Annotated in this window: 45 protein-coding genes, 4 tRNA genes and 3 pseudogenes (2 of these 52 only partly in view); 18 read left to right on the forward strand and 34 right to left on the reverse strand. The window is 74.6% G+C overall.

The window, feature by feature from the left end; translation table 11 throughout:
- Positions 1-171: the 3' end of a dihydrolipoyl dehydrogenase gene (lpdA, locus tag CP974_RS15150; RefSeq protein ID WP_031127995.1), read on the forward strand. 1,233 nt of this gene lie to the left of the window's left edge; only the last 171 of its 1,404 coding nucleotides appear in the window; its start codon lies off the left edge, out of view; the stop codon is at positions 169-171.
- A gap of 224 nt (positions 172-395) precedes the next feature.
- Here lpdA and CP974_RS15155 read toward each other — a convergent pair whose 3' ends face one another.
- The 9 genes from CP974_RS15155 to CP974_RS15195 form a co-directional block, all read right to left on the reverse strand.
- Positions 396-1,202 carry an HAD family hydrolase gene (locus tag CP974_RS15155; protein WP_031127994.1) on the reverse strand — a complete coding sequence of 269 codons (807 nt, stop codon included), beginning with the start codon at positions 1,200-1,202 and terminating at the stop codon, positions 396-398.
- Complete coding sequence (serS, locus tag CP974_RS15160) at positions 1,199-2,476, reverse strand: serine--tRNA ligase (RefSeq protein WP_031127993.1); 1,278 nt, start codon at positions 2,474-2,476, stop codon at positions 1,199-1,201. Before serS ends, CP974_RS15155 begins: the two co-directional genes overlap by 4 nt.
- A 630-nt stretch (positions 2,477-3,106) precedes the next feature.
- On the reverse strand, positions 3,107-4,045 hold the full coding sequence (gene pheA / locus CP974_RS15165) for a prephenate dehydratase (RefSeq protein ID WP_031127992.1): 939 nt from the start codon (positions 4,043-4,045) through the stop codon (positions 3,107-3,109).
- 339 nt (positions 4,046-4,384) lie between these two features.
- Positions 4,385-5,626, reverse strand: a complete 1,242-nt coding sequence (gene efeB / locus CP974_RS15170) for an iron uptake transporter deferrochelatase/peroxidase subunit (protein WP_031132261.1) — start codon at positions 5,624-5,626, stop codon at positions 4,385-4,387.
- Positions 5,627-5,633: 7 nt separating this feature from the next.
- A complete protein-coding gene (locus CP974_RS15175) occupies positions 5,634-7,550 on the reverse strand; it encodes a copper resistance CopC/CopD family protein (RefSeq protein ID WP_031132260.1) in 1,917 nt (638 codons plus the stop codon).
- 289 nt (positions 7,551-7,839) lie between these two features.
- Complete coding sequence (locus tag CP974_RS15180; RefSeq protein WP_037938031.1) at positions 7,840-8,379, reverse strand: copper chaperone PCu(A)C; 540 nt, start codon at positions 8,377-8,379, stop codon at positions 7,840-7,842.
- The gene (locus tag CP974_RS15185; RefSeq protein ID WP_051839495.1) at positions 8,376-9,074 is read right to left on the reverse strand and encodes an SCO family protein; all 699 of its coding nucleotides are present in this window, start codon (positions 9,072-9,074) and stop codon (positions 8,376-8,378) included. Before CP974_RS15185 ends, CP974_RS15180 begins: the two co-directional genes overlap by 4 nt.
- A 155-nt stretch (positions 9,075-9,229) precedes the next feature.
- The gene (locus tag CP974_RS15190; protein WP_031132257.1) at positions 9,230-9,970 is read right to left on the reverse strand and encodes a YcnI family copper-binding membrane protein; all 741 of its coding nucleotides are present in this window, start codon (positions 9,968-9,970) and stop codon (positions 9,230-9,232) included.
- A 282-nt stretch (positions 9,971-10,252) separates the two neighbouring features.
- Positions 10,253-11,047, reverse strand: coding sequence for a hypothetical protein (locus CP974_RS15195; protein WP_051839493.1), 795 nt, complete (start codon positions 11,045-11,047; stop codon positions 10,253-10,255).
- 230 nt (positions 11,048-11,277) lie between these two features.
- On the opposite strand from CP974_RS15195, the gene CP974_RS15200 reads away from it, so the two are divergent.
- Positions 11,278-11,724 carry an ATP-binding protein gene (locus CP974_RS15200; RefSeq protein WP_031132255.1) on the forward strand — a complete coding sequence of 149 codons (447 nt, stop codon included), beginning with the start codon at positions 11,278-11,280 and terminating at the stop codon, positions 11,722-11,724.
- A 358-nt stretch (positions 11,725-12,082) separates the two neighbouring features.
- Here CP974_RS15200 and CP974_RS15205 read toward each other — a convergent pair whose 3' ends face one another.
- A complete protein-coding gene (locus tag CP974_RS15205; RefSeq protein ID WP_031132254.1) occupies positions 12,083-13,546 on the reverse strand; it encodes an aminopeptidase P family protein in 1,464 nt (487 codons plus the stop codon).
- A 278-nt stretch (positions 13,547-13,824) separates the two neighbouring features.
- The gene (locus CP974_RS15210; protein ID WP_078915634.1) at positions 13,825-15,537 is read right to left on the reverse strand and encodes a PP2C family protein-serine/threonine phosphatase; all 1,713 of its coding nucleotides are present in this window, start codon (positions 15,535-15,537) and stop codon (positions 13,825-13,827) included.
- 457 nt (positions 15,538-15,994) lie between these two features.
- Here CP974_RS15210 and CP974_RS15215 point away from each other — a divergent pair, with 457 nt between their 5' ends.
- Positions 15,995-16,708 carry a bifunctional DNA primase/polymerase gene (locus CP974_RS15215; RefSeq protein ID WP_031132252.1) on the forward strand — a complete coding sequence of 238 codons (714 nt, stop codon included), beginning with the start codon at positions 15,995-15,997 and terminating at the stop codon, positions 16,706-16,708.
- A 920-nt stretch (positions 16,709-17,628) separates the two neighbouring features.
- Here the strand turns inward: CP974_RS15215 and CP974_RS15220 are convergent.
- The 3 genes from CP974_RS15220 to CP974_RS15230 all read right to left on the reverse strand — a co-directional run bounded on the left by CP974_RS15220 (position 17,629) and on the right by CP974_RS15230 (position 20,320).
- Positions 17,629-18,600, reverse strand: coding sequence for a DUF5926 family protein (locus CP974_RS15220; RefSeq protein WP_031132251.1), 972 nt, complete (start codon positions 18,598-18,600; stop codon positions 17,629-17,631).
- A gap of 68 nt (positions 18,601-18,668) precedes the next feature.
- Positions 18,669-19,400 (reverse strand): ATP-binding protein, encoded by a 732-nt coding sequence (locus CP974_RS15225; RefSeq protein WP_078915633.1) that lies wholly within the window; start codon positions 19,398-19,400, stop codon positions 18,669-18,671.
- Between the two features lie 104 nt (positions 19,401-19,504).
- Entirely contained in the window at positions 19,505-20,320 is an 816-nt protein-coding gene (locus tag CP974_RS15230) for a glycerophosphodiester phosphodiesterase (protein ID WP_031132249.1), read from the reverse strand.
- 213 nt (positions 20,321-20,533) lie between these two features.
- Between CP974_RS15230 and CP974_RS15235 the strand changes: the two genes are divergently transcribed.
- The 4 genes from CP974_RS15235 (at position 20,534) to CP974_RS15250 (ending at position 25,630) form a co-directional block, all read left to right on the forward strand.
- Positions 20,534-22,201 carry a S1C family serine protease gene (locus CP974_RS15235; protein ID WP_085921234.1) on the forward strand — a complete coding sequence of 556 codons (1,668 nt, stop codon included), beginning with the start codon at positions 20,534-20,536 and terminating at the stop codon, positions 22,199-22,201.
- 109 nt (positions 22,202-22,310) lie between these two features.
- Positions 22,311-22,395, forward strand: a tRNA-Ser gene (locus tag CP974_RS15240).
- A 688-nt stretch (positions 22,396-23,083) separates the two neighbouring features.
- Entirely contained in the window at positions 23,084-23,629 is a 546-nt protein-coding gene (locus CP974_RS15245) for a SigE family RNA polymerase sigma factor (protein WP_031133056.1), read from the forward strand.
- Positions 23,630-23,980: 351 nt separating this feature from the next.
- Positions 23,981-25,630: a long-chain fatty acid--CoA ligase gene (locus CP974_RS15250; protein WP_031133057.1), complete on the forward strand. Its 1,650-nt coding sequence runs from the start codon at positions 23,981-23,983 to the stop codon at positions 25,628-25,630.
- A 426-nt stretch (positions 25,631-26,056) separates the two neighbouring features.
- Here the strand turns inward: CP974_RS15250 and CP974_RS15255 are convergent, their stop codons facing one another.
- Together CP974_RS15255 and CP974_RS15260 are read right to left on the reverse strand one after the other, a co-directional pair.
- The gene (locus CP974_RS15255) at positions 26,057-30,832 is read right to left on the reverse strand and encodes a PAS domain-containing protein (protein ID WP_031133059.1); all 4,776 of its coding nucleotides are present in this window, start codon (positions 30,830-30,832) and stop codon (positions 26,057-26,059) included.
- Positions 30,833-30,989: 157 nt separating this feature from the next.
- Positions 30,990-31,448 carry an SSI family serine proteinase inhibitor gene (locus CP974_RS15260; protein WP_031133061.1) on the reverse strand — a complete coding sequence of 153 codons (459 nt, stop codon included), beginning with the start codon at positions 31,446-31,448 and terminating at the stop codon, positions 30,990-30,992.
- 205 nt (positions 31,449-31,653) lie between these two features.
- On the opposite strand from CP974_RS15260, the gene CP974_RS15265 reads away from it, so the two are divergent.
- The 8 genes and pseudogenes from CP974_RS15265 (at position 31,654) to CP974_RS15300 (ending at position 38,310) form a co-directional block, all read left to right on the forward strand.
- Positions 31,654-31,744: transfer RNA gene (locus tag CP974_RS15265), tRNA-Ser, on the forward strand.
- Positions 31,745-32,030: 286 nt separating this feature from the next.
- A tRNA-Arg gene (locus CP974_RS15270) sits at positions 32,031-32,103 on the forward strand.
- 137 nt (positions 32,104-32,240) lie between these two features.
- Positions 32,241-32,786, forward strand: a complete 546-nt coding sequence (locus CP974_RS15275; RefSeq protein ID WP_140160882.1) for a YcxB family protein — start codon at positions 32,241-32,243, stop codon at positions 32,784-32,786.
- Between the two features lie 263 nt (positions 32,787-33,049).
- A complete protein-coding gene (locus tag CP974_RS15280; protein ID WP_037938276.1) occupies positions 33,050-33,478 on the forward strand; it encodes a DUF6578 domain-containing protein in 429 nt (142 codons plus the stop codon).
- A gap of 275 nt (positions 33,479-33,753) precedes the next feature.
- Positions 33,754-34,659, forward strand: coding sequence for a DUF2797 domain-containing protein (locus tag CP974_RS15285; protein WP_031133067.1), 906 nt, complete (start codon positions 33,754-33,756; stop codon positions 34,657-34,659).
- A 672-nt stretch (positions 34,660-35,331) separates the two neighbouring features.
- Positions 35,332-35,640, forward strand: a pseudogene (locus tag CP974_RS29635) (winged helix-turn-helix domain-containing protein); the annotation flags it as partial.
- A 166-nt stretch (positions 35,641-35,806) separates the two neighbouring features.
- Complete coding sequence (locus tag CP974_RS15295) at positions 35,807-37,393, forward strand: MFS transporter (RefSeq protein WP_078915804.1); 1,587 nt, start codon at positions 35,807-35,809, stop codon at positions 37,391-37,393.
- Positions 37,394-37,536: 143 nt separating this feature from the next.
- Positions 37,537-38,310 carry a TetR/AcrR family transcriptional regulator gene (locus tag CP974_RS15300; RefSeq protein ID WP_031134881.1) on the forward strand — a complete coding sequence of 258 codons (774 nt, stop codon included), beginning with the start codon at positions 37,537-37,539 and terminating at the stop codon, positions 38,308-38,310.
- 314 nt (positions 38,311-38,624) lie between these two features.
- Here the strand turns inward: CP974_RS15300 and CP974_RS15305 are convergent.
- Together CP974_RS15305 and CP974_RS15310 are read right to left on the reverse strand one after the other, a co-directional pair.
- A pseudogene (locus CP974_RS15305) lies at positions 38,625-40,115 on the reverse strand (MDR family MFS transporter); the annotation flags it as partial.
- A gap of 279 nt (positions 40,116-40,394) precedes the next feature.
- A pseudogene (locus CP974_RS15310) lies at positions 40,395-40,826 on the reverse strand (MarR family winged helix-turn-helix transcriptional regulator); the annotation flags it as partial.
- 171 nt (positions 40,827-40,997) lie between these two features.
- On the opposite strand from CP974_RS15310, the gene CP974_RS15315 reads away from it, so the two are divergent.
- The gene (locus CP974_RS15315) at positions 40,998-41,210 is read left to right on the forward strand and encodes a hypothetical protein (RefSeq protein WP_031134875.1); all 213 of its coding nucleotides are present in this window, start codon (positions 40,998-41,000) and stop codon (positions 41,208-41,210) included.
- A 311-nt stretch (positions 41,211-41,521) separates the two neighbouring features.
- Here the strand turns inward: CP974_RS15315 and CP974_RS15320 are convergent, their stop codons facing one another.
- From CP974_RS15320 to CP974_RS15350, 8 genes are all read right to left on the reverse strand, one after another.
- Complete coding sequence (locus CP974_RS15320) at positions 41,522-42,376, reverse strand: RNA polymerase sigma factor SigF (protein WP_031134873.1); 855 nt, start codon at positions 42,374-42,376, stop codon at positions 41,522-41,524.
- 236 nt (positions 42,377-42,612) lie between these two features.
- Positions 42,613-43,563 carry an RNA polymerase sigma factor SigF gene (locus CP974_RS15325; protein WP_150485896.1) on the reverse strand — a complete coding sequence of 317 codons (951 nt, stop codon included), beginning with the start codon at positions 43,561-43,563 and terminating at the stop codon, positions 42,613-42,615.
- Positions 43,564-43,996: 433 nt separating this feature from the next.
- Complete coding sequence (locus tag CP974_RS15330; RefSeq protein WP_031129773.1) at positions 43,997-44,290, reverse strand: Dabb family protein; 294 nt, start codon at positions 44,288-44,290, stop codon at positions 43,997-43,999.
- 9 nt (positions 44,291-44,299) lie between these two features.
- Positions 44,300-44,464, reverse strand: a complete 165-nt coding sequence (locus CP974_RS29640; protein ID WP_162887727.1) for a hypothetical protein — start codon at positions 44,462-44,464, stop codon at positions 44,300-44,302.
- A 323-nt stretch (positions 44,465-44,787) separates the two neighbouring features.
- Positions 44,788-44,872: transfer RNA gene (locus CP974_RS15335), tRNA-Ser, on the reverse strand.
- A gap of 125 nt (positions 44,873-44,997) precedes the next feature.
- Complete coding sequence (gene tadA, locus CP974_RS15340; protein WP_223844324.1) at positions 44,998-45,426, reverse strand: tRNA adenosine(34) deaminase TadA; 429 nt, start codon at positions 45,424-45,426, stop codon at positions 44,998-45,000.
- 158 nt (positions 45,427-45,584) lie between these two features.
- Complete coding sequence (locus tag CP974_RS15345) at positions 45,585-46,109, reverse strand: tRNA adenosine deaminase-associated protein (RefSeq protein ID WP_031129775.1); 525 nt, start codon at positions 46,107-46,109, stop codon at positions 45,585-45,587.
- 1,055 nt (positions 46,110-47,164) lie between these two features.
- Positions 47,165-47,347, reverse strand: coding sequence for a hypothetical protein (locus CP974_RS15350; RefSeq protein WP_031129776.1), 183 nt, complete (start codon positions 47,345-47,347; stop codon positions 47,165-47,167).
- A 90-nt stretch (positions 47,348-47,437) separates the two neighbouring features.
- Between CP974_RS15350 and upp the strand changes: the two genes are divergently transcribed.
- Entirely contained in the window at positions 47,438-48,073 is a 636-nt protein-coding gene (upp, locus tag CP974_RS15355; protein ID WP_031129777.1) for a uracil phosphoribosyltransferase, read from the forward strand.
- 358 nt (positions 48,074-48,431) lie between these two features.
- Here upp and CP974_RS15360 read toward each other — a convergent pair whose 3' ends face one another.
- From CP974_RS15360 to CP974_RS15380, 5 genes are all read right to left on the reverse strand, one after another.
- Complete coding sequence (locus tag CP974_RS15360) at positions 48,432-49,076, reverse strand: LytR C-terminal domain-containing protein (RefSeq protein WP_037937144.1); 645 nt, start codon at positions 49,074-49,076, stop codon at positions 48,432-48,434.
- Between the two features lie 117 nt (positions 49,077-49,193).
- Entirely contained in the window at positions 49,194-49,490 is a 297-nt protein-coding gene (locus CP974_RS15365) for a type II toxin-antitoxin system VapB family antitoxin (protein WP_003999914.1), read from the reverse strand.
- A 471-nt stretch (positions 49,491-49,961) separates the two neighbouring features.
- Complete coding sequence (locus tag CP974_RS15370) at positions 49,962-51,515, reverse strand: M28 family metallopeptidase (RefSeq protein ID WP_223844325.1); 1,554 nt, start codon at positions 51,513-51,515, stop codon at positions 49,962-49,964.
- 173 nt (positions 51,516-51,688) lie between these two features.
- Positions 51,689-52,294 carry an HhH-GPD-type base excision DNA repair protein gene (locus tag CP974_RS15375; protein WP_031129784.1) on the reverse strand — a complete coding sequence of 202 codons (606 nt, stop codon included), beginning with the start codon at positions 52,292-52,294 and terminating at the stop codon, positions 51,689-51,691.
- A gap of 125 nt (positions 52,295-52,419) precedes the next feature.
- Complete coding sequence (locus CP974_RS15380; protein ID WP_174887724.1) at positions 52,420-53,532, reverse strand: cobalt-precorrin-5B (C(1))-methyltransferase; 1,113 nt, start codon at positions 53,530-53,532, stop codon at positions 52,420-52,422.
- A gap of 12 nt (positions 53,533-53,544) precedes the next feature.
- On the opposite strand from CP974_RS15380, the gene CP974_RS15385 reads away from it, so the two are divergent.
- Positions 53,545-54,288 (forward strand): cobalt-precorrin-6A reductase, encoded by a 744-nt coding sequence (locus CP974_RS15385; RefSeq protein WP_031129786.1) that lies wholly within the window; start codon positions 53,545-53,547, stop codon positions 54,286-54,288.
- Between the two features lie 737 nt (positions 54,289-55,025).
- On the opposite strand, the gene CP974_RS15390 is transcribed toward CP974_RS15385, so the two are convergent.
- The 3 genes in view from CP974_RS15390 to CP974_RS15400 are tightly spaced (each overlapping or abutting the next) and all read right to left on the reverse strand, a layout consistent with a single transcriptional unit that may run on beyond the window.
- On the reverse strand, positions 55,026-56,594 hold the full coding sequence (locus CP974_RS15390) for a precorrin-2 C(20)-methyltransferase (RefSeq protein WP_223844326.1): 1,569 nt from the start codon (positions 56,592-56,594) through the stop codon (positions 55,026-55,028).
- Positions 56,591-57,226 carry a precorrin-8X methylmutase gene (locus CP974_RS15395; RefSeq protein WP_031129788.1) on the reverse strand — a complete coding sequence of 212 codons (636 nt, stop codon included), beginning with the start codon at positions 57,224-57,226 and terminating at the stop codon, positions 56,591-56,593. The genes CP974_RS15390 and CP974_RS15395 overlap by 4 nt, the downstream gene beginning before the upstream one ends.
- On the reverse strand, positions 57,223-57,671 hold the 3' end of the coding sequence (locus CP974_RS15400; protein ID WP_031129789.1) for a ferredoxin-like domain-containing protein. The gene runs 862 nt beyond the window's last position; the window shows 449 of its 1,311 coding nt (coding positions 863-1,311); the start codon falls outside the window, past its right edge — the gene reads right to left on this strand; its stop codon occupies positions 57,223-57,225. The genes CP974_RS15395 and CP974_RS15400 overlap by 4 nt, the downstream gene beginning before the upstream one ends.

The raw sequence follows: 57,671 nt of genomic DNA on the forward strand, positions 1-57,671 counted from the left end.
GCCCACCTGATCGGCCCCGACGTGACGGAGCTGCTGCCCGAGCTGACGCTGGCCCAGCAGTGGGACCTCACGGTCCACGAGGTCGCGCGGAACGTGCACGCCCACCCGACGCTGGGCGAAGCGGTCAAGGAGGCCGTGCACGGCCTCGCCGGCCACATGATCAACTTCTGACCGCGGGCGCCGGCCCCGGTCGGGCGACGGGGGCCGGCACTGGGGGGCCGCACAGGCGGCGGGAGCGCACGGCCGACGGGGGCGCACGGCCGGCGGGGCCGGGCCTCCGGGCGGGTGGGCGGCGCGGGACGCGACGCGTCCGGGGCCGCCGGGGGCCGCCCCCGGCGGCGGCCCCGGACGTGACCGTTCCCGGCGGCGCCGCGTCGGGGCACCGCGCCGGGGGTTCACCGCGAGAGCAGCCGCTCCAGGGTGAGGGCGATACCGTCCTCGTCGCTGGCGGCCGTGACCTCGTCGGCCACGCTCTTCAGGTCGTCGTGGGCGTTGGCCATGGCGACGCCGTGCCGCGCCCAGGCGAACATGGGGATGTCGTTCGGCATGTCGCCGAAGGCGATCGTCTCCGCCGCCTTCACGCCCAGGCGGCGGGCCGCCAGGGAGAGCCCGGTCGCCTTGGTCAGGCCGAGCGGCAGCAGCTCGACCACCCCCGCGCCCGCCATGACCACGTCGACGAGGCCGCCGACGACCTGGCGCGCGGTCGCCGCCAGCGCGTCGTCGTCCAGCTCCGGGTGCTGGATGTACACCTTGTTCAGCGGCGCCGACCACAGCTGCGCCACGTCGTCCAGCGGCAGGTACGGCAGCGGGCCGTCCTGCACCCGGTAGCCGGCGCCCACCAGCACCTCGCCGTCGAGACCGTCCCGGCTGGCGGCCAGGGCGAGCGGACCCACCTCGGCCTCCAGCTTCGCGAGGGCCAGCCCGGCGAGTTGCCGGTCGAGTGTCACGGACGTCAGCAGCCGGTGCTCGCCGGCGTGGTAGACCTGCGCGCCCTGCCCGCACACCGCGAGGCCCTCGTATCCGAGGTCCTCCAGGATGTGGCGGGTCCAGGGCACGGAGCGGCCGGTGACCACGATGTGCGCGGCGCCCGCCTCGGTGGCCGCCGCCAGGGCGTCGCGCGTGCGCCGGGACACGGTCTCGTCCGGGCGCAGCAGGGTGCCGTCGAGGTCGGTCGCGACGAGCCGGTAGGGGAAGGGGCTCACTTGGCCACGGGCTCCAGCACTTCCCGCCCGCCCAGGTACGGCCGCAGGACCTCGGGCACGCGGACCGAGCCGTCGGCGAGCTGGTGGTTCTCCAGGATCGCGACGATGGTGCGCGGCACGGCGCACAGGGTGCCGTTCAGCGTCGCCAGCGGCTGGACCTTCTTGCCGTCGCGCATGCGGACGGACAGGCGGCGGGCCTGGAAGCTGTCGCAGTTGGACGCGGAGGTCAGCTCGCGGTACTTGCCCTGCGTCGGGATCCACGCCTCGCAGTCGTACTTGCGGGACGCGGAGGCACCCAGGTCACCGCTGGCGACGTCGATCACCTGGAACGGCAGCTCCAGCGCGTTCAGCCACTGCTTCTCCCACTCCAGCAGCCGCTTGTGCTCGGCCTCCGCCTCCTCGGGCGCGACGTACGAGAACATCTCCACCTTGTCGAACTGGTGGACGCGGAAGATGCCGCGGGTGTCCTTCCCGTACGTACCGGCCTCGCGGCGGTAGCAGGGGGAGAAGCCCGCGTACCGCAGCGGGAGCTGGTCGGCGTCGACGATCTCGTCCATGTGGTAGGCGGCGAGCGGCACCTCGGACGTGCCCACCAGGTAGTAGTCGTCCTTCTCCAGGTGGTAGACGTTCTCGGCGGCCTGACCGAGGAAGCCGGTGCCCTCCATGGCGCGGGGGCGGACCAGCGTGGGCGTGAGCATCGGGATGAAGCCGGCCTCCGTCGCCTGGGCGACGGCCGCGTTGACGAGCGCCAGCTCCAGCAGGGCGCCGACGCCCTTCAGGTAGTAGAAGCGCGAGCCGGACACCTTCGCGGCGCGCTCCACGTCGATGGCGCCCAGCGCCTCGCCCAGCTCCAGGTGGTCCCTGGGCTCGAAGCCCTCGGCGGCGAAGTCGCGGATCGTGCCGTGCGTCTCCAGGACGACGAAGTCCTCCTCGCCGCCGACCGGGACGTCCGGGTGGACCAGGTTGCCGAGCTGGAGCAGCAGGCGCCGGGTCTCCTCGTCGGCCTCGTGCTGCTCGGCGTCGGCGGCCCTGACGTCGCTCTTGAGCTGTTCGGCCCGCTTCAGCAGCTCCGCCCGCTCCTCGGGGGAGGCCTTGGGGATCAGCTTGCCGAGCGACTTCTGTTCGGAGCGGAGCTCGTCGAAACGGACGCCGGACGACCTGCGCCGCTCATCGGCGGAGAGCAGGGCGTCGACGAGGTCGACGTCCTCTCCACGGGCGCGCTGGGAGGCGCGAACACGGTCGGGGTCCTCACGGAGCAGGCGAAGGTCAATCACCCTCCCAGGCTACCGGTGTGGACCGGTCGCACCCCACCGCGTATCACCGCCGCCCGAGCGTTTCTCTTTGCGCCAATTGTCGGAGTTGTCGAAGGTAAAGGTGAAAATGTCGGCAATGCAGGTAAAGCGCGATCCATGCGCGTAACTTGTCCACAGCGTCGCTGGACTGGTGAATGTTATCCACAGCCTGTGGGGAAGGTTTCCGCTCCTGTGAAGCGATCGCGCCGGAGGAACGGGTTCGGCAGGCGATTTCCGGGCTCAAACCCTGCCCAAGTGCTCATTCGGGTGGGAGCTGTGCGGGTTGAGGGGCCGATCGGGGAATGGGGGCGATGCGGGCGACCGAAGAGGGGGCGGGATTGCCGCGGTGATCACCATGGCGATTTGTCGACCTTGCCCGGTTCGCCCCCTGGTGGCGAGGGTGGAGATGTCGACTTGTCCCCAGGGAGCCCCAAGGGCTGTGGATAACTCGGGCACCCCTCCACGTCTGCGATCGCAGCCGTCCGCCCGGGCTCAGCGTTCCGCCGGAGGCCGGCGCCTTCGCAGCTCGGGCGCCCCCTGAAGCCCAGACGTCCCCTCGCGGCCAGGACGCCCCCGAAGCTCAGGCGCCCTGGCCGTCCTGGCAGCGCAAGCTCAGGCCCCCCGGCCGTCCTGGCAGCGCGCCAGCCAGTCCGCCGCCGCCGTGAAGTCGGCGTCCGACGTGCCGGGGCGCAGCGCCCGCGCCCCGTCCGCGGAGACTCCCGCCCGCGGATACGAACCGAGGAAGCGCACCTTCGGGCAGATCCGCTTCAGGCCCATGAGCGCCTCGCCCACGCGCCGGTCCGCGATATGGCCTTCGGCGTCCACCGCGAAGCAGTAGTTCCCGATCCCCGCACCCGTCGGGCGCGACTGGATCAGCATCAGATTGACGCCGCGCACCGCGAACTCCTGGAGCAGTTCCAGCAGCGCGCCGGGGTGGTCGTCCCGCAGCCACAGCACCATCGACGTCTTGTCCGCGCCCGTGGGCGCCGCCGGCCGTGCGGGACGGCCCACCAGCACGAAGCGGGTCTCGGCGTTCTCCGCGTCGTGGATCTCCGTGACCAGCGCCTCCAGCCCGTAGGTCGACGCGGCGAACTCGCCCGCGAACGCCGCGTCGAACCGGCCCTCCTGCACCAGCCGTGCCCCGTCCGCGTTCGACGCGGCCGACTCCCACACCGCCGCCGGCAGATGGGCGCGCAACCAGTTCCGCACCTGCGGCTGCGCCACGGGGTGCCCGGTCACCGTCTTGATGTCGGCGAGCTTCGCGCCGGGCCGCACCAGCAGCGCGAAGGCGATCGGCAGCAGCACCTCGCGGTAGATCATCAGCGGCCTGCCCGACGCCAGCTCGTCGAGCGTGGCGGTCACCCCGCCCTCCACCGAGTTCTCGATCGGTACGAGCGCGGCGGCGGCCTCCCCGTTCCGCACGGCGTCCAGGGCGGCGGGCACCGACACCATCGGCGCCAGCTCGCGCGTCGCGGCTTCCGGCAGCGTCCGCAGGGCCGCCTCGGTGAAGGTGCCCTCGGGGCCGAGGTAGGTGTATCGCGTGGCCGACATACCGGTCACCCTAATGCGCCGGGCCCCCGCCATGCGCCTTCGCCGGACCGCCTCCGACGGACCACCCGCGCCCTGTACGGCTCCGGTCCCGCGGCGACCCGCGTCGGCCGCCGATCCGCCCCCGCGGCCGACCCGATCCGCCCCGCGGCCGATCCGCCGCCCCGAAGCCGGGCCGAGCCCCGCGGCCGACCCGGACCCGCCCCCGTCCCCGGACCCGTCCCCGCGCCCGGCCCGAGCCCGCGCCCGGCCCGAGCCCGCGCCCGGCCCGAGCCCGCGCCCCCGGTACGCCCCCGCCCCCGCCGGGGGCGCGCCCGTGCGAGGGGGCACAGGCGCCCCGTCTCACGCCTCCAGCAGCCGCCCGCCCACGTACTCGCCCTCCGCCGGCCCGCCCGGCACCGCGAACAGGGCACTTGTCTCGTGCCGGATGAACCGCGACAGCGCGTCGCCCCGGTCCAGCTTCCGCTGCACCGGCACGAAGGCCCGGCTCGGGTCGGCCTGCCAGCAGATGAACAGCAGTCCGGCGTCCGGCACCCCGTCCGGACCGATCCCGTCGTGGTACGAGAACGGGCGCCGCAGCATCGTCGCCCCGCCGTTCTGCTCGGGCGCCGAGATCCGCGCGTGCGCGTCGGCCGGGATCACCTGCCTGCCGTCCGGGCCCAGCTTGTCGAGGTCCAACCTCGTCGTCTCCGTACCGCCCGTCAGGGGGGCGCCGTCGGACTTGCGGCGCCCGATGACCTCCTCCTGCGCCTTCAGCGGCAGCTTCTCCCAGTCGTCCAGCAGCATCCTGATCCGCCGCACCACCGCGTACGACCCGCCCGCCATCCACGGCTGGGCCCCGCCCGGCTGGACGAAGACGTGCCGGTCGAAGTCGCGGGCGGTCGGCTTGGGGTTGTTCGTGCCGTCGACCTGCCCCATCAGGTTGCGGGTCGTCATGGGGTGCGCGGTCGCGCCGGGCGAGCGGTTGAAGCCGTTCATCTGCCAGCGGACCTTCGCCGCCGCGCCCGCCTCGCGCTGGAGGGTCCGCAGGGCGTGGAACGCCACCAGCGCGTCGTCCGCGCCGATCTGCACCCACAGGTCGCCGTTCGAGCGCTTCGGGTCGAGCCGGTCGGACGAGAACACCGGCAGCGGGTCCAGCTCCCGCGGCCGCCGCGCCACCAGCCCCGTGCGGTCGAAGAAGGACGCGCCGAAGCCGAAGGTGACCGTCAGCGAGCACGGCCCGGCGTCCTTCGCCACCGCGCTGTCGGAGCCGCCCACGGGCTCGCCCGCCATCAGCCGCTCCGCCGCCGCCGACCAGCGCCGCATCAGCGCGACGGCCTCCTTGCGGCCCGCGCCCGGCGCCAGGTCGAACGCCACCAGGTGGCCGCACGCCTGCGGCGGCTGCACGATCCCCGCCTGGTGCGCGCCGCGGAAGGGAACCCGCGCCGCACCGACCGCCGCCAGCGCGGGCCCGTCGTCGCCGCCGTCGGCGAGGGCCGCGTACCCCGCGGCGCCGCCCGCGCCGCCGAGCGCGAGTCCCGCCGCTCCGGCGGCGCCCATGGTGCCGAGCAGGCGACGCCGCGAAATCTCCAGGTTGTCGCTCATAGTCAGGTCAACCGATCTTCACGTTCTTGTCGATGGTGGTCTGGTCGATGTCGGACGTCCGCACCGTCACCCGGATGCGCCAGTCCCCCGGCAGGGGCAGCCGCGCCGAGCGGGCGGTCCACCGGCCCGGCGCGTCCTTGTCGAGTGCGATGGCCAGCGGTCCGATCTCCCGCTCGTCGAGGGTGAACGACACCTTCAGCTCGGCCACGTCGCGCGCCCGCCCGTCCGTCCCGTCGACGTCGACCCGCAGCGCGTTGGCGCCGGACCGGCCGGGGTCGAGGGTCAGCCGGACGGTGCCGGTGCCGTCCGGGCCTCCCGTGTCGAACGGCAGGGTGACGTCGACCGGCCGGTCCGGGACGGCGGTCGCGCCCACCGCCTGCGCGCGGTCCACCTGCTCCTGGGTACGGCCGGGCTCGGTCGTGGTCAGCGCGGTGGTCACGGCGAGGAGGACCACGACGACGGCCGTCTCGGCGAGCACGGAGCGGCGCAGCCCGGCGCGCGCGGGGTCGGCGTCCCGCACCCGTCGCCTGCGGGCCGTCGCGACGGCGGCCCGCTGCCGCGCCAGCTGCGCGGCCCGGACCGGGTCGGCGACGCCTGCGTCCGGTACGGGCCCCGCGCCCGTGCCGGGGCCGCTCTCCTCCGCGCCGGTCTCCTCCGCGCCGCTCTCCTCCGCCCGCGACTCGTCGTCCGCCCCGTGCGAGGCTCCGCGCGCCGGCTCCGCGAGCCGCCGCGTCCAGCCGCGGGAGACCCAGCCGACGCCCAGCAGGACGGCGACCAGCCCCAGCTTCAGCAGCAGCAGCCGTCCGTACGCCGTGCCGGTCAGCGCCGACCAGCTGCCGACCTGCCGCCACGACTGGTACAGCCCCGTCGCCGCCAGCACGGCCACCGCGCCGAACGCCAGCCGGGAGAACCGCCCGACGGCGGCCCGCTCGATGGACGGCTCCCGGTACAGCGCGACGGCCAGCGCGGCGAGCCCGCCCAGCCAGGCGGCCACGGCGAGCAGGTGGAGGACGTCCAGCGGCATGGCGAGCGCCGGCTGCACCCCCGTCGAGGCGTGCTCGGAAAGCGCCCAGGTCCCGGCGATCCCGGCCGCGACGACGGTCCCGCCCGCGGCCAGCCCGTAGACGAGGTCCCGCCGGTCGCCCGGCCCCTCGCGCCGCGCGTACGGCCCGAACAGCGCCGCGACGAACAGCGCCGCCACACCCGCGAGCAGCAGCCGGGAGGTGAGCGCGGCGCCCGTCCTGGTGTCCAGCACGCCCTGCAGCACCCCCGGGTCGAAGGCGTCGCCCAGCCGCCCCGACCCGGTGTAGGGCCCGCGCAGCATCAGCAGTGCCAGCGTGGCGGCGGTGAACGCCACCCAGCCGTACGCGACGAGCCGCCGCACCGGCCGCACGGACGCGCCGCGCGGCCAGCAGACCAGGACGAAGGCGCTACCGCCGGCGAGGACGGTGAAGCCCGCGTACGACACGTACCGCCCGATGTCGTACAGCTGCCCGACGAGCCCGCCACCGGCCTCCTGCCGGGGCAGGACGACCTTCGTCGCACTCGGCTCGCCGATGGAGAAGGTGAACGCCCCGGAGATCGGGTGGCTGTCGGCCGACACGGCCTGCCAGGCGACGGTGTACGTGCCGTCGGGCAGCCCGTCGCGCAGGTCCACGCCGTACCGGACCACCGGGCCGCTGCACAGGTCGCGCAGCTCCCCGGAGTCGGCGCGCTTCCCGCTCGGCTCCAGTACGCGAATGCCGTCGTCACCGAGCGCGACCTGCTCGGAGAAGGTGAGGGTGACGCGCTGGGGCGCCGTGGCGACCACCGCTCCGTCCGCCGGGTCGCTGCCGGTCAGCGCGGAGTGCGCCGACGCCGTACCCGAGAGCGCGGTGCCGAGCAGCCCCGCGACGAGCAGCAGCAGCGCGGGCAGCCGCCGCACCGGCGTGCGGCCGGTCGCCGCGAGCCCGGCGGACCCGCGGCGGACCGGCCCCCGAAGGACCGGCCCCCGAAGGACCGGCCCCCGGCGGACCGGACGCCAGAGAAGCGGACGCCGAAGGACCGGCCCCCGCCGCGCCCGCCCCCGGCGGACCGGTACCGGGAGCGCCCGGCGGACCGGCCTCCGGAGTGCCAGAGGGGGCCCCGGGGCCCGGCGGGTCTGCGACCGGAGGGCCGGGCGTGCGGCGGCTCCGGGGCGGGGGGCGATGGCCGTCATGGTCGTTCCTCGTCGCTCAGTGCCGTGCGCCGTCGTGGCTGCTCGGCTGCTGCTGGTGGGAGCTCGCCCCACCGTGCTCCATGTGGTCCCCGGATGCCTGCGGGTTGTGGGTCCTGGCCTCGACCGGGACCTCGACGCCGATCCGGCCGGCCTTCTCGAAGTGCAGCTCTATCCTGACCGTGTCGCCCTTCTTCGGGGTGCGCTTGAGCCCCATGAACATCAGGTGGTCGCCGCCGCGCCGGAGCTTCAGCTCGCCCTTGGCGGGCAGGTCGAAGGAGTCGACCTGCCGCATCTTCTGGTCCTTCGTCTCGTGCAGCTGCACGTCGTCGGACAGGTCGCTGGTGACGGAGGTGAGCGTGTCAGCGCTGTCACCGGTGTTGGTGACGGTGAGGAAGCCGCCCGCCATGTCGGCGCTGACCGGCTCCGGCATGAACGCCCCGCTGACCTTCAGCTGCGGGGTGGTGTCCGTCTGGTCGGCGGACGAGCAGCCGCCCAGGGCCAGGCCCGCGACGAGCGCGAGCGCGGCGGAGAAGGCGGCGGTGGTGGTGCGGGTCACGGGTTCTCTCCACGGATGAGCTTGGGCAGGTCCTTCGCGTACTCGTCGACGGTGGTGTTCTCGCCGTAGACGACGTAGCCGCGGTCGGTCTTCGGGGAGAACGCCATCACCTGGGCGCCGTGCATCGAGACGACCTTCCCGTCCTTGTCCTTGGACGGCGGGTCGATGCCGATGCCGAGCCGGCGTGCACCGGCCTGGATGGTGGCGAACTCGCCGCTGAGGCCGACGAAGCTCGGGTCGCCCGCGGCCGGCAGCCACTTGGCCAGTTCGGCGGGGGTGTCGCGCTCGGGGTCGGTCGTGACGAAGACGACCTCCAGCTTGTCCCGGTCGGCCTTGGGGAGCCGCTTCATCGCCTCGGCGAGGTTGCTCATGGTGAGCGGGCACACGTCGGGGCAGTGGGTGTAACCGAAGTAGACGAGGGTCGGCTTGCCCTTGGTGCGCTGGCGCAGGTCGTACGGCTTGCCGGTGGTGTCCGTGAGGACCAGCTCCGGCTTCTCGAACGGCCGGTCGAGGACCGTGCCGGGCTTGCCGGAGTCGGGCGCCACCGACACGTCGGCGACGGGGCTGTTGCCCGTGTCGGTGCCGGGGCCGCAGGCGGAGAGGGCCAGGGTGGACGCGGCGGCGAACGCGGCGGCGATCAGCCGCGTGCGGTGTGCCGCACGGCGGGGCCGCGCGGCGCGGGGGTGAGTGCGCATCACGTGTTCTCTCGAATCAGTAGGGGCGGAGAGGGAGGGAGTACGTCATCAGCCTCGGTGGCCCGGTCGGGACCCGAGGCGCGGGCCCGAGGCGCGGGCCCGGGGCTCCGGAGCCGGGGGCCGGTCGCGGGGCCCGCGCTCCCGGGTTCCACGGCTCAGGCGGAGCGGCGGCGGCCGGCCAGGACGCCGTACGCGATGCCGGCGGCTCCGACCAGGATGCCGACGACCCCGAGGACGCGGGCGGTGGTGTCGCTCACATCGGCCGACGCCGCCTCGGTCTTCGTCTGGTTCTCGTCGGCGGCCCGCGCGGCTCCGGCGGCACCGGTCTTCGCGTGGTGACCGTCCTCCGCGGCGGCCGCGAGCTTCAGCACGGGCGCGGGTGAGTCGGGCTCGGCGGCACCCTCGGCGGGCTCCTCGATCCAGCGCACGACCTCCTTGTTGTCGTACGTCTGGAGGGCCTTGAAGACGAGTCGGTCGGTGTCCTCGGGCAGACGGCCGAGTGAGACGGGGAACTGCTGGAACCGGCCGGGCTCGATCTTCGAGCCGCTCGCCGTCCAGGTGATCTTGGAGGGGGCCTCGGTGATCTTCTTGCCGTGCACGTCCAGCGGCTTGGCGAGCTTCGCCTTCTCGACCACGACGGTCCAGCCGGGCACGGGCTGCGGCATCACGGACGCCAGCGGGTGGTCCGTGGGCAGTGTGACCTCCAGCTTCACGGTGGAGGCGCCGTCCCGCTCGTTGGGCACCTTGAAGTTGACCGTGGCGTAGCCGCCCTTGGCGGCCTCGCCCTGCGGCTGGACGGTCACGTGCGCGTACGCCGTCGAGGAGAGCAGCAGGACGGACGAGACGGCGGTACCGCCCACGAGGGCGAGACGCGAGGGCAGACGGCTGACGTTCATGTCGGGTTACTCCACTTGCGAGAAAGAAGGCTGTGCGGACGCGCACGGGCGCGTCGGGTTCGGCCGCGGCGGCCATGGGCCCGGTCGCCGGGACGCCGCCTCGGACACGCCGCAGAGGTGCGTGGGTCGCGCCCGCTGCCGGCCCGGACGGCCGGGCGGGCCGGTGCGGGGGCGTCGGGGAACGCCGCGAACGCGGGTGCGTCACGTGGTCGAGGGGCGCGTGTGCGCCGGAGGGGGCCGCTTCGGGGCCGGGAAAAGGAGGACGGGCCTGGACGGGACGCGTCAGGCCGCGAGCGTGAGGGAGACCGGCGGACCGCGCCTGATCACCGTGTGCTGCAGGGCCCCGGCGGTCGGGACCGGAGGGGCGTCCTCGCGGGCGTGCGCCGTCCACGGCCCGGTGGCGGGCAGCGACCGCGCACCGGCGAGCAGGACGCGTACGAGGACGAGCGCCGCGCGCAGTGCCCGGACGAGCGCCTCGTCGGCGGCCTCCGCGGCCCCCCGCGCCGTCATCCGGGCCAGCCGGGCCAGGCGCAGCAGCGCCAGGTCGCCACGGCGCAGCAGCCACCCGGCGGGGAGCGCGGCGAGCAGGTGGGCCAGGACCATGGACATGCTCGGGAGCATCAACTGGTCCACCGGGCCGGTGGCGACCGGTCCCGCCCCGGCCGCTGCCGCCGCATTCGCCGGGTCGAGACCCGCGGACGTCACGATCCGGTGGGCCTCGCCGGGGGTGATCTGCTGCGCACCGCCGCCGCCACACATCAGCCGGGCGGCCGCGCGGACCAGCGCGTCGCTCGCGGGACCGTCGGTGCCCGCCGGTGCGGCGTGCTCCTGCCCGACCCCGAAGACCATGTGGAGGGCCAGCTGGCCGCCCGCGAGGGCCACCGTGATCGAGGGGAGCGAGCGCTCCCGCCCGGTGAAGGGCAGGGCCAGCACGAGAATGGCGGCGAAGCCGACGGCCAGCGTCCACCAGGGGACGGCCTGGCCCGCGGCCAGGGAGTGCCCCAGTGCGGACAGCACGACGCAGACCGCGGTGAACACCGCGGCCCTGAGCAGCCGTGGACCAAGGGGGGCAGACATGGCCGGGCCATCATCCCACCACGCCTTCGAGCCCCCCACGGCAGGTCCGGTACGTCGCCTTGGCGCCGGAATGGCGCCGGAGTCCCGTAAGGCCCCGGCTCTCGCGTATACACCCGCGGCCCGAGCAGGCGCGTCCGCTGATCGGGGGAGCGGACACCCCGGCAGCGCTTACCCGCCGGATATAGGGCAATACGTAACGGTACGACGAGCCGCGGCCGGGAGGCTGAAGCATGAGCATCTGGTGGTCCCTCCACTTGCGGCGCGAGGCTGCGAGCGTTCCGCTCGCCCGACGTCTCCTCCTCGGCACCATGGAGACCGCCGGGGTGGACCCTGACACCTCCTACGACCTGTCGCTGGCCCTCGGTGAGGCCTGCGCCAACGCGGTCGAGCACGCCGGGGAGGGGTCGGCCGAGTTCCGGGTCACGGCATACCTGGACGGTGAGAAGTGCCGTATCGAGGTGGCCGACTCGGGGCCCGGCTTCCCCCAGGAGCCGGTGTGCGCCTTCACCCGCAGCACGGCGCCCGTGGACGCGGAGAGCGGTCGCGGCCTCCGCCTGATCGAGGAGCTCGCCGACCATGTGCACTTCGGGAACCGTGCCGGGCGGGGCGGAGCCGTCGTCTCCTTCGACAAGAGCGTCAAGTGGCGGGCGGACGCGCCCGTGGCGCTGACCACCTGAGCGGCCCGCCGCCCTCGACGTGGAACCTGCCGCAGTCGGCGGGGATGGGACCGGGCCGTGCGGGGCGCGGTTTCACGTGAAACCTCCCGTGCGCGGCACGGTTTCACGTGAAACACCGGGCCGACTCACGCGCGGGCCCGTCGCCGCGCCTGTCTCGGGCGCCCGCTGCCTTCCCCGGCCTCCCGCCCTGGGCCCTTCCGCCTCGGGAGGCTTCCGCTCCGCCAGCCCTGCCGCCTTCCCCGTGCCTGCCCTTCCCCGGTTCCCGCCGCCACCGTGTTTCACGTGAAACATCCCCCGCCGGAGTCGTTCCGGCGGGGGATGTTCCCAGGGCGAAGGGGAGTCGGGGTGGGCGGAGGCGTCAGCCCCGCAGGCCCGCCATCCACGCCTCGACCTCGTCCGAGCGGCGCGGAAGCGCCTCGGACAGGTTCCGGTTGCCGTCCTCGGTGACCAGGATGTCGTCCTCGATCCGGACGCCGATACCCCGGTACTCCTCCGGCACGGTCAGGTCGTCGGCCTGGAAGTAGAGGCCCGGCTCCACCGTCAGGCACATGCCCGGCTCCAGGGTGCCGCCCACGTACGCCTCGGTGCGCGCGGCGGCGCAGTCGTGGACGTCCATGCCGAGCATGTGGCCGGTGCCGTGCAGAGTCCACCGGCGCTGGAGGCCCAGCTCCAGGACACGCTCCACCGGACCCTCGAGCAGACCCCACTCGACGAGCTTCTCGGCGAGGACCCGCTGGGCGGCGTCGTGGAAGTCGCGGAACGCGGCACCCGGCTTGACCGCGGCGATACCGGCCTCCTGCGCCTCGTACACGGCGTCGTAGATCTTGCGCTGGAGGTCGGTGAACGTACCGGAGATCGGCAGCGTCCGCGTGACGTCGGCGGTGTACAGCTCGTTCGTCTCGACGCCCGCGTCCAGCAGGAGCAGGTCGCCGGGGCGGACCGGACCGTCGTTGCGGACCCAGTGCAGGGTGCAGGCGTGCGGACCGGCGGCGCAGATGGAGCCGTAGCCGACGTCGTTGCCCTCGACGCGGGCGCGCAGGAAGAACGTGCCCTCGATGTAGCGCTCGGAGGTCGCCTCGGCCTTGTCCAGGACCTTGACGACATCCTCGAAGCCGCGCGTGGTGGAGGCGCACGCCTTCTCCAGCTCGGCGATCTCGAAGTCGTCCTTGACGAGCCGCGCCTCGGAGAGGAAGACCCGAAGTTCCTCGTCCCGCTCGGCGGTGACCTTGTCGGTCAGCGCCTTCTCGACACCCGCGTCGTAGCCACGCACGACCCGTACCGGGCCGGTCGCCTCGGCGAGCCTGGCCGGCAGCTCGCGGACGTCGTGGGTGGAGATGCCGTACAACGTGGCGGCCTCCGTCAGCGAGTGCCGGCGGCCCACCCACAGCTCGCCCTGGCCGGACAGCCAGAACTCGCCGTTCTCCCGGTCGGAGCGGGGCAGCAGGTACAGCGTCGCGTCATGGCCCTCGCCGTCCTTCCGCGGCTCCAGCACGAGGACGCCGTCCTCCGTCTGGTTGCCGGTGAGGTACGCGTACTCGGTGGCGGCGCGGAAGCCGTACTCCGTGTCGTTGGCGCGCGTCTTCAGATTGCCCGCGGGGACGACCAGGCGCTCACCTGGGAAGCGGGCCGACAGCGCGGCACGGCGTGCGGCGGTGTGCGCGGCCTGGGCGATCGGCCGCAGGTCGCGCAGCTCGGTGTCGGCCCAGCCCGACTTCATGTTCTCGGCGAGCTCGTCGGAGACGCCCGGGTACAGGCCGTTCTTGCGCTGCTTGATCGGCTCTTCGTCGCTTTCCGGGGTCTCCGGAGTGAGCTCATCGGCCACGGGTCCGCCTCCTTCAGGTACGACACTGAACCCCTGACCCCCGGGTCGGTGACCCTGGGGTACGCCTCCCATCGTACGGGCGTGCGTAAGGGGGCCCAGGGGGAAAGCACCTGTCGGCCCCGGCTGGCCGAAAGGCCCCGCCGTGTCGCGGGCGGTACCCGGCGGCCGGGTACTCGACGGCCGGGGGCCGGGCCCGGGGACCCTGGGGCGGGCTCCGGTCGACGGCCGCCGTGCCCGCCTGCCGCTTCGGGGGCCCGCGACGGTCCTGCTCGAAGCGATCAGTCGAACCGGGCGGCGAGGATCACGACGTCCTCGTCGGCGTCCCGCGCGACCCGGCCGCCCTCGTGCCCGCCCCCGCCGCCCGCGCAGTCCTCGCCCCCGTCCCCGGCGTCGTCGGGCCCGCCGAGCACCAGACGCAGCACGTGGTCCACCACCGCCTCCGGGTCGTCCCGGTCGGCCTTCGGCACGCTCGACGCGGCCGCGTGCAGCCGGGTGAAGGCGCGGTCGACGGAACCACCCATGCGGCGCAGCAGGCCGTCGGTGTACAGCAGCACCGTTTCTCCCGGCTCCACGTCGAGGTCCACGCTCGGCGCCTCCCAGCAGGCGAGCATCCCCAGCGGCGCCGACAGGGAGGTCTCCACGTACTCGGTGCGGCGCTCGCCGAGAACCAGCGGCGGCACGTGCCCCGCACCGGCCAGCACGATTCTCCGCCGCGCCGGCTCGGCGTACGCGAACAGGGCCGTCGCGGTCCGCGCCGGCTCCGTCAGCCGCAGCAGCAGTTCCAGGTCGGACAGGACGGCGACGGGGTCCTCGCCCTCCATCACGGCGTACGCGCGCAGGGAGGCGCGCAGTCGCCCCATCGCGGCGACGGCACCGGGCCCGGTGCCCGACACCGACCCCACGGCCAGGCCGAGCGCCCCCTCGGGCAGCGGCAGCGCGTCGTACCAGTCACCGCCGCCGGACCCCCCGGCGGTGTGCCGCGCGGCCAGCCGGGCGCCGGGGACGCGGGGCAGCCGGGTGGGCAGCAGCTCCTCGGTGAGTGCGGCGATCTGCGAGCGGCCGCGCTCCAGCTCCAGCAGCCGGGCCAGGTGCTCGGAGGCGTACTGCCCGTACAGGCTGACGAGGTGGCGGTGGCGTCCGTCGGGTTCGGCCGGTTCGTCGTACAGCCAGACGACCGCGCCGAGGCGGCCGGCCTCCGGCGTGCTCAGTGGTACGGCGTAGCTGGCGGCGAAGCCCAGGCGGGCGGCGACCTCGCGGTGGCGGGGGTCCAGGTGCTCGTCGCCGAGGAGGTCGGGGACGGCGACGGGGCCCGGCGCGCCGGCGGGGGCCCCGGCCGCTTCGTCCGCGCCGTGGCCGTCGGCGGTGTGCGCGGCGGCGTGGGAGCCGGCGCGACCGTCGACGGCGCTGCCGGTGAGGGGAAGGGAGTCCACGGAGGGCGGGCGGGGGTCGGGGAGCGGGCCGCCGGGCAGGCCGTCGAGGAGGCGCCCGTAGGAGGTGGCGCTGCGGGGGACCGTCTCGATGGTGCCGAGGTCGGCGTGCGCCAGGCCCAGCCCGACGGTGGCGGTGGGGCCGTGGCCGTCGGCCGGTTCGATGACGGCCATCCCCCGGCGCGCCCCGACGAGGGAGGCGCCCGCGTCCAGCAGCTCGCGGAGGGCGCCGTCGAGGGTGCTCGTCCGGGCGAGGCGTCCGATGAGTTCGTGGAGGGTCGTCAGATCGGAGACCCACCCCGCCAGCCGGTCCTGGAGCGGGGTTCCGGGTTGAGGCGCCGCGGCGGGGATACCAGGGAGGGGCGTCGCAGTGTGAGCAGGAGGAGGGACCGTGGGATCGATTCCGGCCACTTTCGGCAGGTGAGGGGCGCTCATGGCAGCCGGCTTTCCGGCTGCTTCCCGTCGCTCAATAGCATCGCAAACCCCCATGTCAATCCGCATGTCATGCTGCGCCGCTATCAGTGCATCCACATGTACACGTACACGTGAGGGGATGTCCAGCATTGTCCAGCGGGACGCGTGGTGTCTGTGCAATGCTGAACTTGACCGAAAAATGGCCCCGGTGGGGAGGTTTTGCGGTCGACTGAGCGCGTTCGGCAAGGGGCACCGTCCGAGGCGACACCCAGCGGACTCGGGGGCTGCGTCATTCCGGGCGGGCAGGGTACGTAATCGGTGGAGACCAGGGGCGGTTGGGGCAGGCCCGGAACCTCGCGGGAAGCCCGGACGTCCTTTCCACCGAGGGCGCGCCCGTCTCGACGGTGCGGAGAGCGCCCTTCGCGCGCCACTCCTCGCCACACGTTCGACTGACTCAGCCGACGCCGGCCCCCCAGCGGTGTTGTCCGACCGCCCGGCAGCTCGTCGGCGGCCCGGGGCGGCGATTCGCCGCCCCGTACGCACAGCGAAGTAACGCACACGTGTTGTGATGTGGACCTCGGCGTTCAACGGAAAGGAACGAGCGCTCATGCGCGAGATCCTCGGAATGCGACGCAGGCTCCGGTTCGGGCGCAGGAACAGGCCCGCCCTCCTCGACGCGGCGCTGCACTGCGCCACCGAGTGGCAGTGGCCCGTACTCCCCGGCGTGGGGTTCAAGGCGGCCAAGCCGACGAAGCCTGCCAAGCCGAGCAGGACGGCGGGGGGACCCGCCGGCGGGGCGCGCGCCTGCGCCTGCCCCGACCCCGAGTGCGTCGTCCCCGGCGCACACCCCTTCGACCCCGGCCTGCTGGCCGCGACCACCGACGCGCGGATGGTGCGCTGGTGGTGGATGAACCGGCCGGACGCGCCCCTGCTCCTTGCCACCGGCGGCCGCGCCCCCTGCGCCGTGAGCCTCCCGGCCGTCGCGGCGGCGCGCGCCCTGGCGGTGCTGGACCGGCGCGGACTGCGCCTCGGCCCCGTGGTGGCGACGCCGACGCGCTGGTCGCTGCTGGTCGCCCCGTACTCCCTGGAGCGGCTGGGCGAACTGCTGTACGCGAAGGACTGCGTCCCCAGCTCGCTGCGGTTCCACGGCGAGGGCGGCTACCTCGTGCTGCCCCCGTCGCGGACGGGTACGGGCCCGGTGCTCTGGGAGCGCCCGCCCGCGCCGGGCGGACCGTGGCTGCCGGACGTGGAGGCCGTCGTGGACGCGCTGGTCGAGGCGAGTGCGGCCGCGCCGGACGGCGGCAGCCGCCTCCGCTACTGACGCACGGCCGGCTCGGCCTCTCGCGGTGTGCGCGGTCGGGGTGCGCCCCGGGGCGCGACCGCGGGGCCGGTCGGCCGCTCGGGAGGGGGCCCCGGTTCCCGGGGCGCGATGCCGCCGGTCTCGACGCCGCGCAGCGGTGCGCGCCCGTGCGCGGCGCCTCATACCCGCGTGGGACCGGTCGCAGGGGAACCCCGGACTCCGTCCGGAACGCCGCCCCGTACGCACTTCTGGCTGAAACTGACGACCCGTCGGAAACGGGCGAGGCCGGACCTCGGCCTCGCGCTTCGCCGCCCGCACAGCGGCCGGGCGCCGGCCCGGAGGCCGCTGACGCCTCCGGGCGGACGGGGCCCGCCTGGTCGCGGCGCCGGGCGCGCGGCGGGGCAGCGCGCATCCGCCGGCCGAGCGGTACGGCGGCGTCCACCGGCTTCGGTTCCGGGACGCCCATGACGGGCCGCCGCACCCGGCGCATCGCACGTGGCCGGGGCCTCGCGGGGTCTGCCGTGAGGGCGGTGGTCGGCTCCGGGACCCGCTCGACCGGTCCGGACACGGGGGTCGGGGTGCGGCGATCGCGGGGCGATGTGCGGCGGGCGGGGTGCGGACGGGCGGCGGGCGCGGGGCGTCCGCGGCGGCGACACGACGGTTGCCGTCCGTAGCGGTAGCGGAAGGTCCGATTCCGCGGAAATGGAAGAACCCGGTCGCTGGCGACGGGGGATGCACCAGCGACCGGGCTTCCAGAACCGTAACAAGAGATCGGCGGTTAGCAAATTCGATCTCTCGTATTCGGACAGCGATTTACCGGCGGGTAAGGATTCGATAAGGAACCGGCCGAAGGTCCTTCCGGCGCCCCTCCGGCACCCGTCGGAGCCCCCGGCCCTCTTCGGTCCCGTCCGGCGCCTCCCGGACCCGTCCGGCGGGCCTCGTCAGCTCAGCGTGACCTGGCGGTTGGTCAGGCCGCCGCGCGCCCGCCGCTCGTCCGCCGTCAGGGGCGCGTCGGACGCGAGGGCCCGTGCGAGCCGCTCCGCGAACTCGGCGGCCGGCTTCTCGCACTCCTCCGCCGTCATGGCGCTCGGCAGGTCCCACACCGGGATGACCAGGCCGTGCGCCCGGAAGGACCCGACGAGGCGCGTGTCCTCGCCGAGCGACGAGGCGCCGGCGGCGTGCAGCCGCGCGAGCGCGTCGAGCAGCTCCTCCTCCGGGTGCGGCATGACCCAGCGCAGGTGGTTCTTCTCCGGGGTCTCGCACCAGTACGCGGCGTCCACGCCCGCCAGCTTCACGGTCGGGATCGCGGCCTCGTTGGCCCGCTCCAGCGACGCGGCCACCTCCGGCGACGCGCCGTCCGCCGACTCGGGCACCCAGAACTCGAAGCCGGTGTGCACGACCGGCTCGAACGCCGCCTCGGCGTCGAGCAGGTCCTGCAGGCGAGGGCCCTCCGCGGGCACCCGGCGGGCGGCGACCGGCGTGCCCGGCGCGGCGTCCAGCGCGCGCTGGAGCGTGTCGGCCAGGTCGCGGCTCAGGTCGCCGGAGGACGTGTCGTTCTGCAGGGCCAGCAGGACGGAGCCGTCATCACGGCGGAGCGCCGGCCACGCCATGGGCAGGACGGTCGCGAGCGTCACGGAGGGCACCCCCTCGGGCAGCCCGCCCTTCAGGCGCAGCGGCGCGGTGGCGGCCGGCACCAGCTCGCGCAGTGCGACCCAGTCGCACTCGCCGGCCAGGCCCTCGAACGGGCGCTGGACGAGTTCGGTCACCGCGTGCGCGGCGGCGCGGCCGTGGCAGGCCTTGTAGCGGCGGCCCGAACCGCAGGGGCAGGGCTCGCGGGCACCGACGACCGGCACCTCCCCGTGCGTCACCTGCGGTGCGCCGGCGGCCTTCTTCTGGGGGCGCTTCTTGGCCATGCGTGGGTCTCCCGTTGGACGCGGTCTCTGTCGGCCGCGAGCCTAGCCGTACGGGAGGGCCGCGGACCTCAGCCGAAGTCCTCGTACATGTCGAGGAGGCCCGGCTCGTCCGTCAGCTGGCCGGCGCGCGTGGCCGGGGCGGCGCCGTAACCGCCCGCGCCGGCCACGCGCGCGGGCCGGGCGCCGTTCGCGCGGGGGAGGGCGGACGCGGGGCGGCCCTCGCGCGGGCCGGCCAGGCGCGGGCCGGTGGTGCCGGTGCCGGTGCCGGTGCGCGGGGGCGCGCCCGCGACGAGCACCCAGACGGTCACCTCGCCGGACGAGCCGTCGCGTACGCCCCACTCCTGGGCGAGGGCGTCGATGATGGTGAGCCCACGACCACCGCGGGCGGTGACCGAGGGCTTCGACGGGACCGGCCGGGTCGGGCCGCCCCCGTCGGTCACCTCGACCGTCAGGGCGCCCCGGCCGTCGATCCGCCAGGCGGCCCGGACGGCGCCCTCGCCGACCTCGGCGGCGTCCAGCGGCCTGCCGTGCCGGCACGAGTTGCTGAGCAGTTCGGAGAGGATCAGTACGGCGTCGTCGACGACCGACTCGCCGACGCCGCTGCGCCGCAGCTGCTCCCGCATGCGCTGCCTCGCCTCGCCCACGCCCGCAGGGCCATGGGGTACGGCCATGCTCGACGACGTCGGCACTTCCTGTGCCACCATCAACGCCACCCCCGAGACCTCCTTCGCCCCACGCCACGGAGTGGATGCCCTCCTGGCCTGGACCGGAAACCGGCCAGTCCGCATACAGTGACGCATTCGACACGAGTCGCCGCGGAGCGAGCGCGCCGGGGCACTCCGCGTGACGGCCGGGGGCTCCTGGAGCCCACCCGGCCTACCGGTTGTGCCGGGCCTGCCAGGCCCTATCGGGGGGCGCGTCCCAGTTGCGACAGGACCTGCCCGGGGCGGTTCGTGATGATGGCGTCCACTCCGAGGCGGACGCACAGCTCCACGTCCTCCGGCGCGTCGACCGTCCACACGTGGACCTGGAGCCCGGCCTCGTGGAGGCGCTCGACGTAGCCGGGGTGGTTCCGGATGATCCGTATGGACGGCCCGGCGATGCGGGCGCGGGCGGGGAGGCGGCCCTCGCGCACCCGCGGCGCGACGAACTGCGCGAGGTAGACGGTCGGCACGGTCGGGACGGCCGCCGCGACCCGGATCAGCGACCGGGGGGAGAAGCTCATGATCCGCACGGCGGACTCGCCGGGGGTCGGCGGGTCGGCGAGGTTGAACCGGCGCAGCAGCCGGACCAGCCGCTCCTCCACCTGGCCCGCCCAGCGCGTCGGGTGCTTGGTCTCGATGGCGAGCTCGACCCGGCGCCCCGCGTCGGCGACGAGCTCCAGCAGCCGCTCCAGGGTGAGGACGGAGGTGTACTCGGGGTCGCTCCAGTCGGGGGCCTCGGTGCTGTCCCCCCGGTCCCGCCAGGAGCCGAAGTCGAGGGCGGCCAGGTCGGCGAGCTCCAGCGCCGACACGGCGCCGCGCCCGTTGGAGGTGCGGTTCACACGGCGGTCGTGCACGCAGACGAGATGGCCGTCCGCGGTGAGGCGTACGTCGCACTCCAGGGCGTCCGCCCCGTCCTCGATCGCCTTCACGTAGGCGGCGAGGGTGTGCTCGGGCACGTCCTCGGAGGCGCCCCGGTGGGCGACGACTTGGATGGTGTGCTGGCGCGCGTGGGTCACCGCGACATGGTGCCACCGTTCGCCCCGTCGGCGGAGCCCGCGGGGCCTGGTTCGGCCGCGTCGGGGCACGTCCGTAATGCCGGAGTTAAAGAAGCGGTGGCGGATGCACAGGTCCCGCTTACAGTGGCCTGACGAGCGGTAGGAAAAGCTGAGTACGCAGATGTACGGCGGGCTCATGCCGATACGACGACGTGGAGACCGAGGAGAGAACCTGTGAGCACCGAGAACGAGGGCAACGCGGTTCCGTCCGCCCCCGACGCCCCGTCCGCGTCAGCTCCGGAGGGCACCCCGGCGCACCCTGCGGCGTCCCCGCCCCCGGCCGCGAACCCGGCCGCGAACCCGGCCGCGAACCCGGCCGCGAACCCGGGCACGGACCCGGGCACGGACCCGGTGCCGGGGGCCGCGGAGACCGGGCGTACGCAGCGGCCGCCGTACGAGCCGCCGCCGGCCCCCGGCGCTGAGCCCCCGGCCGCTCCGCCCGCCTCCGCCCCGCCGGCCGCTCCCGCCCCGCACGCCTCGCCGGAGGCGCCCGCGGCCCACCCGGCGGCGCCCCCGCCCCCGGCCGCACCGCCCGCCTACCCCGCGTACGGTGCCCAGAGCGACCCGCACGCGGCCCACGCCCACCACGCCACCCCCGCACCTCACGGCCCGGCCGCCGACCAGACCGCCCACGCCACGCAGGCGTACGCCCACGCCCCGGCGGGCGGCGGGGCCTGGGGCGCTCCTCCCGGCGGGCAGCCCCCCTTCCCCCCGGCGCCGCGCAAGCGGCCGGGCGGGCTCGTCGCGGGCGTCCTCGTCGCGGCCCTCGTCGCCGGCGGCGTCGGCGGCGGCATCGGGTACTGGGCGGCGGAGCGCACGGACGGCACGACCACGTCCACGACGGTCTCCGTGGGCGACACCCCCGCCGACTTCAAGCGGGAACCCGGCACGGTCGCGGCGGTCGCCGCCAAGGCGCTGCCGAGCGTCGTCACCATCGAGGCCAAGTCCGGCGGCTCGGCGGGCGAGGGCGGCACCGGCACGGGCTTCGTGTACGACAAGGAAGGCCACATCCTCACCAACAACCACGTGGTGGCCTCGGCCGCCGAGAGCGGCACGGTCACCGCGACCTTCTCGGACGGGCGGAAGTTCGACGCCGAGGTGGTCGGCCGCGCCCAGGGGTACGACGTGGCCGTACTGAAGCTGAGCGGCGCCCCGGCCGGCCTGGCGCCGCTGCCGCTCGGCAACTCCGACAAGGTCCTCGTGGGCGACTCGACCATCGCGATCGGCGCGCCGTTCGGCCTGTCCAACACCGTGACCACCGGGATCATCAGCGCCAAGAACCGCCCGGTCGCCTCCAGCGACGGCTCCGGCGGCAAGAACTCGTACATGAGCGCCCTCCAGACCGACGCGTCGATCAATCCGGGCAACTCCGGCGGGCCCCTGCTGGACGGGCGCGGTGCGGTGATCGGCATCAACTCCGCCATCCAGTCGCCGGGGGCGGGTGGCATCGGCCAGTCCCAGGCGGGCTCGGTCGGCCTGGGCTTCGCGATCCCGATCAACCAGGCGAAGAACGTCGCCGAACAGCTCATCAAGACGGGCGAGCCGGTCTATCCGATGATCGGCGCGACCGTGAACATGTCGGAGGAGGGCGAGGGCGCCACCATCGTCGAGCAGGGCACGGGCGGCACGCCGTCGGTCACCCCCGACGGCCCCGCCGCCAAGGCGGGCCTGCGGCCGGGTGACGTCATCACCCGCTTCGGCGACCGCATCATCGACAGCGGCCCGACCCTGATCAGCGAGATCTGGACCCACCAGCCCGGCGACACGGTCACCCTGACCTACAAGCGCGGCACCCAGGAGAAGCAGGTCGAGGTCACCCTCGGCGAACGCAAGGGCGACTGACCGTGCCCAACCGCCCCGCCCCGACCAGCCACTGACGGCCCGCCGCCCTCCGCCACCGCCTCGGCCGGGTAGGCTGTAGCCCGCTCCGCGGCAGGTGAGGCGGGGCACGGGTGGGTTGCCCGAGCGGCCTAAGGGAACGGTCTTGAAAACCGTCGTGGCGCGAGCCACCGTGGGTTCAAATCCCACACCCACCGCGCAGGTGAAACGGCCCCTGACCAGCTGGAGCGGTCGGGGGCCGTTCTGCTGCCCGGTCTCCGCCCCACCGGTCCCCGTCCGGTCGGGCACGCGGAGGGCACGGTCAGGCTTCACCGCTCACAGCACCTGGGAGGTCCACCCGTATCCGCGGCTCGCGGCTGGTCGGGCGGGTCTGGGGTCGGAGCGGGGGCTCGGGCGCTGAGGAGTGCGTCGCCGTCTCGGGGTTTATCCGGCCTCCTGTCACGCTTCAGTGGGATTGGCCCTACCGGTCCGGTTCGCCGGGGTTCCGGTGGGAAGCCTTGATCCGCGAACGCCGGCACGACGCCACTGGAGGAGGACGACATGCCGTACACCCGCCCCGTCCGCCGGTCCGACACCGCCCCGGCGCGGCCGTCCCGGTGCGCACGGCCAGTACCGCTGACCACCCGGCCGCCACCAGGTGCGGCGGCCCGGCCCGAGGGGTGAGGGGACGAGGAGGGTGACGATCGACGGCCCGCGCACCGGACCTGTGTACCGGCGCGCGGGCCGTCGGCGTGGCGGTCCGTCTCCCCGTACCCCGGCCTGCCGGCCCCCTTTCCCTCCACCTACAGGAGGTGGGGCCCGCACCACCCCTACAACCTGAGGGGGACACCCTTTCGGGACCTGGGGGCGATCCCCCTGCGGGTGCCCCGCTCCTAGCGTGGTCGTATGACCGCGACTACTGGCCCCGTCTGCGCCGGAGCCTCCACGGCCGCCACCGCGTACCCGTCCTTCACCTCGTACGTCCGGGCCCGGGGGCCCCTGCTGCTGCGCACCGCGCGCTCGCTCACCGCCAACCCGAGCGACGCCGAGGACCTGCTGCAGACCGCCCTCGCCAAGACGTACGTGGCGTGGGAGCGCATAGAGGACCACCGGGCCCTCGACGGCTATGTACGCCGCGCGCTGGTCAACACGCGCACGTCGCAGTGGCGCAAGCGCAAGGTGGACGAGTTCGCGTGCGAGGAACTGCCCGAGCCGCACGGCGTGCCGGAACCGGACCCGGCCGAGCGGCAGGCGCTGCACGACGCCATGTGGCGTGCGGTCATGCGGCTCCCCGACCGGCAGCGCGCCATGGTCGTACTCCGGTACTACGAGGATCTCAGCGAGGCGCAGACGGCCGCGGTCCTCGGGGTCTCCGTCGGCACGGTCAAGAGCGCCGTCTCCCGAGCGCTCGGCAAACTCAGGGACGACCCGGAGCTGGCCCCGATACGGTGAGCCGGGCTCGCGGCGCGTGCGGCAGCGGTGGGGGTGCAGGGGAGAGGGCGAGGGGCGCGGGGGTCGTGGCGCTCGCTGTGCGGGCGGGGGGACTGCGGGCGGAGGGCTCTCGGGAGCGGTGCGGGCCCCCGGCGCGGTGGAGCGTGGGCGCCGGGTGGGGGTCCCAAGGCTGAGCGCGAGCCGCACGGAGGCGGGTGCCGGGGCCGGGTTCGGGGCGGTGGGGCCCGTGGTGGGTACGCGGCGGTGTTTCACGTGAAACCACGTACTCCCAGGTAGTGACATACCGCGCGGTATGTGCGCAGAATCTGCACACCACACCGCCGCGTAGCGAGCGCCCATCGGGAGGACGCCGTGCTGAGCACCATGCAGGACGTACCGCTGACCGTCACCCGCATCCTCCACCACGGGATGACGATCCACGGGAAGTCGCAGATCACCACCTGGACCGGCCAGCCCGAGCCGCACCGCCGCAGCTTCGCCGAGGTCGGTGTCCGGTCCACCCGGCTCGCGAGCGCCCTGCGCGACGAACTCGGCGTCACCGGCGACGACCGCGTCGCCACCCTCATGTGGAACAACGCCGAGCACGTCGAGGCGTACCTCGCGATCCCCTCCATGGGAGCGGTCCTCCACACCCTCAACCTCCGCCTCCCGCCCGAGCAGCTCGTCTGGATCGTCAACCACGCCGCCGACCGCGTCGTCCTGGTCAACGGCAGCCTCCTCCCCCTCCTCGCCCCGCTCCTCCCGCACCTCCCGACGGTCGAGCACGTCGTGGTGTCCGGGCCCGGCGACCGGTCCGTCCTCGACGGCGCCGCGCCCCGCGTCCACGACTACGAGGAGCTGATAGCGGACCGCCCCGACACCTTCGACTGGCCCGAGCTGGACGAACGCCAGGCCGCCGCCATGTGCTACACCTCCGGCACCACCGGGGACCCGAAGGGCGTCGTCTACTCCCACCGCTCCGTCTACCTGCACTCCATGCAGGTGAACATGAGCGAGTCCATGGGCCTCACCGACCGCGACACGACGCTCGTGGTCGTCCCGCAGTTCCATGTGAACGCCTGGGGTCTGCCGCACGCCACCTTCATGAGCGGCGTCAACATGCTGATGCCCGACCGCTTCCTCCAGCCCGCGCCCCTCGCCGAGATGATCGAGAAGGAGCGCCCCACCCACGCGGCCGCCGTCCCGACCATCTGGCAGGGCCTCCTCGCCGAGGTCATGGCCAACCCGCGCGACATCTCGTCCATGGCCAACGTCACCATCGGCGGCGCGGCCTGCCCGCCCTCCCTCATGGAGGCGTACGACAAGCTCGGCGTCCGCCTCTGCCACGCCTGGGGCATGACGGAGACCTCGCCGCTGGGCACCATGGCGTTCCCCCCGGCCGGACTGTCGGACGAGGAGGAGTGGCCGTACCGCGTCACGCAGGGCCGTTTCCCGGCCGGCGTCGAGGCGCGGCTGGTCGGTCCGGGCGGCGGGACGCTGCCGTGGGACGGGGAGTCGGCCGGTGAGCTGGAGGTCCGAGGGCCGTGGATCGCGGGCGCCTACTACGGCGGCGCGGACGCCGAACCGCTGCGCCCCGCCGACAAGTTCAGCGAGGACGGCTGGCTCAAGACCGGTGACGTCGGCGTCATCAGCCCGGACGGCTTCCTCACCCTCACGGACCGCGCCAAGGACGTCATCAAGTCGGGCGGCGAGTGGATCTCGTCGGTCGAGCTGGAGAACGCCCTGATGGGTCACCCGGATGTCGCCGAGGCGGCGGTCGTGGCCGTCCCGGACGAGCGTTGGGGCGAGCGGCCGCTCGCGACGGTCGTCCTCAAGGAGGGCGCGGAGACCGGTTACGAGGCGCTGCGCGCGTACCTCGCCGAAGCCGGCATCGCCCGGTGGCAGCTCCCCGAGCGCTGGGCGGTGATCCCGGCCGTGCCGAAGACGAGCGTCGGCAAGTTCGACAAGAAGGTGATCCGCAGGCAGTACGCCGAAGGGGAGCTGGACGTCACGCAGCTGTGACGAGGGCTGGGGGCGGCACCTCAGCTGCGATGGGGCTGGGGCGGCACCTCAGCTGCGGCGCCGGCTGGGGCGGCACGTCGGTGGGGCGGGGACTGGGCGGCGCGTGGCTGTGACGGCGCTCGTGGGTCGCAGGTGGCGGTGGCGGGGGTCCCGGGCGGCACACAGCCATGGCGCCGCCGCCGTGTGCCGCCCCGCGACGCCGCTCGGGGCATGGCGCTGTTGTGATCGGGCCGGCAGCTGTGACCGCCGAGTCGGCGTCTGGGGCGGGACGTGCGGGAGGGGGCCGGCGTGGGCCCCGCTGGCGGGGTGTGCCGGCCGCCCACCTCGCCGTCGGGGCCCCCTTCCACCCGTGCGGGTGGGCCCGCTCCGTCGCCGCGCCGCCGCCGGGGGGCCGGTACGTCCGCTCCCGCGGGTGCCGTCCGGCCCCTAGTTCGTGCCGATCTTCGCGAGCAGGTCGACGATCCGCGACTGCACCTCCGGGCTCGTGGACCGCTCAGCGAGGAACAGCACGGTCTCCCCGGACGCCAGCCGCGGCAGGTCCGCCTCCTCCAGGCCCGCCGACGTGTAGACGACCAGCGGCGTGCGGTTCAGGTGGCCGTTGGCGCGCAGCCAGTCGATGATCCCGGCCCGGCGGCGCCGCACCTGCATCAGGTCCATGACGACGAGGTTCGGCGGGAGCTGCGTGGCGAGCGCGACGGCCTCGCTGTCCGCGGCCGCGCGCTGCACCCGCATGCCGCGCCGCTCCAGGGCGGCCGTCAGCGCGTGGGCGATCTCGTCGTGCTCCTCGATCAGCAGGACCCGCGACGGGTGCTGCTCGCTGTCGCGCGGCGCCAGGGCCTTGAGGAGCACGGCGGGGTCGGCGCCGTACGCGGCCTCGCGGGTGGCCTGGCCCAGCCCGGCCGCCAGCAGCACCGGCACCTCGGCCGCCACCGCCGCCTGGCGCAGCGACTGGAGCGCCGTGCGGGTGATCGGCCCGGTCAGCGGGTCGACGAACAGGGCCGCGGGGAACGCGGCGATCTGCGCGTCGACCTCCTCGCGGGAGTGCACGATCACCGGCCGGTAGCCCCGGTCGGTCAGCGCCTGCTGCGTGTCCACGTCCGGCGCTGGCCACACCAGGAGGCGGCGCGGGTTGTCCAGCGGCTCCGGCGGCAGCTCGTCGTCGACCGGTCGCGGCTGCGGCTGGTTGGCCACCTCCACGGCGCCACCCGGTCCGTCCAGCGGCTCCGGGCCCTCGTCGGCGCCTTCGTCCGGTGCCCCTATCTCGTAGGCACGGCCCTCGGGGGCGGGTGCCGCGAGAAGCTGCTGGCCGGGGGGCGCGGAGGGGGCATGCGGCACCGGCGCGGGGGCGCTGGACTGGGGCGTAACCGGCTGGGGTGCGCCCGGCGGGGTGGCCGCGGGTGCGGTGCCCTGCGGGGTGGCCGGGGGCGCCGCGCCGGGGACCGGCGGGGCGGGCGGGCGCGGGGCCGCCGGTGGTCGGCCGGCCTGCTGTGCGGCCGGGGGAACGGCTGTCGCGTCGGGTGACGGCTGCGGCTCGATGTCCGGGGGCGTGGCCAGCTTGCGCCGGCGTCCGGAACCGGTCCCGGTGCCGTGGGCGGGTGTCGGGGCGCCCCCGGCGGACGGCGGGGTGAACGGCACGCCCTGGCCGAGGGTGCGCACGCTGAACGCCCGTCCCTGGGTGGCCGACGCATCGGCGGGCACACCCTCGGCGGCCGGGCCGTCGGCCGACGCACCGGGCGCGGCGGTGGGCGCCGGTCCCGCCGGTGCCGGGGGCGCCACCGCGCGGCGGCGGCCGGTGGGCACGGCGGGCGGGGACGCGGGCGCGGTGGGGCTCGGCTCGGCCGCGCTCGGCGGGATCTCCGGCGTGACGGCGCCGGCCGCCGGGTCGGGCCGCCGCGGCGCGGTGTCGCCGGGACCGGTGGGTCCCGCGGGTCCAGCGGTCCCGGAAGGGCCGGCGGGTGCGGGAACCCGCGCGGAGCCGGGCGCGGCTGTACCGGCTGCCGGGTGGACGCCCGGCGGCACGGGGACGGCGGGCGCTTCGGGAACCACAGGGGCGCCGGGCGTGCCGGGCGGTACGGGGGCGCCGGTCGGTACGGGGGCGCCGGTCGGTACGGGGGCGCCTGCGGTGCCCGGCGGGACAGCGGTGTCACCTGGTGCTACAGGGGGGCCCGGGGGCACGGGGATGGCGGGTGCCGCTCCCGCACCGGGAGGCACAGAGGCACCAGGCGTCGTCTCCGTAGCGGGCGCGGCGCTGCCGCCCGCGGCCTCGGGGCCGCCGAGGGGCGGTACGGCGATGGCCGGGGACGCGGCGGGTACACCCGGCACCGGAGCGCCCGGCATCGGGGCGCCGGGCACCGGAGCGCCGGGCACCGGAGCCTGCGGTGCGATGGGCATCGGGTGGGGCTGCGGCGGTGTGTGGTCCGCGCCCGGCACCGTACGGACGGCGTCGTGGCGGCTCTCCTCGACCGGCGCGGCGATCCGGGCCTGCGGAACGGCCCGCGGGGCGGCCGGCCGGGCTTCAGGACCGGCCGACTGGGCCTGGGCCTGGACCTGGGCTTGGGCCTGGGCTTGGGCCTGGGCCGGGTGCGCGGGCCGGCCGGCCGGGGCGCGGTCCGCCTCGGCCGGGGGCAGCGCGAAGGCCGCCCGCCCCGTGCCCTCGGCTGTGGCCCCGGTGGCGCGTTCCTGGCCCGTCGCGAGCGCCCGGCGCGCACGGCGCCCGGCAGGCGTGGACGCCGGCCCCTGCGCCGGCCCCTGCGCCGGAACGGGCGCGGGCGGCAAGGCCGGTACGGCGCCCTCCTGGCCGGCCGGGCCGCGCCGGGCACGGCGCCCACCGCCCGGCGCGCCGTCCTCCGCCGGGGCGACGCCCTGCGGCGGAACGGTGTCCCCGAGCGCCACCGGCCGGGCCTGCGCCGACTCGGCGGCCGTCACGACGGAGCCCTCCGCCGGCGCGGCCTCCACCGGGCTGGGCCGCCCGCGACGCCGACCGGTCGGTTCGGCGCCGCCGGAGTCCTGGGCGGGTACGAGTCGCTGCTCACCCGCCGTGTCCCCGGCGGGCGCGGCGGCGCGGCGCCGCCCGGTCGGCGGGGGCGCCACGGGGTCCTCCGCGCGCACCGGACTGTCGAGGAACGCGTCCGTCGACGCCCGCCGGGCACGTCGGCGCCCGCCACCCGGAGGGGCCTCGTCCGCACCGGCACCGGGCACCGCACCGGCCCCCGGCCGCGACTGCTGGGCGGGCAGTGCGACGGCGGCACCGCCACCCGCCACAGCGCCGGACCCACCGGAAACGCCGGACCCACCGGGGACGCCGCCGTCCCCGGCCGAAGCACCCGCGTGAACTCCCGCCGGACCAGCGGCCGTACCACCCGAAGAGGCACCGCCCGAAGAAGCACCGTCCGGAGCCGGACCGGCGACCCCGGCCGGGCCACCGCCCGTCGCCCCGTCCGAGACCAGGCCCGAACCACCGCCCGCAGCCCCGCCCGCAGGGCTTGCCGCCCCCGGGCCGGCGGCATCCGCCCCGGCATCCGCCCCCGTGCCCGACCCGGCGGCGGCCGTCGGCGCGGTCCCGCCGCCCGCGCCCAGCGGGACCTCCAGGACGTACGCGCTGCCGTTCATGCCCGGCACCTCGTGCGTCTGGAGCACCCCGCCGTGCGCCCGGACGATGCCCCGCACGATCGGCTCGTGCACCGGGTCGCCGCCCGCGTACGGCCCGCGCACCTCGATCCGTACGACCTCGCCGCGCTGGGCCGCGGCCACCACGACCGTCGAGTCGGCGTACCCGCCGCCCGCGACGATCCGGGCCTTGCCCGTGGAGTCGACCCCGGCCACGTCGGCGACCAGGTGGGCGAGGGCCGTGGCGAGGCGCACGCCGTCGACCTCCGCCTCGATGGGCGGCGCGTGCACCGCGAACTGCGCCCGCCCCGGCCCGATCAGCTCGACCGCGCCGTCGAGACCGCTCGCGACGACCGCGTCGAGCAGGACCGGTTCCTTGCGCAGCTCCTCCTCGCCCGTGTCGAGTCGCTGGAAGCCGAGGACGTTGTCGACGAGCGTCGTCATCCGGGCGTACCCGGCGGCGAGGTGGTGCAGGATCTGGTTCGCCTCCGGCCACAGCTGTCCGGCCGGGTCCGCCGCGAGGGTGCCCAGCTCACGGCGCAGCTCCTCCAGCGGCCCGCGCAGCGAGCCGCCCAGGACGGCGGCCAGCTGGCGGTGGTGCGCGGCCAGGGACTCGTACCGCTCGGCCGCCTCCGCGAGCCGCTCCTCGTACGCCGCGGCCTCCGCCCGGTGCCTCTCGGCCAGCCCGGCCGTCTCGGCCTCGTGCTTCTCGGTCAGCCGCGCGGTTTCGGCCTCGTGCTTCTCCGCGAGCGCCGCGAGCCGGTCGGCGTGCTCCTCGGCGAGCTGCTCGTACGGCCTGCGGTCCGCGAAGGTCATGACGGCGCCGACGAGCTGGTCCCCGTCCCGTACCGGAGCGGTCGTCAGGTCCACGGGGACGGCCGAACCGTCCTTCGCCCAGACGACCTGCCCCCGGACGCGGTGCTTCCGCCCCGAGCGGAGGGTGTCCGCGAGCGGCGACTCGTCGTACGGGAACGGCTCGCCGTCCGCCCGCGAGTGCAGCATCAGCGGGTGGAGCTCCTTGCCGCCCAGGTCGCTGGCCCGCCAGCCGAGGATCTGCGCGGCGGCCGGGTTGACCAGGACGATGCGCCCGTCCGTGTCCGTGCCGACGACGCCCTCGGAGGCGGCGCGCAGGATCATCTCGGTCTGCCGCTGCGAGCGGGCCAGCTCCGCCTCGGTGTCGACGGTGCCGGACAGGTCGCGGACGACGATCATCAGCAGTTCGTCGCCGCTGTAGGAGGTGGGGCCGTACGAGTCGTACGCCTCGCGGCCGTCCTCCAGCCCGGCGCTGGTGACCTCGACGGGGAACTCGCCGCCGTCCGTCCGCCGGGCGACCATGCGGGTCGGCTTGGTGCGGCCCAGCGAGTCGGCCCCCTCGGGCCTGCGCATGGAGCCGGGGATGAGCCGCGAGTCGAACGCGGGCAGCAGGTCGAGCAGCCCCCGCCCCACCAGTGCCGTGCCGGGCGTCTCGAACATCTCGAGCGCGATGGTGTTGGCGTTGACGACCGTGCCGTTGGTGTTGACGAGGACGAGCCCGTCGGGCAGGGCGTCGAGTATGGCTGCGAGGCGAGCAGCGCCTCGGGATGGCCTGCTGCTCACGACGACGCTTCCTCCCACTGACCTGGTGCCGCTTACGGGAGGGAGTCTAAGGGCTGGGGGTGTACGAGGGGCGGCGGATGAGGGGGAGCTGTGCGCGAGGTTGTGTGCGCGAGGCGTACGCCCCCGGCCCGTAGTCGCTGGTGAACGCCCCGTCGCGCTACGAACGCGCCATGGGGAGGACCGGCTGCAGGTTCTCCCAGCGGGCGATCTCGCAGCCATTGGTGCGGACGAAGCGTGCGTCGACGTCCCGGCCGTGCCAGGTGCCGGTGACGCGGGCGGTCGCCGGGCCGCCGTGCTGCTGGGTGCACACACGGTCCTGGGGGACGGGCGCGAACGGGTCCTGGCCGCCCTCGGACAGCTCGGCCAGCCGAGCGCACGCGCGGTGCGCGCGCGGGTGGGTGCCGCTGCCCCGGTCGCCGTCGCACTCCAGCTTGAACGTCCCGTCGGCGGTCGGGTTCCCGGACCGCTCCACCGTGATCGTCAGCGCGTCGGACGCGCCGGCGAGCAGCGGGGGGAGCTGCGGCAGGGGCGGCAGCGGGCCGGCGACGGCGAGCGGCGCGCCCACACCGAGGGCGACGACGGAGGCGGCGGTGGACAGGACGAGTCGGCGCAGCATGCGTACTCCAGGTGCTCGGAACCGGGCGGGGCGCCGGCGGGGCCCGGCTCCCCACCTCTCTAACGCCGCACCGGCCGCCGCGTTGCGCAACCCGTAAGCCTTTGCCCTGCGCCCCCGGTGCCTAGTACCGTGGACGGCGATTGGTGACACGGCCCCGTGCTGTGTCATCATCTGCACGCACCACACGCGCGAGCGCGGGTGCACTGGAGGCGTCGCCTAGTCCGGTCTATGGCGCCGCACTGCTAATGCGGTTTGGGTCTTAAAGCCCATCGAGGGTTCAAATCCCTCCGCCTCCGCCCCAAGGAAGCCCCGGCCCCACGGCCGGGGCTTCCGCCGTTCCCGGACCTCTCCGGCCGGCCCTCGGTTCCGTGCCCGATTCCGTGCTTGTGCCCGCGACCGCGCCCGTGACCGCGCCCGGACCGCGGGCACGTGGCTCGGGGGCGCGGTGGGTGGTTTGCCCAGGTGGGGGGTGGTTTGGCGAATGGATTTCGCGTCACGGCGCAGGTCATGTAATGTTGTTCCCGCAACGCCGACCGGGCCGAAAAGCCCGGGAGGAAAGCCAGAGAGTAAGATCCCTGGCAGGCACTCGTAGCTTAACGGATAGAGCATCTGACTACGGATCAGAAGGTTGCAGGTTCGAATCCTGCCGAGTGCACAGCAGACCAGAGGCCCTGTGGAGTGATCCACAGGGCCTCTGGCTTTTGTCTTGAGGGCAGCCGGGCAGGAGGCGCGCGGTGGATCTCGGTACGTCGGCCCTGAGCCACCGGACACCCCTGGCTAGGATCCCTGCCCATGGAAACCGGGGGTGCGGATTCCACAGACGCGGACCGCGGTACGGCCGTGGAGTTCGTCTACCGGCTGACGGCCGCGGACTTCGAGGAGGCGCTCCGTGCGCGAGCCCGTCGGACGCCGGCGGGCCGGGCCCAGGTGCTCATGGCGCCGCTGGCGGCGGCAATCGGCGTCATCGTCTTCGCGGCTTTCCTCGACGCCCCGCTGCCCGTGTGGATCATCTCGCTGGTGCTTTCCGTGGGCATCGCGTCCTGGGGCACCGTACGAGGACTGCGCACCATGGCCCGCCGGATGTTCGGCATGGTGCAGTCGTACGGGCAGTGCCGCATGGTGGCCGACGACCGCGGTGCGGTCACCACCGGTGAGCGGGCGTCCTTCAGCATGGACTGGACGGTGTTCCGGGAGTATCTGGAGACGCCGGGGCTCTTCGTGCTGCTGGGCGGCGACCGCGCGGCCGGAGTCGCCGTATTGCCCAAGCGGGACGCCCAGGACCCCGCGGACGTGGACCTGCTCCGGGCGATCCTGGACCGGAACCTGAAACGCCTCTAGACGGTCACGGGGACCCCGGCCGCGCCGTCGTCCGCAACCGGCCCCTCATCTCAACGTCCAACACGCTGATCATCTCAACGTCCAACACGCTGGCAGTGACGACCACGGACGACGACTGACGGCCACGACGACTGGCGGCCGCGCACGGCGCCCGCCGGCGAGGAGGGGCAGAGATGCGCTGGGCGAGATCACACGACCGGGCGGATGTCGTCTGCCTGCCGTGGTTCCTGACGGGGCGAGGTCGCGTGGCGGACAATGCCACGGTGACGCTGACGATTTGGGTGGATGACTGGCAGATCCAGTGCTGCGGGGAGAGCTTCGCACCAGGGGACGTCGTCTCCTGGACGTTGCTGGAGGTCGACTCGAAGGACTACGCGGACATCGTCGGCCGTGAGCGTGCGGGTGGGATCGACTTCCGCGAGGAACACCACGGCTGGGGGGAGGGACGGGCAGCCACCTTGGTGGAGGTGGTGTCGATCAGCGAGGTGCACTGTCGATACGGGGTACCCCCGGGCGCCACGGAGCAGGCGCTTCGTCCCGTTCCGGGAACGACCGTACTGGTACCGGTCCAAGAGGCGGACGGGTGGGCGAAGCCCAGGCCGGACGTCAGCTTCGCGGGCTATCTCGTGACCGCCCGGTACGCCGTGGGGGAGCCGGAAAGTACGGGTGGCGGCCGGGCGATGACGCGCTGACTCGGCCGGCGTCCTGTCTCCGGAGGACTGCGACGGCCGAGATGCGGCGGCCCTGCGCCGCGGCACCGGTGAACGGACTGTCGCGTAAGCCACTGTGCGAGCCCTCAGGTGGTCCGGGAGGGCAGGGCGCTGCCCTCGCTGACGGTTCCGGCCGCGCTGCGGATCCGGAGGTCGCGGATGGGAACCCCGGCGCGTTCTGTCGGTGCGGGCCGTGTCGCGGCGGCTTGGGCGCGGGACTCCGACAGGTGAGGTGGGGAGGGGTGGAGGTGGCTGCGGTGAGTGGTGGGGCGTGGCGGTGCCGGGGGGTCCGCTGGAGCGGTGGGCGGCCCGTCTGGCTGTGGGAGGGCGGCCGGACCAGTCCCCTCTCCCCCGGGCGTGAGCTGGCGTTCCGGGTGGTCGGGGAGCGGCTGTGCCCCGGTGCCCGCGGCAACCCGTGCGCCGACCGTGCCGTCGTACCCGCCCGCGGCACCGGTGGGCGCTGCCCGCAGTGCGCGCGGCTGGACCGGGCGCACTCCGTCGCCGCCGACACCGCGCTGGACGACCCGAGGGTGTTCCGGGTCTACCTCGCCTGGTTCGGTGGCGCCCTGGCCAAGGTGGGCATCACCGCCGAGGAGCGGGGCGACGCGCGGCTGCTGGAGCAGGGCGCCGTGGCATACGCCTGGCTGGGGCGCGGGCCGCTGATGGCCGCACGGCGCACGGAGGAGGTGCTGGGCGCCGCGCTCGGCGTGCCGGACCGGATCCCGTACGCGGCCAAGCGGCTCGCCCGCGTCGAACTGCCGGGCGCGGCCGGGCGCGCGGCGGAGGTGGAGCGGCTGTACCGGGCGGCCCGCGCCGTACCGGGGTGGGGCGACACGCTGGAGGCCCTGCCCTTCGGCGGGGTGCGGGACCACGTCCCGGTCTTCGGGCTCGACCGGGTCTCGCGCGTCGACGGTGTCGTGGGCGGTGGCGGTGGCGGTGGCGGTGGTGGGGTGAGTGGGGCGGTGGGCGGCGGCGGGGGCCTTGCGGCCGGTGGGGAGCTGGCGGGCACACTGCTGGCGGTCGCCGGGCCCGATCTGCACCTGGAACTCGCGGACGGCCGGCAGGTCGTCCTGGACGGGCGGCTCGCCGCCGGGTGGGAGCTAGCCCGGGGGGAGGGCCGGACGACCTTGCCCGTCGAGGTGGTGCAGCGGGGCCTGTTCTGACGGGGGGGGGGTGGGGAGGAGGGCGGGAGCGGGCCGGGGCGGGAGCCTGGGTGCGGGTGCGGGTGCGGGTGCGGGTGCGGGTGCGGGCGCGGCTGCGGCCGTGGGGAAGGGCGCCGGGCGGGGCTCGGGCCGCCCGGCGCCTCGGCCTCCACCCGGCCGGGGCCCACGAGAAGGTGAGGCGGGACACCGCCAGGGTGTCACCGGGTGCGCCGAGCGCCTCACACCCGTGGGGACGCGGCCGGCTCCTGGCGCTCGGGGACCGCGTGCTGCCGGCGGCGGCTTCGCCGCCATCCCGCATCGCCACCCCAACCGACCGGCGGCGCCGGAGCGGCTCGGCGTCGGCGACGACCGGCCGCGCGGGGCACTCCGCGGCGGTGCCGCCATGCTGTTCGCGCCTTTCTCAGGGGATTCACAGGAACGCCTCAGCCGGGTTTCAGCGCCGGGGCCCAGCGTGGCCGTATGACCCTTTCCACGCCCCGGCCCCGTGCCCTCACCAGCCGTGCCTCCACCAGCGGTGTGCGCTCCGGGACCCTTGTCCGCTCCGGCGCCCGTGTCAGCCACCCCGGCCGGGCCGGCTCCGACACCCGTGCCGGTTCCGGCGATGGTCCCGTCCTTCCCGTCGTACGTCCCCGACCCGATCCGGCCGCCCGCCCCACCGTCCGGCCGCGCTCCCGCGCGCAGGCCGTGCTGGTCGTCGGGGACCTCGTCCTCGACGAGGGCAGCCGCGAGGTCACCCGCGCGGGGGAGGCCGTCCGCCTGACCGCCACCGAGTTCGCGCTGCTGCGGTACCTGATGCGCCATCCGGGGCGCGTGCTGAGCAAGGCCCGGATCCTCGACCGCGTCTGGGCGTACGACTTCGGCGGCCGGGACAACGTGGTCGAGCAGTACATCTCGTACCTGCGCCGCAAGATCGACGTGGGTCGGCCACCGCTGATCCACACCCGGCGGGGCGCCGGCTACCTGATCAAGCCCCCCGCGTGACGGGCGGGAGCGGTGGAGGCCGGGTCGGCGCCCGCCGGGCGCGCGTCGCGGCGGGATCGGGGCGGGATCGGGGCGGCGGCGGGACCGGAAAACGGCTGTGCGGAGCGGGAGGGGGCCTTGTACGGTGTAAGGGAACCTGTCCCTTACACCGTACAAGGAGCTTCCGTTGACGGCGACGACCGCCGAGAACCCGAAGGACCCCGCCGCCGTGTCCGGCGGCGGCCACCCGCAACGCTGGCTGATCCTCGGCGTGATCTGCCTCGCCCAGCTGACCGTGCTGCTCGACAACACCGTCCTCAACGTGGCGATCCCCTCCCTCACGCGGGAGCTCCACGCCTCCACCGCTGACATCCAGTGGATGATCAACGCCTACGCGCTGGTCCAGTCCGGGCTGCTCCTCACCGCCGGCAACGCCGCCGACCGCTACGGCCGCAAGCGCATGCTGCTCACCGGTCTCGCGCTGTTCGGCATCGGCTCGCTCGCCGCCGGCCTCGCGCAGAGCTCCGCCCAGCTCATCGCCGCCCGCGCCGGGATGGGCGTCGGCGGCGCACTGCTGATGACCACCACCCTCGCGGTCGTCGTCCAGATCTTCGACGACGCCGAGCGCGTCAAGGCCATCGCCATCTGGTCGACCGTCAGCTCGCTCGGCTTCGCGGCCGGACCGCTGCTCGGCGGCTTCATGCTCGACCACTTCTGGTGGGGCGCGATCTTCCTGATCAACATCCCGGTCGCCCTCCTCGGCCTGACAGCCGTCGCCGTGCTCGTACCGGAGTCCCGGCACCGGCAGGGCGACCGCCCGGACCTGGTCGGCGCGGTGCTGTCGACGATCGGCATGACCGCCCTGGTGTACGCGATCATCAACGGCCCCGAGCACGGCTGGCTCTCCGGCCACGTGCTCGTGTCGGCCTCGATCGGCCTCCTCGCCATGGGCGTCTTCGCCCACTGGGAGCTGCGCGTCCCGTACCCGATGCTCGACCTGCACTTCTTCCGCGACCAGCGGTTCGTCGGCGCCGTCGCGGGCGCGATCCTCGTCGCGTTCGGCATGACCGGGTCGCTGTTCCTGCTCACCCAGCACCTCCAGTTCGTCCTCGGGTACGACCCGCTCGACGCGGGCCTGCGCACGGCGCCGCTCGCGCTGACCGTCGTCGTCCTGAACCTGAGCGGCGTCGGCCCCCGGCTGCTGGCGAAGCTGGGCACGCCCGTCACGATCGCCCTCGGCATGGCCCTCGTCTCCGGCGGCCTCGCCTCGATCGCCCTGCTCGGCTCCGGCGGATACGCCGGGATGCTCCTGGGGCTGGTCGTCATGGGCGCGGGCGTCTCCCTCTCCATGCCGGCCATGGCGAACGCCATCATGAGCGCGATCCCGCCGGAGAAGGCGGGTGTCGGCGCCGGGATCAACGGCACCCTCGCGGAGTTCGGCAACGGGCTCGGCGTCGCCGTGCTCGGGGCCGTGCTGAACGCGCGGTTCGCGGCGCTCGCCTCGGTGGCGGCCGCCTCCCTGCCGGCGGCGCTGGCGGCGGCCGACGGTCCGGCGGAACGGGCCCGGATCGCGGACGCGTTCGCGGCGGGCCTGGAGACCAGCCAGCTCGTCGGCGCGGTCGCCGTCCTCGCGGGCGGCCTTCTCGCGGCGCTGCTGCTGCGACGCGCGGAGCGGGGTGCGCCGGAGCGGGGTGGGCTGCCGGAGGAGGGGGTGCCGGACGGGAGCGTTTCGGAGCGGGCCGCGTCGGAGCGGGCCGCGTCGGACCGGGGATGAGCGGGCGGGAGGGCCGCCCGGGGCCCGAGCGGGGGTAGCCGCGCCAGAGGGTGGGCCGGGGCCGGGGCAGCCGGTCGGGTGGTCCGCCCGGGGCGGTGCGGGCGAGGCATAGCATCGGCCGCACGGAACGACGAGGAGGGCCCATGGCGGCGGCAGCCGACCGCGACACGAAGCGTCCGGTGCGCATGAGCGTCTGGCTGGACGGCAAGGCGGCGTCGCGCGGACGCCGGGCGGGCGGTGACCACCCTTCGGGGCTGGACCGCGACCGCATCACGGCCGCGACCGTACGGCTGCTGGACGCGGAGGGGGCGGCCAGGTTCTCCATGCGCCGCCTCGCGGCCGAGCTGAACGTCACGGCCATGTCGCTCTACTGGTACGTCGACTCCAAGGACGACCTGCTGGAACTGGCGAGCGACGCGGTGGTCGGCGAGGTCGCCCTCCCGGACCCGGACGCGGACACCGACTGGCGCGACCAGCTCCGCGACCTCGCCCAGGGGTACCGCGCCCTGCTGGTCCGCCACCCGTGGCTGTCGCCGCTGATGGGCCGGTTCCTGAACATCGGCCCGAACTGGTCGGCGCTGGCGCTGTGCGTGCAGCGGCTCATCCGCAAGGCCGGGCTCCCGCCGGAGCGGCAGGCGGGCGGCATCGCGGCGGTCTTCCAGTTCGTGTACGGCTTCGGCACGATCGAGGGCCACTTCCTCAAGCGCTGCGCGGAGGCCGGTCTGCCCCCCGACGCGTACTTCGCCCGTGCCATGGGCGCGATCGACGGGCGGCCGGAGCTGGCTCCGGTCATGGAGTCGGGGCGGGCGATGGCCGAGGCGCGCGGCGGGGGCACCGTGGACGAGATGCGGGACCGCGACTTCGCGTTCGCCCTGGACCTGCTCGTCGCCGGCATCGAGGCGTACGCCCGGCCGTAGGGACGGCCGGGCCTTCGGACGTTCGGACGTTCGGGCGTTCGTACGACGTCGGGGCGGAGCGGGGCGGGCGGGGCGGGGCCGGCGGCGGGCCGCGCGGCGCGCGGTGGCGCGTCCCACCGCGTACGGGTCAGGCCCGGTGGCGCGTAACGCGTACGGGTGGACCTCCCGGAGGTGTGGCCCGCGTACGCGGGAGGCCCCGGTGGCGGGGCCGGGGGCGTCCCCTGCCAGCCCTGCCCGCCACCGGGGCCTCGTGGTCCGGGCGGTGCGGCCCTCCGCTCAACGGCCGCCCGCCCGGAGTCTCAGTGGGCCGCCTTCTTCAGGGCGACCTCGCGGATGAGCAGCGTCACCAGGAACGCGGCCAGGGCGAACGGCGCCGAGTACAGGAAGATGTCGGCCACGGCGTGCCCGTAGGCGCTCTCCATCACCTGCCGCATCGGCGCGGGCAGCTTGTCCAGGTCGGGGATGCCCCCGCCGGCCGTACCGCCGTGGCCCAGGGCGGCGCCCTTCGGGCCGAGGGCGGTGAGGCCCTCCTTCACGTACTCCGTGACCTTGGTGCCCAGCACGGCGCCCAGCGCCGAGACGCCCACGGCTCCGCCGAGCGAGCGGAAGAACGTGACGACCGACGACGCGGCGCCCAGGTCCCGCGGAGCCACCTGGTTCTGGGTGCACAGGACCAGGTTCTGCATCATCATGCCGAGGCCGAGGCCCAGCACGGCCATGTACACCGCCACGTGCCAGTACTCCGTGTCGTACCGGATCGTGCCCAGCAGCCCCAGGCCCGCCGTCACCAGCGCGCCGCCGCCGACCAGCCAGGCCTTCCAGCGGCCGGTCCTGGTGATGATCAGCCCGGAGCCGGTGGACGACACGAACAGGCCCGCGATCATCGGAATGGTCATGACGCCGGACATCGTCGGCGACTCGCCGCGCGCGAGCTGGAAGTACTGGCTGAAGAAGACCGTCCCGGCGAACATCGCCACACCGACGAACAGCGACGCGATCGAGGCGAGCGTGATCGTGCGGTTGCGGAACAGCCGCAGCGGGATGACCGGCTCCGCGGCGCGGGCCTCGACGGCCAGGAACAGCGCGCCGAGCACCACCGAGCCGCCCACCATCGCGGCGGTCTGCCAGGACATCCACGCGTACTTGTCGCCCGCGAAGGTCACCCACACGAGGAGCAGCGACACCGCCGCGCTGATCAGGGCCGCGCCCCACCAGTCGACCTTCACGTCGCGCTTGACCACCGGCAGCCGCAGGGTCTTCTGGAGGACCAGCAGCGCGATGACGGCGAACGGCACGCCGACGTAGAAGCACCAGCGCCAGCCCAGCCAGTCGGTGTCGGTGATCACACCGCCGAGCAGCGGGCCGCCGACCGTCGCGACGGCGAAGACGGCGCCCAGGTAGCCGGAGTAGCGCCCGCGCTCGCGGGGGGAGATCATCGCGGCCATCACGATCTGCGCCAGGGCGGAGAGGCCGCCGACGCCTATGCCCTGGACGACCCGGCAGGCGATCAGCATGCCGGAGCTCTGGGACAGGCCGGCCACGAGCGAGCCGGCGACGTAGATGACGAGGGCGAGCTGGACCAGCAGCTTCTTCGAGAACAGGTCCGCGAGCTTGCCCCACAGCGGCGTCGTCGCGGTCATGGCCAGCAGGGACGCCGTCACCACCCAGGTGTAGGCGCTCTGGCCGCCGCCGAGGTCGGTGATGATCTCGGGGAGGGCGTTGGAGACGACGGTCGACGACAGGATGGCGACGAACATGCCGAGCATCAGCCCGGACAGCGCCTCCATGATCTGCCGGTGCGTCATGGGCGGGCTGCCGGCCTGGTCGGCGTCGCCGTCCCGCACTCCGGACGGGGTGGTCGTGGCCATGGACTTCCTTTACGTGTGCGTCGTCGTCTTCGTCTTCTGCTGTTGCTGTTGCTGTTGCTGTTGCTGCCGTTGCTGCCGTTGCTGCCGGTGCGCCTCGGGCGCGGAGCCGGGCGTGGATCCGCTCGCGGCGCGGCCGTCCGCCGCGTCGTCCGCGGGGGCCGCCGCTGCTCCTGGTCCCGCCACCGCGGCCGGCGAGGACCAAGGCTGGAGCTGCGCCGCCCGGACATCGCCGAACGACGCCCGGAGCCGGGTCAGCAGGGTGACGAGTTGCCCGACGTCGTCGTCGGGCCACTCCCGCAGGCGGTCCGCCAGCAGGTCCGTGGCGCGCTGCTTGAGGTCGTCCAGCACCTCCCGCCCCGCCGGCGTCAGGCGCAGGATGCGCGAGCGCCGGTCACCCGGATCGGGCGACCGCTCGACCCAGCCCTGCTCCACGACATGGGCGACGTGGCGGCTGGTGACCGACATGTCGACGGCCAGGAGTTCGGCCAGGCGGCTCAGCCGCATGTCCCCGTGCCGGTCCAGCAGGGCCAGGACGGCGGCGGCACCTCCCGGGCACTCGGCGGGGAGCAGGCGGGCTATGGCGCGCTTGACGACCCCGACGGCGCTGACCTGGCGGGTCAGTTCCTCGTACTGACTGCGTGCTGCCACCCGGGGCACCTCCGCATCTTGTTGCTTAGAGCAACCATATGATCGGATGGTTGCTACAGGCAAATGAAATGGGGGTACATACGGCCAAAGACCTGGCAAAGAAAGGTCAAGATCCTTTCCCGGGGCTCCCGGGGTGGGGCGGGTGGCGGTCATTCGCTAGGGTCCTGCCCCATGGCACACAACCCGCACGCCCCCCAGGGACCCGAGGGCAACTACGACCCCGCGGGCTCGACCCAGATGTTCCGCGCCTTCGTCGACGAGGGCGCCCCGCAGCGTCAGCCGCAGCCCGCGGCCCAGTCGTCCGGCCCGCGCGTCGGCCTCATCGTCGGCATCGTCCTGGCCGTCGTCGTCATCGCGGCGGTCGCCTGGCTCGCCCTGGGCTGACCCCTCCAGGGCCGCCCGGCCCGCCCGCCCGGCCGGTGCGCCCGGCCTTTCGTACGGCTCGGCCGTGCGGCGCCATGGCTGCGGCGCCATGGCGTGGCCTGCCCGTCGCGGGTCCGCGCGTCGTGCCTCGGCTCGGTCTGTTCGCCGGAGTCGTCGGTGCGGCCCGTTGGCTCGGACGGCTCGTCCGGTTCGCTCGCTTGGTGCGGCCGTGCGGCCGTGCCGCCCGGACCCGGGTCCGCCCCCTGCGCGTACGTCCCGGAAAGCGGCCGCCCGGCCCGCGAGGTGGGTCGCGAACCGGGCGGGCGGGGCGGTCAGTCCGCGATGAGGCCCTCGCGCAGCTGCGCCAGCGTGCGCGTGAGCAGGCGGGAGACGTGCATCTGGGAGATCCCGACCTCCTCGCCGATCTGCGACTGCGTCATGTTGGCGAAGAACCGCAGCATGATGATCTGTCGTTCCCGCGCCGGCAGTTTGGCCAGCAGCGGCTTCAGCGACTCGCGGTACTCCACGCCCTCCAGCGCGCTGTCCTCGTAGCCGAGGCGGTCCGCGAGCGAGCCCTCCCCTCCGTCGTCCTCCGGCGACGGCGAGTCGAGCGACGAGGCGGTGTACGCGTTGCCGACGGCGAGGCCGTCGACGACGTCGTCCTCCGACACGCCGAGGGCGGCGGCCAGTTCGGGCACGGTCGGGGAGCGGTCCAGCTTCTGTGCCAGCTCGTCGCCCGCCTTGGTGAGCGCGAGTCGCAGCTCCTGGAGGCGGCGCGGCACCCGCACCGACCACGAGGTGTCGCGGAAGAAGCGCTTGATCTCCCCGACGACGGTCGGCATGGCGAAGGTCGGAAACTCCACGCCCCGCTCGCAGTCGAACCGGTCGATCGCCTTGATCAGGCCGATCGTGCCGACCTGGACGATGTCCTCCATCGGCTCGTTGCGCGAGCGGAAGCGGGCCGCCGCGTACCGGACGAGCGGCAGGTTGAGCTCGATGAGCGTGTCGCGTACGTACATCCGCTCCGGGCTGCCCGCCGCCACACCCGCAGCGTCCAGCGCGCGCAGGCGGAGGAACAGGGAGCGGGAGAGCGTGCGCGTGTCGATGGCTTCCGAGGTCTCGGGAAGCGCGGCCGGCTCGCTCTGCGTGAGCGTGAGAACCTTCGAGCTGCCCTGTTCTGCGGACATGCCACCCCCTTGAGGTCGCGGACGGTCGCGGGAGCCGCGACCATCGGAGGAACGCAGCCTCCACGTGAGATACCGGCGCCGAGACTGCGGCAAACGCGGTTCCAGCAGAATGTCACATGTCGGCAACACGCTGTAGTGACTTGTCGACATGGTGGCGATGAGTACGTGCTGGAAACAGGGGGTGTGCGGCTTTTCGGAACGGTTGAATCAGGGCCAAACGGCTCTACCCGATCGTGTCAGGCATCGATCTTGTTTGCGGATCTCAACCGGGCGAAGCTGCGGGCGAGAAGCCTTGACACATGCATCTGGGAGACGCCGAGCTCCTGGCTGATCTGGGACTGCGTCAGGTTCCGGTAGTAGCGGAGCATCAGGATCCGCTGCTCGCGCTCGGGGAGCTGTACGAGCAGGTGCCGCACGAGGTCCCGGTGCTCCACCCCGGCGAGGGCGGGGTCCTCGTAGCCGAGGCGGTCGAGCAGGCCCGGCAGCCCGTCGCCCTCCTGCGCTGCTTCGAGCGAGGTGGCGTGGTACGAGCGGCCGGCCTCGATGCAGGACAGGACCTCCTCCTCCGAGATCTTCAGCCGCTCGGCGATCTCGGCGGTCGTGGGGGACCGGCCGTGCAGGGTGGTCAGGTCCTCGGTGGCGCCGTTGACCTGCACCCACAGCTCGTGGAGGCGGCGGGGGACGTGGACCGTGCGGACGTTGTCGCGGAAGTACCGCTTGATCTCGCCGACGACGGTGGGCATCGCGAACGTCGGGAACTGCACGCCCCGGTCGGGGTCGAAGCGGTCGATGGCGTTGATCAGGCCGATCGTGCCGACCTGGACGACGTCCTCCATCGGCTCGTTGCGCGAGCGGAAGCGGGCGGCGGCGTACCGGACGAGCGGGAGGTTGGCCTCGATCAGGGCGGCGCGGACGCGGGCGTGCTCCGGAGTGCCGCGCTCCAGCCGCTTCAGCTCACCGAAGAGGACCTGGGTGAGCGCCCGGGTGTCGGCGGTGCGGCGGACGCGGGCGTCCCGCGCGGAGGCGGCCGGCGAGGCGGGTGACGCTGCCGGGGGCGTGGCCGGTGACGCTGCCGGGGGTGCGGCCGGGGCGGGCGGCGCGGCCGGGGGTGCGGGTGGCGGCGTGGCCGGGGCGGCGGGGGTGGCCGGTGGTGCGGTCGGTGCGGCCGGGGCGGCGGGGGTGGTCAGTGGCGCGGGTGGCGGCGTGGCCGGTGCGGCGGGGGTGGCCGGTGGTGCGGTCGGCGGCGCGGTGAGGGTCTGGGCGCGCTGCGGGGCCTGCGGTGCGGTGTGGTGCGGGGCCGGGGGCTCCTGGCCCGCCGGGGCGGGGTGCCCGGTGCGCGGTTCCGGGGCCGGGCCTCCGGCCCGGGTGGACTGGCTCGTCGGCTCGTTCTGGGGTGGCACCTGGTGAGGCGTGGTACTGGCCGGCACGTTCACGCCACCCCTTCACGGCTAGCGGTCAACTTCGGTCAAGTCCTCCGTCAAAAGCGGTCATAGCATCACAACACATGTCCACTGTGTGCAAGCACCCCTTAGCGCCGTGTTGGGGCGGGGAGGCCGGGGAAAGGGGGCAGCCCCGCACCACAGGGTGCGGGGCTGCCAGGGGAAGTCCGGTGAGGGCGCCTCAGAACTCGTAGTCCGCGACCACCCAAGTGGCGAATTCGCGCCACTGTCCGGCGGCCGCCTGGTGGGCGGGGTGCTCGACGTACCGCTTGAGCGCGTCGAGGTCGTCCACGGCGGAGTTGATGGCGAAGTCGTACGCGATGGGGCGGTCGCTGATGTTCCAGGCGCACTCCCAGAACCGCAGCTCCGGGATGAGTCCGCCCAGCTCCTGGAAGGCGCGCGCACCCGCCTCGACGCGGGGCTCGTCGCGCTGCACACCCTCGTTGAGCTTGAAGAGGACCAGGTGGCGGATCACGCGGGACTCCTAGGTGATGAGGGCGGTCATGAAGTCGCCGACCGCCTGGGCGGCGCTCGAGATGCCCTCGAAGCCTATCTGGACGAGCTCGGCGGCCCGTTCGGGAGACTGGATGATCGTGTAGAGCACGAAGACGGCGAGGGCGTACAGGATGATCTTCTTCGCCTGCGCCATCGTCCCCGTCTCCCCGTCTCTCCCCTGCGATTCCCTCGGCGGTCGGGTGAGTCTAACCGAGCGTTGAAGGGCCGCAGCGGCAAGTTCCCGGCTGCTTGCCGCCCTTGAGGAGGCGTGGGCGGGGCGGGCGGTGCCGTGGGGCGCCGGCCCTGGTCCACCCCCGTGCGGGGGCCCGGCCCGCCCAGCCGGGAGGGGTCGGCCCGTCCGGGCGGGAGGGTCGATCGGCCTGGCGGGGGCCAGCCGCCTGCGCGTGCAGGGGGCCGCTCCACCATGCGAAACACCCCTCCGTCTCGCGTTTCCGCGCTTCGGAGGGGTGTTGTCAGCGGTAGCGGAGGGATTTGAACCCTCGGTGACTTGCGCCACACTCGCTTTCGAGGCGAGCTCCTTCGGCCGCTCGGACACGCTACCGAGAGAGAGCTTAGCCCAAAGGTGCCCGCGCGAAGAAATCCGTATCGCGCGGCTCCTCGCGGCCCCTTCCGTCCCGGCCGGGACGGAAGGGGAGGGCGCCGGGCGGGCGCCGGTCGTCCGCCTTGTCAGCGGCCGCGGAAGAAGCGGGTGAGCAGGCCGGCGCACTCCTCGGCGAGAACACCGTGGACGACCTCGGGGCGGTGGTTCAGCCGCCGGTCGCGTACCAGGTCCCAGAGCGACCCGACCGCGCCGGCCTTCTCGTCGGGCGCGCCGAACACGACCCGATCCACACGGGACTGCACCAGCGCGCCCGCGCACATCACGCACGGCTCCAGCGTCACGACGAGCGTGCAGCCCGTGAGCCGCCACGCGCCGAGCCGGCCGGCGGCCCGGCGCAGCGCCAGTACCTCGGCGTGCGCGGTGGGGTCGCCGGTCGCCTCGCGTTCGTTGTGACCGGTCGCGAGGAGGGAGCCGTCCGGCCCGAGCACCACCGCGCCGACCGGCACGTCGCCGGCCAGCGCGGCGCGCTCGGCCTCGGCCAGGGCCCGCTCCATGGGCGCCCGCCACGGGGTGCGCACGGGGTCCGGCCCGGGTCCTGGGACGGGGGTGGGTGAGGCATCGGGTCCGGGGGCACCGGGACCTTCCGCGGGGGCTATGGGATGGGCACGTACGGGCTCGCCCGCAGCGGGCTCACCCGTCGAGGGGGCGGGCACTAGCGGACGGTCTCCAGCATCTCGGAGGCGCCGAGGGCGTCCGCGATCTCGGAGAGCGCGTCGGTGCCGAGAGCGAGGAGCTCCTTCTCCGACATGCCGAGGTCCTCCAGGATCTGCCGGTCGCCGACCGGCGCGGCGGGCACGGTCTCGCCCACCGCCTGCGTCTCCTCCTCCGTGTCGTCCGGCTCCCCGGTTTCGGTGCCGTCCAGGTCCAGCGCGTCCAGGTCGGCGGTGTCGTCGCCCCGGTCGTCGCCCAGCAGTTCCTTGGTCAGGATCTCCCCGTACGAGGAGCGGGCGGCGGCCGCCCCGTCCGACACGAAGATGCGAGGGTCGTCCTCGCCCTCCACGCGGACGATGCCGAACCACGCGTCCTCCTGCTCGATGAAGACGAGCACCGGGTCGTCGTCCGGCGAGGCGTCGCGGGCCAGGCCGATCAGATCCGCCAAGGTCTCCACATCGTCGAGCTCTGTGTCGCTCGCAACCCACCCGTCTTCGGTGAGCGTGAGCAGTGCGGCGAAGTACACCGTGACTCTCCCACTGATCAGAGGTGTGACGATCGGGCGGCATGCTCCTGAATGCCCCGCCCACTCGGCATCGTGGCAGATGCGGAGCCTCAAGGAGAGGCGTTCCGGTCGTGCGTCGTGCACCAGTCTGGGCCCGGGACCCGGTCGGCGTCACCCCGGCCCCGCACATCCGGAGCGGTCGTGACGATGATCACCAGGGGTGTGCGAGCGGTATCCGCACGGCATATGACGGGCAGGGGGCCGGTGGGTGTGCGCCGAATGACCGGGCCCGGCCGCACCGTCCGGTGGGGCGCCCCGGCCAGGCGGTGCGGCCGGGGAGTGCGGCCGATCGGCCTTCGCCCGGTCCGGTGGCCCCGGTCGGCCTGGTGGCCCGGTCGGCCCGGCGGCCCCGCCCGGCCCGGTCGGCCCCAGTCGGCCCGGTGGCCCCGGTCGGTCTGGCTGCTTGCTCGGGAGGCTCGGGGGCGGCCGGACGAGCTGCTGATGCCGCTCGGGCTGCGGGGCTGCGGGGCCGCCCGGGTTGCTCGGGCGGCGGGGGTGACGCACACGCCTGACCGGGTCGGGGGCCGGAGGCTGTCCCAAGCGGCCGGGCAGGGCGACAGGAGGTGAGGCCGACGGGCGGCCGCACCACGGGGGCGTCCCGGTGCGGCGGCCGGGCCGGAGCCGGACAGGCGAGCCGGGTGCCCGGAGCGGCCCCGGCAGCCCGAGTGCCCCGAGCGGCTGCCGGGGTGCCCGGCCTTCGGCTCTCGCGACCGCCCTCCGTCCGGCCCCGGTCGGCCGCACGGGTGCGCCCGCCGGTGCCGTCCGGCTCCGCCCCCGGCGCCTGTACCCCGCGCGACCGGACCGTCTCGGCCACGGTCCGGTCGCGCGGGGCCCGTTACGCCGGCCCCGTTACGCGGCTCCCGTAACGCCCGGCCCCGTGCGATACCCGGAACGGGCCAGGCTCTCTCGCCGGACCGGCCCCGGCTCCGGCCTGAACCGGCGCACGGGTGCCGCTTCCGCCGCCCGGCGGCCCGGCGAGGACGCCGCCCCCGTCCGTACGGCTCCCTTCCGGAGCGTCACCAGCGGAACGTGCGCATGCGCATCGCCTGGCGCATGCGGGCGGCTCTGGCGCGGCGCGGCTGCACGCGCTCGCGCAGGGCCCGCGCCTCGTTCAGCTCACGCAGGAACTGCGCCCTGCGGCGCCTGCGCTGGGCGTCGTCCGCTGCCCGGCGCTCGCCGGGTTCTTCCTGGTCAGGCATGGCCACACCACCACCCCGGAGCTGCGTTCATCCGACTCCACCTTCCCTCCGCGGCGTGGGTTGATGCCAGTGCGGGCTACTGTTGTGGGCATGCGGATCCACGTCGTCGACCACCCGCTGGTGGCGCACAAACTCACCACGCTGCGCGACAAGCGCACCGACTCCCCCACCTTCCGGCGGCTCGCCGACGAGCTGGTGACCCTGCTCGCGTACGAGGCGACGCGTGACGTGCGCACCGAGCAGGTCGGCATCGAGACCCCGGTCACCACGACGACCGGGGTGAAGCTGTCGCACCCGCGTCCCCTGGTGGTGCCGATCCTGCGGGCCGGGCTCGGCATGCTCGACGGCATGGTCCGGCTGCTGCCGACGGCCGAGGTGGGCTTCCTCGGCATGATCCGCAACGAGGAGACGCTGGAGGCGTCGACGTACGCGACACGGATGCCCGAGGACCTGTCCGGGCGCCAGGTGTACGTCCTCGACCCCATGCTGGCCACGGGCGGCACGCTGGTGGCGGCCATCCGCGAGCTGATCGAGCGCGGTGCCGACGACGTGACCGCGGTCGTGCTGCTGGCGGCGCCCGAGGGCGTCGAGGTGATGGAGCGCGACCTGGCGGGTACGCCCGTGACGGTCGTGACCGCCTCGATCGACGAGCGCCTCAACGAGGACGGCTACATCGTCCCCGGTCTCGGCGACGCCGGTGACCGGATGTACGGCGCGGCGGAGTAGCACCCACCCGTACGCCTGCACCCCCGCACCCTGCTTCCCGTGGGCGCGTGCCTTCCGCGGGACTCCGCTTTCCCGGCCTCCTCTGGGAGGCGCCAGGGCTCGCGCGGGCCTCAGTCCGCTTCCCGGGTTCTCGTCGGGTGGAGTTCGCCCTTCCTCGGGTGCTCCGGGCCCAGCCTTTCCCTGGGTACGCGCCCGGCCGGTTGCCACGGCCGGGGGCGTCCGCCAGGGGCGTGGCGCGGGTCGTGCCCGGCTCGGCCCGGACGCGGGCCCTACGCAGGCCGTGCCCGGCTCGGCCCGGACGCAGGCCGTGCCCGGGCTCCGCCGTTGCGCGGCGCGGATTACGACCGGGTTCCGCCGGTCACCTGGACTGCGGCGCGCACTTCGTGGGCACGGGCTTCGGGTGCAGGAGGGCGGTCATCGAGGCCGTGGCGTCCTCGGGCGCCGCGAGGGCGGTGAACGCCGTCCCGATGATCAGGTCCACGTCCGCCGTCGCCCGGGTGTCCGTCTTCGTGACCGCGCCCTTCATCTGCGTGCCGAGGACGGGGAAGGCGCCCTTCGCGGCGCCGGGGGCGCCGAGCAGGACTCCGGCGCCGGGCACCTTCTTGTCGTAGGCGACCGGGGCGTTGCCGATCTTGCCGATGGTGAAGCCGCGCTTCCGCAGCTCGTCTGCGGTGGCCTTCGCCAGCCCACTGCGCGGGGTCGCGTTGTAGACGTTGACCGTGATGTCCGCGGGCTTGGGGAAGACCGCCGCCTGTGCCACGGGCGAGGGCTTCACCGGCTCGCAGGTGCGGGCGGCCGTGGAGCGCGCCGCCGTCTCCTGGCTTCCGCCGCCGAACACGTCGATGAGCTGGACCGTCCCCCAGCCGGCGAAACCGAGCGCAGCCGTCGCGGCGATGCCGGCGACGATGATCCGGCCACGTCGGCGCGGTCGGCGCATACGGGGGTATGCCGTGCCCGTGATGCGGTACTTTCCGCCCATACCAGGGGGAGTGAGCATGCTCATGGGCGCAGCGTAATGCGGCCCGATGACTATGCCTACTAAACGATCAGCTGTAGAGGGCCGGTCGGGTGGGAAACATCCCGGAAAGGGTCATCCCCGGACGGTCCCGGTCGAGTCGTCTCAGTCCAGTTCCAGCACGCGGGCGTGCAGGACCTGCCGCTGCTGCAGGGCCGCGCGCACGGCGCGGTGAAGGCCGTCCTCGAGGTACAGGTCGCCCTGCCACTTCACGACGTGCGCGAAGAGGTCGCCGTAGAAGGTGGAGTCCTCGGCGAGGAGCGTCTCGAGGTCCAGCTGGCCCTTGGTCGTCACGAGCTGATCGAGGCGGACCGGACGCGGCGCGACATCCGCCCACTGCCGGGTGCTTTCCCGGCCGTGGTCGGGATACGGCCGCCCGTTACCGATGCGCTTGAAGATCACACGGAAAGCCTACCGGGCAAGCGGCACCCGGCGCAGCCAGGCGGCGGGGGGCAGACACCCCGAAGGGGCATGAGGATCACGACAAAGGGGGCGTTTCGATCGCTTGGCCGCAACGGGTGACACTCCGGCGCCCCTCTCGGAGCCGGCGCGGGACCGGGTCGGCCCCGCACCCGGTCGGCCCCGCACCCGGTCGGCCCCGCACCCGGTCGGCCCCGCACCCGGTCGGCCTGGGGCCCGGCCGGTTCCGCATCCCGTCGGCCTCGGGCCCGGCCGGTTCCGCATCCGGTCGGCCTCGGGCCCGGTCGGTTACGCACCCGGGTACGGACCGGCCGGTCCCGTGCGGAACCGGCCGGTCCCACAATCAGGCGGGCCCGCGGCCGGCCGGTCGGTCCCGCGGTCGACCGAGTGGGGCGCCGCGCCGCCAAGGGGGCGGGGGGATGGCCGGTTGGCGGCGCGGCGCTCACGCGCGCGTCACTCGGTGACCTCGTGGTCGTGGTGGTCGTGCAGGCCGCCGCCGCTGCCCGCGTCGCCGTCCGTCGGGACGGACTCGACGGGCTCGCGCAGCGACCGGAGGTCGTGGGCGTAGACGCCCACGGCGTTGGCCATGACGTCGATGTTGACGTCGAAGGCGGTCATGTCGATGTTGTCCAGATCGTCGCAGGCGGCGTGGTAGCACGGGTCGTACGGGGCGCCGGTGGTCCCGCCGAACTTCTCCGCCTGCCGCGCCGTCTTGATGCCCTCGGCGCCGGTGAACGTGCCGCCGGAGGGTATGCCCACCTCGATGAACGGGCCGTAGTCCGAGCGGCCGGTGAAGTCGGTGCCCTCGTGCGGGTGGCCCTGCTTGTCGAGGAACGCGTTGATGTCCCGCTCGATCTGGGCGGAACCGGGCGGGCCCGCGGGGGCGCCGACGCCGTCGGAGTCGTCGCCGTCGTAGACGAAGAGACCGTAGTTGGGCGAGGCGATCATGTCGAAGTTGAGGTAGAGCTTGATCTCCTTGCGGCCGAGGTCGTCGAGGGCGCCGACGTAGTGCTCGGAGCCCAGCAGGCCGTTCTCCTCGGCACCCCACCAGGCGAACCGGACCTTGTTGCCGGTCTTGTCCTTGTGCTTGGCGAACTGCAGGGCGACCTCGAGGAGGCCGGCCGAGCCCGAGCCGTTGTCGTTGATGCCGGGGCCCGCGGTGACGCCGTCCAGGTGGGAGCCGAGCATGACCGTGTTCGCGGCGTTCCCCCGCTGGGTCTCCGCGATCACGTTCCGCGTGGTGCGGCGCTCCTGGAGCTGGCGGAGCTCGACGTTCACCTCGACGGTGCCCGCGGCCGCGGCGGCGCGGAGCGCCTCGCCGTCCGCCTTGGAGAGGCCGCCCGTCGGGATCTTCGCCTCCTCGGCGGAGCCGAGCGTTCCGCTGAGGGTGCCCTCCACGTTGTTGTGGACCAGGGCGGCGACGGCGCCCGCCCCGGCCGCGTTGGCCTGCTTCACCGCGAAGGTGCAGCCGCCGCGCTGGATCAGCGCGACCTTCCCCGTGAACGCGCCGGCCGCGAAGTCCGAGGGCTCGCAGCCGTGAGAACCGTCGGCGTCGACCGGGGCGGCGGCCAGCGCGGCCCTCGTCCCGCCGACCGGGGTCGACTTGGTGTACGTCATCGCGGAGACGGCGATCTCCCGCGGAGAGGGCGACAGCACGGCCAGCCTCTGCGCCTGCGTCTCCGTGTACATGAAGGGGAAGTCCTGGTACGAGACGTCGTATCCGGCCTTCTTGAGCTGCTGGTACACATACGCCGCGGAGGCGTCGTAGCCGAGCGTGCCCGCCGCGCGGTTGCCGCCGGCCGAGTCGGCTATCTGCTGGAACTTCCGCAGGTGCCGGTGGGCACTGTCGGCCGACGCCGAGGCGACGAGCTTTCGGGCGAGCTTCGTCGCCTCCTTGGCCGGGTCGGCGCGGTCGGCGGAGGCGGGGGACGCGGAGGCCAGCAGAAGCGGGGTCGCGAGTGCGGCTGCGGCCAGGGCGGCCACGGCTCTGCGAGGGGATGGGTTCACAGAGTTCCTTCCCGAGCGGACTGGGTTGAAGGGAAGCTAGCGACCGGCCGGGCTCCTGGGAACAGATCATCCACAACTCGCGTCATATCTTCGTACTCATCGTGGGTGCTGTGGACGGTCTGCCGCATGGCTTCTCCTCGGGCGGCCACGCTTGCCGCATGAACGGACGACGACTACTTCGACTCGGTCTTCTTGGCGGCCTTGGCCGCACGCTTCGCCTCCTGCTTGTACGCGCGCACCTTCGCCAGCGTCTCCGGGCCGGTGATGTCCGCGGCCGACCGGAAGGACCCCGCCTCCCCGTACGGACCGGCCGCCTCCCGCCACCCCTTGGGGCGCACGCCGTACTGCTTGCCCAGCAGCGCGAGGAAGATCTGCGCCTTCTGCCTGCCGAAGCCCGGCAGGTCCTCCAGCCGCGCCAGCAGTTCCTTGCCGCCGGTCGCGTCCCGCCACACGGCTTCGGCGTCACCGCCGTACTCGTCGACGAGGTACCGGCAGAGCTGCTGGACGCGTCGCGCCATGGCGCCGGGATACCGGTGCACGGCAGGCTTGGCGGACAGCAGCGCCGCGAACTCCTCCGGGTCGTGCGCCGCGATCGCGTGCGCGTCCAGGTCCTCGCCGCCCATGCGGGTGGCGATCGTGTAGGGCCCGGAGAACGCCCACTCCATGGGGACCTGCTGGTCCAGCAGCATGCCGACGAGGGCGGCCAGCGGGCTGCGGGAGAGGAGCGCGTCCGCTTCGGGCCGCTGGGCGAGACGGATGCCGGGGCTGCTGGTGCTCATGGCTCGATGATCGTGCGTCGCCCACCCGGCCGCACGGCGGCGTGCGCCTGTGGGGTCACGCGACGGGGCAGCCGGGACACGCGGCGGGCAGCTCGCGGCGGTGCGGACGCGGTGGCGAGGCGCCCTCAGCGGGGGGCGCTGCGGCCCACCACGGTGCCCGCGCGGTCGATACAGACGACGTCCACGACCACCGGCGCACCGCGGAGCACCGAAAGGGCCTGGTCACGGGCGGTCTCCGCTACCAGGTCGCCCAGGGGGACGCCCCGTGCCGCGCAGAGTTGGAGCGCGGCCAGGCCGGTGTTCGCGGTGGCCACCTCGGCGGCGAGCGACGCGTCGGCGCCCGCCGCGCGGGCCAGGTCGGCGAGGAAGCCCTTGTCGACCTGGGAGCGCGCCGAGTGCAGGTCCAGATGGCCGGCCGCCAGCTTGGACAGCTTCGCGAAGCCGCCGCAGAGGGTGAGCCGGTCGACCGGATGGCGGCGGATGTACTTCAGGACGGCCCCGGCGAAGTCGCCCATGTCGAGGAGGGCGTCCTCCGGCAGCTCGTACAGGGAGGTGACGGTCTTCTCGGAGGTGGACCCGGTGCACCCGGCGACGTGGGTGCGGCCGGCCGCACGGGCCACGTCGACGCCGCGCCGGATCGAGTCGATCCACGCCGAGCACGAGTACGGCACGACGATCCCGGTCGTCCCGAGGATGGAGAGTCCGCCCAGGATGCCGAGGCGCGGGTTCCACGTGGAGCGGGCGATCTCCTCGCCGTGGTCCACGGAGACGGTGACCTCCACATCGCCGGTCCCGCCGTGCGCGGTGGCGACCCGTTCCACATGGTCGCGGATCATCTGCCGCGGCACCGGGTTGATGGCCGGCTCCCCCACGGCGAGGGGCAGCCCCGGCCGGGTGACCGTGCCGACCCCGGCCCCCGCGCGGAAGACCACGCCGGATCCGGCCGGCAGGAGCCGCACCGTCGAACGCACGAGCGCCCCGTGCGTCACGTCCGGGTCGTCGCCCGCGTCCTTGACCACGCCGGCCGTCGCGGACGGGCCGTCGTGCTCCTCGACCGCGAGCGCGAAGGCCGGGGTCTGGCCCTTCGGCAGGGTGATGGTCACGGGGTCGGGGAAGTCCCCGGTCAGCAGCGCCGTGTACGCGGCGGTGGTGGCCGCCGTCGCGCAGGCACCGGTCGTCCAGCCCGGCCGGAGGCCGGTGTGCTTGAGTTGGGCGGTGCGCCCCCCGCTCGTACTCATGGACGGTTCCCCATGCATGTGTTGATCCTCGGCGGCACGACCGAGGGCCGCCGCCTGGCGGAGACGCTGGACGCCGCCGGCGTCCGGGTGACCAGCTCGCTCGCCGGGCGGGTCGCCAGTCCCGCGCCGCTGCCCGGTGAGGTGCGCGTGGGCGGTTTCGGCGGCGCCGAAGGCCTGGCCCGCTGGACGCGGGAGCACCAGGTGGACGCGGTCATCGACGCCACTCACCCTTTCGCCGGGACGATCAGTTTCAACGCGGCGCGGGCCGCCGCCACCTCCCATGTTCCCCTGCTGGCGTTGCGGCGCCCCGGGTGGACCCCCGCGGAGGGCGACGACTGGCATCCGGTGGCGTCCCTGGCGGAGGCGGCGGACACCGTGCGCGGCCTGGGGCGCCGGGCGTTCCTGACCACCGGGCGCATGGGCCTGGCGGCGTTCGCGGAGGTGCCCGGCGTGTGGTTCCTGGTCCGCTCCGTGGACCCGCCGGAGCCGCCGCACCCGGCGCGGATGGAGGTGCTGCTGGACCGGGGCCCGTTCACGCTGGACGGCGAGCGGGAGGTGCTGCGGAGGCACGGTATCGACGTGCTGGTCACCAAGGACAGCGGCGGCGCGGCCACCGCCCCGAAGCTGGTGGCCGCACGTGAGGCGGGGGTGCCGGTGGTGATCGTCCGCCGCCCACCCGTCCCCGACGGTGTCCCCGTCGCCGCGACCGTCGAGGAGGCCGCTTCCTGGGTCGCCGAAGGGGCCCCGGCGGGGTAGGCCGACCGCCCGCCGACGAGTGGGTGCTTCCGCGTGGCGTCCGAGGCCGGCCGCGCAGCGCCGTGGCGTGGCCCTGGCGCCGTGGTCGGGAGGGTGTGCGGGGCGGGCTCTGGGGTCGGGAGGGTGTGGGGCGGCGGCTCTGGGGTCGGGCAGGTGCGGGGCGGCGGCTCCGGGTGCGGCGACCACGCCTGCCGGCGGCCATGTGCGCCGGTGGCACCGGGAGGCCGGGGCGCCTGGCCGGGCGCCCTGATGGGTGCCGGGTCGGCCGCTCCGACGGGCGGGGGCTTCGCTTTCGCCGGCCCGGTCGCGCGGCCGGTGGTGCGGGGCGCGGCACCGGGGCGACCCGTCGGAATGGGCGCGCGGGGCGTGGGGGTGGGTACGTCGGCGGCGGGAGGGCGCGGGCCCGTCGGCGGGCCGGGCGGGGGTACGGGGGCGGGAGGAAGGGCTGCTTGAGGTGGCGAGCGGGAAGCCGGGCACGCCGGGCTCGCTGAGTGCGGTGGACGCCGGTGTCGGCGTGCATCCCGTAGAGGACGGGCCGCTGGAGGCCGGTGCGGCCGCTGTCGCCCCGCGCCTGCCGGGACGCTCGTCACCCGCAGTGGCGTCCGGGCCCGTCGTCGTGGTCCCGGCGGTGCGTGGGGCTGACCCCCGAGCGGGTGCACGCGGTGGCCCGGCCGGCCGCCGTACGGAAGGGTCCGTCCGGCGGCCGGGGTGGTGGGTGGTCGGGTGTGCGGCGCCGGTCAGGCGTCGGCCGGGGGCGCCTCCGGGTAGCGGCGCGGCGTCCACGCGATCGTGCGCCCGTCACCGCGCCGTACGGCCTGGGTCTGGGACGAGCCGATCAGCAGCAGCGTGCGCATGTCGACCTCGGCCGGGTCCAGGTCGGCGAGCGGCAGCACGCGGACGGACTCCTCCGGGCCGCCCACGTCCCGCGCCACGACGACCGGGGTGTCCGGGGCGCGCAGCTCCAGCAGCAGCTCGCGCGCCTGGGCGACCTGCCACGTACGGCTGCGCGAGCCGGGGTTGTAGAGCGCCAGCACCAGGTCGGCGGAGGCGGCGGCCCGCAGGCGCTCCGCGATGACCTCCCACGGCTTGAGCCGGTCCGACAGGGAGACCGTGGCGTAGTCGTGGCCGAGCGGCGCGCCCGCCTTCGCCGCGGCAGCGTTCGCCGCGGTCACGCCCGGCAGGACGCGCACCGGCACGTCCGCGTACTCCTCCTGCGAAGCGACCTCCAGTACGGCGGTCGCCATGGCGAACACCCCCGGGTCGCCGCCCGACACGACGGCCACGCGCCGCCCCCGCCGCGCCAGGTCCAGTGCGAACTCGGCGCGCTCGGACTCCACCTTGTTGTCCGAGCCGTGCCGCAGCTGGCCCGGCCGGACCGGCACCCGGTCCAGGTAGGTCGTGTAGCCCACCAGGTCCGTCGCCGAGGCGAGCGCACCCCGGGACTCGGGGGTCAGCCACGGCGCGCCCGCCGGTCCGGTGCCCACCACCACGACCTCGCCGCGCTCCGGTACGGCCGGGCCGGTGTCGACGCGGGACGGCAGCACCGCCACGGAGAAGTAGGGCACCGACTCCGGGTCCACGTCCGCGAGTCGCTCGGTGCGCTCGCCCTCCATGGTGGCGCGCTCCACGTAATGGGCGTCCGCGAGGCGGTCGGTGCGCTCCAGGGCGCGGCGCACCGCGGGGAACGTCCGGCCCAGCTTCATCACCACCGCCGAGTCGGTCGCCGCCAGACGGGCCGTCAGCTCGTCCTCCGGCAAGGTGCCCGGAATGATCGTCAGCACTTCCTCGGCCTCCACCAGCGGCTTGCCGATGGCCGCCGCGGCGGCGCTCACCGAGGTGACGCCGGGGACGACCTCCGTCTCGTAGCGGTGGGCGAGGCGCTTGTGCATGTGCTGGTACGAGCCGTAGAAGAGCGGGTCTCCCTCGGCGAGCACGGCCACCGTCCGGCCCGCGTCCAGGTGCGCCGCCAGCCGGGCCGACGCCTCCTCGTAGAAGTCGTTCAGCGCGCCCCGGTAGCCGCCGGGGTGGTCGGTCGTCTCCACCGTGAGCGGGTACATCAGCCGCTCCTCGATGTGGTCGTCGCGAAGATGCTTCGCCGCGATGGAGCGGGCGATGGACCGGCCGTGCCGGGCGCAGTGGTAGGCGATCACGTCCGCCTTGGCGATGGCCTCCACCGCGCGCAGCGTCATCAGCGACGGATCACCGGGGCCGAGGCCGACCCCGTACAGCTTGCCGGTGCCGCCGGGGGGCGCAGCCGCTTCCGCCGGGGCGCCGGTCACTGTTTCACGTGAAACACGGGCGTTCATTCCACCTCACTCGCGATCGCGTTGATCGCCGCGGCGGCCATGGCGCTGCCGCCGCGCCGGCCACGTACGACGATGTGGTCGAGATCGGAGGCGGCCAGGGCGTCCTTGGACTCGGCCGCGCCGATGAAGCCGACCGGTATGCCGAGTACCGCCGCGGGGCGGGGGGCGCCGTCGCGGACCATCTCCAGCAGCCGGAAGAGGGCGGTGGGCGCGTTGCCGATGGCCACGACCGAGCCTTCCAGGCGGTCGCGCCACAGCTCCAGCGCGGCGGCGCTGCGGGTCGTCCCCAGTTCTGCGGCGAGGCCGGGCACGGACGGGTCCGAGAGGGTGCAGACGACCTCGTTGTCGGCGGGGAGCCGCTTGCGGGTGACGCCGCTGGCGACCATCTGCGCGTCGCACAGGATGGGCGCTCCGGAGCGGAGCGCGGCGCGGGCCCGGGAGACGACCTCCGGCGTGTAGGCGAGGTCGCGGACGAGATCGACCATGCCGCAGGCGTGGATCATCCGCACGGCGACCTGGCTGACGTCGGCGGGCAGACCCGCGAGATCCGCTTCGGCGCGGATCGTGGCAAAGGACTGGCGGTAGATCTCCGCGCCGTCCTTCTCGTAGTCGAACACTGTGCTCCCGCTCATCTCTGTGCCTGTGCGTCGTCGTTGTCTCGTCGCGCGGCCCGTACGGTGATGTCGTAGGTGCCGTCGCCGGTGGCCCGTACGTCCACCCAGTCGCCCTGCGGGTGGCCGCACCGGCGCTCGCACCCGGACCAGTGCGCCGGAAGTCCGCGCAGCGCCGCGTCCTGAAGCGGCCGCGCGTCCGTCCGTACGTCGGCCAGGGCCTTGCCGCAGCCCGGCCGGCCCGTGCAGGCGCTCACCGCCAGCCAGGGCGAACCGGGCCGGGTGAGGTACCCGGCGTCGGCGAGCGCCGCGAGCCGCTCCTCCGCCTCGGCCCGGCCGGCCAGGCCCGCCACGACGAAGCCCCGCCACGGTGTCACCCGCACCTCGTCGCCGGACCCCGCCGCCAGGGCGCGGAACTGCCCGCTGGTGACCCGCCCCAGCGGCGCGACCACCGACACGGCGCGGT

It is taken from the genome of Streptomyces fradiae ATCC 10745 = DSM 40063 (genome assembly GCF_008704425.1).
In the GTDB taxonomy this organism is placed as follows: Bacteria; Actinomycetota; Actinomycetes; order Streptomycetales; family Streptomycetaceae; genus Streptomyces; species Streptomyces fradiae.

Coding starts and splice junctions, on each gene's coding strand:
- CP974_RS15215 (WP_031132252.1), top strand. CDS start 15,995: ATGCGCGAGATCCTCGGAATGCGACGCAGGCTCCGGTTCGGGCGCAGG.
- efeB (WP_031132261.1), bottom strand. CDS start 5,626: ATGAGCGACAACCTGGAGATTTCGCGGCGTCGCCTGCTCGGCACCATG.
- tadA (WP_223844324.1), bottom strand. CDS start 45,426: ATGGAGCGGGCCCTGGCCGAGGCCGAGCGCGCCGCGCTGGCCGGCGAC.
- CP974_RS15200 (WP_031132255.1), top strand. CDS start 11,278: ATGAGCATCTGGTGGTCCCTCCACTTGCGGCGCGAGGCTGCGAGCGTT.
- CP974_RS15320 (WP_031134873.1), bottom strand. CDS start 42,376: ATGTCCGCAGAACAGGGCAGCTCGAAGGTTCTCACGCTCACGCAGAGC.
- CP974_RS15220 (WP_031132251.1), bottom strand. CDS start 18,600: ATGGCCAAGAAGCGCCCCCAGAAGAAGGCCGCCGGCGCACCGCAGGTG.
- CP974_RS15395 (WP_031129788.1), bottom strand. CDS start 57,226: ATGAGCGGGAGCACAGTGTTCGACTACGAGAAGGACGGCGCGGAGATC.
- CP974_RS15185 (WP_051839495.1), bottom strand. CDS start 9,074: ATGCGCACTCACCCCCGCGCCGCGCGGCCCCGCCGTGCGGCACACCGC.
- CP974_RS15245 (WP_031133056.1), top strand. CDS start 23,084: ATGACCGCGACTACTGGCCCCGTCTGCGCCGGAGCCTCCACGGCCGCC.
- CP974_RS15190 (WP_031132257.1), bottom strand. CDS start 9,970: ATGAACGTCAGCCGTCTGCCCTCGCGTCTCGCCCTCGTGGGCGGTACC.
- CP974_RS15260 (WP_031133061.1), bottom strand. CDS start 31,448: ATGCTGCGCCGACTCGTCCTGTCCACCGCCGCCTCCGTCGTCGCCCTC.
- upp (WP_031129777.1), top strand. CDS start 47,438: ATGCGGATCCACGTCGTCGACCACCCGCTGGTGGCGCACAAACTCACC.
- CP974_RS15300 (WP_031134881.1), top strand. CDS start 37,537: ATGGCGGCGGCAGCCGACCGCGACACGAAGCGTCCGGTGCGCATGAGC.
- CP974_RS15360 (WP_037937144.1), bottom strand. CDS start 49,076: ATGAGCATGCTCACTCCCCCTGGTATGGGCGGAAAGTACCGCATCACG.
- CP974_RS15390 (WP_223844326.1), bottom strand. CDS start 56,594: ATGAACGCCCGTGTTTCACGTGAAACAGTGACCGGCGCCCCGGCGGAA.
- CP974_RS15315 (WP_031134875.1), top strand. CDS start 40,998: ATGGCACACAACCCGCACGCCCCCCAGGGACCCGAGGGCAACTACGAC.
- CP974_RS15210 (WP_078915634.1), bottom strand. CDS start 15,537: ATGCTGGACATCCCCTCACGTGTACGTGTACATGTGGATGCACTGATA.
- CP974_RS15350 (WP_031129776.1), bottom strand. CDS start 47,347: ATGCCTGACCAGGAAGAACCCGGCGAGCGCCGGGCAGCGGACGACGCC.
- CP974_RS15225 (WP_078915633.1), bottom strand. CDS start 19,400: ATGCGTCACTGTATGCGGACTGGCCGGTTTCCGGTCCAGGCCAGGAGG.
- CP974_RS15375 (WP_031129784.1), bottom strand. CDS start 52,294: ATGAGCACCAGCAGCCCCGGCATCCGTCTCGCCCAGCGGCCCGAAGCG.
- CP974_RS29640 (WP_162887727.1), bottom strand. CDS start 44,464: ATGGCGCAGGCGAAGAAGATCATCCTGTACGCCCTCGCCGTCTTCGTG.
- pheA (WP_031127992.1), bottom strand. CDS start 4,045: ATGTCGGCCACGCGATACACCTACCTCGGCCCCGAGGGCACCTTCACC.
- CP974_RS15380 (WP_174887724.1), bottom strand. CDS start 53,532: ATGAGTACGAGCGGGGGGCGCACCGCCCAACTCAAGCACACCGGCCTC.
- CP974_RS15275 (WP_140160882.1), top strand. CDS start 32,241: ATGGAAACCGGGGGTGCGGATTCCACAGACGCGGACCGCGGTACGGCC.
- CP974_RS15195 (WP_051839493.1), bottom strand. CDS start 11,047: ATGTCTGCCCCCCTTGGTCCACGGCTGCTCAGGGCCGCGGTGTTCACC.
- CP974_RS15385 (WP_031129786.1), top strand. CDS start 53,545: ATGCATGTGTTGATCCTCGGCGGCACGACCGAGGGCCGCCGCCTGGCG.